This is a genomic window from Rothia sp. HMSC066G02, from assembly GCF_001813145.1.
In the GTDB taxonomy this organism is placed as follows: domain Bacteria; phylum Actinomycetota; class Actinomycetes; order Actinomycetales; family Micrococcaceae; genus Rothia.
Map to the genome: position 1 here is coordinate 1 of NZ_KV811593.1, position 56,058 is coordinate 56,058.

36 protein-coding genes and 1 riboswitch are annotated in these 56,058 nt (G+C 60.7%); of the genes, 12 read left to right on the forward strand and 24 right to left on the reverse strand.

Annotated elements, in window-relative coordinates; translation table 11 throughout:
- The 6 genes from HMPREF2894_RS04555 to leuS all read right to left on the reverse strand — a co-directional run.
- Positions 1–491: DUF6318 family protein (locus HMPREF2894_RS04555; protein ID WP_246827015.1), on the reverse strand; the 491-nt coding region annotated here is incomplete at its 3' end.
- A gap of 16 nt (positions 492–507) precedes the next feature.
- Positions 508–1,098, reverse strand: a complete 591-nt coding sequence (locus HMPREF2894_RS04560) for a DUF6318 family protein (RefSeq protein ID WP_070678006.1) — start codon at positions 1,096–1,098, stop codon at positions 508–510.
- Positions 1,099–1,520: 422 nt separating this feature from the next.
- Entirely contained in the window at positions 1,521–2,744 is a 1,224-nt protein-coding gene (gene pgk / locus HMPREF2894_RS04565) for a phosphoglycerate kinase (RefSeq protein WP_070678009.1), read from the reverse strand.
- A gap of 345 nt (positions 2,745–3,089) precedes the next feature.
- Positions 3,090–4,094 (reverse strand): type I glyceraldehyde-3-phosphate dehydrogenase, encoded by a 1,005-nt coding sequence (gene gap / locus HMPREF2894_RS04570; RefSeq protein ID WP_070678010.1) that lies wholly within the window; start codon positions 4,092–4,094, stop codon positions 3,090–3,092.
- Positions 4,095–4,711: 617 nt separating this feature from the next.
- The gene (locus HMPREF2894_RS04575; protein WP_070678011.1) at positions 4,712–5,770 is read right to left on the reverse strand and encodes a DegV family protein; all 1,059 of its coding nucleotides are present in this window, start codon (positions 5,768–5,770) and stop codon (positions 4,712–4,714) included.
- 195 nt (positions 5,771–5,965) lie between these two features.
- Entirely contained in the window at positions 5,966–8,467 is a 2,502-nt protein-coding gene (gene leuS, locus HMPREF2894_RS04580) for a leucine--tRNA ligase (protein WP_371325809.1), read from the reverse strand.
- Positions 8,468–8,695: 228 nt separating this feature from the next.
- Here leuS and HMPREF2894_RS04585 point away from each other — a divergent pair, with 228 nt between their 5' ends.
- Both HMPREF2894_RS04585 and HMPREF2894_RS04590 read left to right on the forward strand, forming a co-directional pair.
- The gene (locus tag HMPREF2894_RS04585) at positions 8,696–9,736 is read left to right on the forward strand and encodes an alpha/beta fold hydrolase (protein ID WP_070678015.1); all 1,041 of its coding nucleotides are present in this window, start codon (positions 8,696–8,698) and stop codon (positions 9,734–9,736) included.
- Between the two features lie 24 nt (positions 9,737–9,760).
- Positions 9,761–10,888, forward strand: coding sequence for a glycosyltransferase family 4 protein (locus tag HMPREF2894_RS04590; RefSeq protein WP_005509133.1), 1,128 nt, complete (start codon positions 9,761–9,763; stop codon positions 10,886–10,888).
- Positions 10,889–11,131: 243 nt separating this feature from the next.
- Here HMPREF2894_RS04590 and HMPREF2894_RS04595 read toward each other — a convergent pair whose 3' ends face one another.
- The 7 genes from HMPREF2894_RS04595 to HMPREF2894_RS04625 form a co-directional block, all read right to left on the reverse strand.
- The gene (locus tag HMPREF2894_RS04595; RefSeq protein ID WP_070592960.1) at positions 11,132–11,383 is read right to left on the reverse strand and encodes a DNA mismatch repair protein; all 252 of its coding nucleotides are present in this window, start codon (positions 11,381–11,383) and stop codon (positions 11,132–11,134) included.
- A 376-nt stretch (positions 11,384–11,759) separates the two neighbouring features.
- Positions 11,760–12,011 (reverse strand): hypothetical protein, encoded by a 252-nt coding sequence (locus HMPREF2894_RS04600; protein ID WP_044143859.1) that lies wholly within the window; start codon positions 12,009–12,011, stop codon positions 11,760–11,762.
- A gap of 231 nt (positions 12,012–12,242) precedes the next feature.
- Positions 12,243–14,861 carry a lipase family protein gene (locus tag HMPREF2894_RS04605; protein ID WP_246827016.1) on the reverse strand — a complete coding sequence of 873 codons (2,619 nt, stop codon included), beginning with the start codon at positions 14,859–14,861 and terminating at the stop codon, positions 12,243–12,245.
- A 111-nt stretch (positions 14,862–14,972) separates the two neighbouring features.
- A complete protein-coding gene (locus HMPREF2894_RS04610; RefSeq protein WP_070678017.1) occupies positions 14,973–17,426 on the reverse strand; it encodes a primosomal protein N' family DNA-binding protein in 2,454 nt (817 codons plus the stop codon).
- Between the two features lie 33 nt (positions 17,427–17,459).
- Complete coding sequence (metK, locus tag HMPREF2894_RS04615; protein WP_005506182.1) at positions 17,460–18,665, reverse strand: methionine adenosyltransferase; 1,206 nt, start codon at positions 18,663–18,665, stop codon at positions 17,460–17,462.
- 153 nt (positions 18,666–18,818) lie between these two features.
- Positions 18,819–20,759 carry an excinuclease ABC subunit UvrC gene (gene uvrC / locus HMPREF2894_RS04620; RefSeq protein WP_012903611.1) on the reverse strand — a complete coding sequence of 647 codons (1,941 nt, stop codon included), beginning with the start codon at positions 20,757–20,759 and terminating at the stop codon, positions 18,819–18,821.
- 190 nt (positions 20,760–20,949) lie between these two features.
- On the reverse strand, positions 20,950–21,630 hold the full coding sequence (locus HMPREF2894_RS04625) for a lysophospholipid acyltransferase family protein (RefSeq protein ID WP_044150489.1): 681 nt from the start codon (positions 21,628–21,630) through the stop codon (positions 20,950–20,952).
- A gap of 622 nt (positions 21,631–22,252) precedes the next feature.
- On the opposite strand from HMPREF2894_RS04625, the gene HMPREF2894_RS04630 reads away from it, so the two are divergent.
- The 3 genes from HMPREF2894_RS04630 (at position 22,253) to HMPREF2894_RS04640 (ending at position 26,575) form a co-directional block, all read left to right on the forward strand.
- Positions 22,253–24,670: a nitric-oxide reductase large subunit gene (locus tag HMPREF2894_RS04630; RefSeq protein WP_070678019.1), complete on the forward strand. Its 2,418-nt coding sequence runs from the start codon at positions 22,253–22,255 to the stop codon at positions 24,668–24,670.
- Between the two features lie 2 nt (positions 24,671–24,672).
- Positions 24,673–25,515, forward strand: coding sequence for a transposase (locus HMPREF2894_RS04635; protein WP_070635270.1), 843 nt, complete (start codon positions 24,673–24,675; stop codon positions 25,513–25,515).
- A 286-nt stretch (positions 25,516–25,801) separates the two neighbouring features.
- Entirely contained in the window at positions 25,802–26,575 is a 774-nt protein-coding gene (locus HMPREF2894_RS04640; RefSeq protein WP_070678021.1) for a slipin family protein, read from the forward strand.
- Between the two features lie 448 nt (positions 26,576–27,023).
- On the opposite strand, the gene HMPREF2894_RS04645 is transcribed toward HMPREF2894_RS04640, so the two are convergent.
- The 3 genes from HMPREF2894_RS04645 to HMPREF2894_RS04655 all read right to left on the reverse strand — a co-directional run bounded on the left by HMPREF2894_RS04645 (position 27,024) and on the right by HMPREF2894_RS04655 (position 32,864).
- A complete protein-coding gene (locus tag HMPREF2894_RS04645) occupies positions 27,024–28,802 on the reverse strand; it encodes a bifunctional hydroxymethylpyrimidine kinase/phosphomethylpyrimidine kinase (RefSeq protein WP_246827017.1) in 1,779 nt (592 codons plus the stop codon).
- Positions 28,794–28,992: riboswitch (TPP riboswitch) on the reverse strand. It overlaps the preceding gene by 9 nt.
- 211 nt (positions 28,993–29,203) lie before the next feature.
- Complete coding sequence (locus HMPREF2894_RS04650) at positions 29,204–30,952, reverse strand: ABC transporter ATP-binding protein (RefSeq protein ID WP_049349734.1); 1,749 nt, start codon at positions 30,950–30,952, stop codon at positions 29,204–29,206.
- A 1-nt stretch (position 30,953) separates the two neighbouring features.
- On the reverse strand, positions 30,954–32,864 hold the full coding sequence (locus HMPREF2894_RS04655; RefSeq protein WP_070678023.1) for an ABC transporter transmembrane domain-containing protein: 1,911 nt from the start codon (positions 32,862–32,864) through the stop codon (positions 30,954–30,956).
- 394 nt (positions 32,865–33,258) lie between these two features.
- Between HMPREF2894_RS04655 and HMPREF2894_RS04660 the strand changes: the two genes are divergently transcribed.
- Entirely contained in the window at positions 33,259–35,859 is a 2,601-nt protein-coding gene (locus tag HMPREF2894_RS04660) for a DEAD/DEAH box helicase (RefSeq protein WP_070678026.1), read from the forward strand.
- 92 nt (positions 35,860–35,951) lie between these two features.
- On the forward strand, positions 35,952–37,403 hold the full coding sequence (locus tag HMPREF2894_RS04665; RefSeq protein ID WP_070678027.1) for an alpha/beta fold hydrolase: 1,452 nt from the start codon (positions 35,952–35,954) through the stop codon (positions 37,401–37,403).
- A gap of 144 nt (positions 37,404–37,547) precedes the next feature.
- Here the strand turns inward: HMPREF2894_RS04665 and HMPREF2894_RS04670 are convergent, their stop codons facing one another.
- From HMPREF2894_RS04670 to HMPREF2894_RS04690, 5 genes are all read right to left on the reverse strand, one after another.
- Positions 37,548–38,753, reverse strand: coding sequence for a TerC family protein (locus tag HMPREF2894_RS04670; protein ID WP_070678028.1), 1,206 nt, complete (start codon positions 38,751–38,753; stop codon positions 37,548–37,550).
- A gap of 434 nt (positions 38,754–39,187) precedes the next feature.
- Entirely contained in the window at positions 39,188–39,967 is a 780-nt protein-coding gene (locus tag HMPREF2894_RS04675) for an ornithinee aminotransferase (protein ID WP_246827019.1), read from the reverse strand.
- Positions 39,968–40,132: 165 nt separating this feature from the next.
- Positions 40,133–42,301: an excinuclease ABC subunit UvrB gene (uvrB, locus tag HMPREF2894_RS04680; RefSeq protein WP_070678032.1), complete on the reverse strand. Its 2,169-nt coding sequence runs from the start codon at positions 42,299–42,301 to the stop codon at positions 40,133–40,135.
- Between the two features lie 150 nt (positions 42,302–42,451).
- On the reverse strand, positions 42,452–43,780 hold the full coding sequence (locus HMPREF2894_RS04685; RefSeq protein WP_070678034.1) for a 2-oxoglutarate dehydrogenase: 1,329 nt from the start codon (positions 43,778–43,780) through the stop codon (positions 42,452–42,454).
- 511 nt (positions 43,781–44,291) lie between these two features.
- Complete coding sequence (locus tag HMPREF2894_RS04690) at positions 44,292–44,978, reverse strand: IMPACT family protein (protein ID WP_049353142.1); 687 nt, start codon at positions 44,976–44,978, stop codon at positions 44,292–44,294.
- Between the two features lie 58 nt (positions 44,979–45,036).
- Here HMPREF2894_RS04690 and coaE point away from each other — a divergent pair, with 58 nt between their 5' ends.
- Complete coding sequence (gene coaE, locus HMPREF2894_RS04695) at positions 45,037–45,672, forward strand: dephospho-CoA kinase (protein WP_070678036.1); 636 nt, start codon at positions 45,037–45,039, stop codon at positions 45,670–45,672.
- 223 nt (positions 45,673–45,895) lie between these two features.
- Here coaE and rpsA read toward each other — a convergent pair whose 3' ends face one another.
- Both rpsA and polA read right to left on the reverse strand, forming a co-directional pair.
- A complete protein-coding gene (rpsA, locus tag HMPREF2894_RS04700; RefSeq protein ID WP_070616461.1) occupies positions 45,896–47,350 on the reverse strand; it encodes a 30S ribosomal protein S1 in 1,455 nt (484 codons plus the stop codon).
- Between the two features lie 733 nt (positions 47,351–48,083).
- Complete coding sequence (gene polA, locus HMPREF2894_RS04705; RefSeq protein ID WP_070678038.1) at positions 48,084–51,095, reverse strand: DNA polymerase I; 3,012 nt, start codon at positions 51,093–51,095, stop codon at positions 48,084–48,086.
- 425 nt (positions 51,096–51,520) lie between these two features.
- Between polA and HMPREF2894_RS04710 the strand changes: the two genes are divergently transcribed.
- The 3 genes from HMPREF2894_RS04710 to HMPREF2894_RS04720 all read left to right on the forward strand — a co-directional run bounded on the left by HMPREF2894_RS04710 (position 51,521) and on the right by HMPREF2894_RS04720 (position 53,784).
- Positions 51,521–52,798 (forward strand): dicarboxylate/amino acid:cation symporter, encoded by a 1,278-nt coding sequence (locus tag HMPREF2894_RS04710; RefSeq protein ID WP_070678040.1) that lies wholly within the window; start codon positions 51,521–51,523, stop codon positions 52,796–52,798.
- Positions 52,799–52,930: 132 nt separating this feature from the next.
- Complete coding sequence (locus tag HMPREF2894_RS04715) at positions 52,931–53,437, forward strand: PaaI family thioesterase (RefSeq protein ID WP_070678042.1); 507 nt, start codon at positions 52,931–52,933, stop codon at positions 53,435–53,437.
- 98 nt (positions 53,438–53,535) lie between these two features.
- Entirely contained in the window at positions 53,536–53,784 is a 249-nt protein-coding gene (locus HMPREF2894_RS04720; protein ID WP_005506231.1) for a hypothetical protein, read from the forward strand.
- Positions 53,785–54,023: 239 nt separating this feature from the next.
- Here HMPREF2894_RS04720 and HMPREF2894_RS04725 read toward each other — a convergent pair whose 3' ends face one another.
- The gene (locus tag HMPREF2894_RS04725) at positions 54,024–54,635 is read right to left on the reverse strand and encodes an ANTAR domain-containing response regulator (protein WP_049327112.1); all 612 of its coding nucleotides are present in this window, start codon (positions 54,633–54,635) and stop codon (positions 54,024–54,026) included.
- Positions 54,636–55,073: 438 nt separating this feature from the next.
- On the opposite strand from HMPREF2894_RS04725, the gene HMPREF2894_RS04730 reads away from it, so the two are divergent.
- Positions 55,074–55,976 carry a PIN-like domain-containing protein gene (locus HMPREF2894_RS04730; protein WP_070666712.1) on the forward strand — a complete coding sequence of 301 codons (903 nt, stop codon included), beginning with the start codon at positions 55,074–55,076 and terminating at the stop codon, positions 55,974–55,976.
- Positions 55,977–56,058 lie beyond the last annotated feature (82 nt).

Consider the following 56,058-nt stretch of genomic DNA (forward strand, 5'->3'; position numbering starts at 1 on the left):
TTTTCCGGGTCCGTGACCTTAGAAAGAGGCTCCGTGTCGCCCGTGTGGTAGAAGTAATTCATCGACGCAAAGAAGTACGCCAAGAACGCGTACAAGCCGGCGCGGTCGTAGTTATCCATTCCGGGCTGCTGAATAGGGTACGGCACGTTCTGCGCCGCCTGCGCCTCGGTGGCAGGGCTGAAGCGCCCCTTACGCTCAAACGCCGTATAAACCAGCGGTCCGGAGGAAGGCCCCAAGGTACGGAGCTCATCGTACTTCTCCGTGGGTTCCAGGCGCACAAATTCCTGGTCACGCTTCTTATCGGCCTGGGACTCCGAGCCTGTCCCGTTGAGCAGTTGAGTGCCCCAGCCAAACGCTATCGCGACGAGGGCGGCGCCGGCGAACACGCCAGCTCGTATAAACTTGGCGCGAGAAATCATAGACCTCATGAGCGCTCGTTGCTCGTTGTATCCGGGTCCGCCGTATCCGGGTCCACCAAAGTTATTCGTCATGTTGCTCTCCCCTCCCCTAGCTCAAACTATTTTCTGGGATGAATTGGACGGGCCTCCACTCATTCGTGAATTGCGTGCGTAGAGTCCCGTGTATTGCGCCGTCTCGAATCAGGCCGCGCGTATCAAAATCGGTGATGGGGTACACTTGGTTTGTGTCTTTGCGGTACACCTGAACTTCGGGAAGAATATCGAACCGCACGTTCCATTCCACAATTTTTAGCGTCTCGTCGATGAGGCGCGGTTGCCCTTCCAGCAGGTTCATGGTCAGAATCTGGGGGTTAGGGGTAATGACCCAGCCTTTACCTTCTTCGTAGAGGTCCTGAATGGTGGGGAAGAACATTTCTTCGCTGATATTGTCCATCCTCAGAACTGCCGGTTCCGAGGCGAGAATCATGTAGTTTTGGCAGGCGTAGTAGTAGCCCAGGTAGGGGCGCAGGTTCCTCGCCGCATAGTGCCTCGGCCTGTACCTCACCCCCGGCGCCGGCGCCGAGTAGGCGGGGTGGTCCCGGTTTGCGGGCGTGTAGGGCCCGATCACGCAGTCGGCTACATACGGGTATGTTCCGGTGTAGTCTTTTTCGTCAAAGAGCGCTTGAGTGTCTATGGGCATTCTTTCCCTCCTTGGATTCCATATTTATGAGTTACCGTTTTCACGAGCTGCCGAGGTGGTTCTGGGTTGCTCGGGCGGCGGTTGGGCTTATTGGCTGGGCTTCTTCGCTCGCCTGTATTCGCTTGTCTGTATTTACTTGCCTGTATTTGTTTGCCTGTGGAGGTGCGTGCGCTCCCCCGCAACCGTCTTGAGATTGCAGGTTTGGAATTCTCTACATTTCCAGTCTAGTAAAGCCGCTCCTCAGCCTCCCCGATACAGGCGGCGAATCCAGGGAATCCACAGCATATAGCCAGGAAACAGCCCCGCCCCCTGCCTGCACAGGATTATCCGGGCATGCAGAAAACCCCGCCGGAACGGTACCAAAATACCGCCCCGACGGGGGTTCCTACACTAAAACCGTGTACTAAATCTGTGCACCCAGATTAGGCGCCCAGTGCCTCCAGGCCGGGCAGGGTCTTACCCTCAATGTACTCGAGGGAAGCGCCACCACCGGTGGAGATGTGGCCGAACTGCTCATCCTTGAAGCCCAGGTTACGGACTGCAGAAGCAGAGTCGCCACCACCAATGATGGAGAATGCGTCAGACTCGACGATAGCCTGTGCCACCGCGCGGGTACCCTCAGCGAAGGGAGCAATCTCGAACACGCCAACGGGGCCGTTCCAGAAGATGGTCTTTGCAGCCTTAATCTTCTCAGCGAAGATTTCGCGGGTCTTGGGGCCAATGTCCAGACCCTCAGCCTCTGCACCCAGCTTGCCGCCGGTCAGATCCTCAATGGGACGGATCTCGGTGTTAGCGTCAGCGGAGAACGCGTCAGACCAAACAACGTCCACTGCGGTGATAATCTCGGTGCCCTTCTCGGGAGCTTCCTTCAGGTAACGCAGAACGTTCTCGACCTGGTCCTTCTCCAGCAGAGACTGGCCAACCTCGTAGCCCTGTGCGTATGCGAAGGTGTAGCCCATACCGCCACCAATGAGGATGGTGTCAGCCTTACCGATCAGGTTGTCAATCACGGCGAGCTTATCGGAAACCTTAGCGCCACCCATGACCACAACGAAGGGACGCTCGGGGTCGTTCAGGGTCTTAGCCAGAACGTCAACTTCCTTCTTCACCAGGTCACCCAGGTACGCGGGCAGGCGCTTAGCAACGTCGTAGACGGAAGCGTGCTTGCGGTGAACCGCACCGAATGCGTCGTTCACGTATGCGCCGTTCTCGCCGGTCAGTGCGACCAGCTCGTCAGCGAATTCGCCGCGCTCTGCGTCATCCTTGGAGGTCTCGCGTGCGTCGTAGCGGACGTTCTCAACAACCAGAACTTCGCCGTCAGCCAGGGCTGCTGCCTTAGCCTTTGCGTCCTCGCCTACCAGGTCGGTTGCAACCTTCACGGGCACGGATGCCAGCTCAGCCAAGCGTGCAGCTGCCGGTGCGATGGAGTACTGGGGGTCAACCTTGCCCTTGGGGCGGCCCAGGTGTGCGGTCACGATAACGCGTGCGCCAGCCTTGGCAAGCTTCTCAATGACGGGCAGGGATGCGCGGACGCGGCCGTCGTCGGTGACAACGCCGTCCTTCAGGGGTACGTTCAGGTCGGAACGGACGAGAACGTGGCGGCCTGCGACGCCTTCTTCGAGCAGTTCGGACAGTGCCTTAGCCATAGGAATTCCTCCTGGATAGGTGGGTTTATATACCGTTTCCATCATACCGAATACTAGGGTGTTTGACAGCCTAAAAAATAGCTTTTACATGGTGTTTTTCCGCAGAATATCGCGGATATTGGCACTCTCTAAAACCTATTTTCTTACGGTATTTTTGACTCAAAAAGAGCGACGGAAAATAGTATGTTTATACGTTTTTCAGTGATTTATTCAAGGCCCTTACAAAAGAGTCTTGGTACAGCAAACCCCGACTCCCCCGCTTGATGCGGTGGTGCCGGGGTTCACTATGCGTTAGTTACGCTGGGTGACGCTTACACTCGGTGAGCGTCGTAAGCCTATTGGGGCTTAGAGGGATGCCACAACCTTGTTGGTGAACATCACGAGGCGCGAAACGTAGCCGTACTCGTTGTCGTACCAAGCGATAACCTTCACCTGATCGCCGATGACCTTGGTCAGCGGTGCGTCGAAGACGGTGGAGACGGGCTCACCCTCGATGTCCTTGGAGACGATGGGGTCCTCGTTGTACTTGATGATGCCCTTCAGGGGGCCCTCAGCTGCTGCCTTGACTGCTGCGTTGACTTCCTCAACGGTGACCTCGCGCTCAGCGGTGAAGGTCAGGTCGGTGATGGAGCCGGTGATGGTGGGAACGCGGACTGCGAAGCCGTCCAGCTTACCCTTCAGCTCGGGCAGAACCAGGCCAACAGCTGCTGCTGCACCGGTGGAGGTGGGGACCATGTTCACAGCTGCTGCGCGTGCACGGCGCAGGTCGCGGTGGGGAGCATCCTGCAGACGCTGGTCAGCGGTGTATGCGTGGATGGTGGTCATCAGACCCTGCTTGATGCCGAATGCGTCGTTCAGAACCTTAGCCATCGGAGCGAGGCAGTTGGTGGTGCAGGATGCGTTGGAGACGATGTGGTGGTTAGCTGCATCGTACTGGTCGTCATTCACGCCCATGACGAAGGTGCCGTCGATGTTCTTACCGGGAGCGGAGAGGATAACCTTCTTAGCGCCAGCCTCGATGTGTGCCTTTGCCTTGCTGCCTTCGGTGAAGAAACCGGTGGACTCGAGGACTACGTCAACGCCCAGGTCCTTCCAGGGGAGGTTCTGGGGGTCGCGCTCAGCGAGAATCTTGATTTCCTTGCCGTCAACAACCAGTGCGCCTTCCTTGACCTCAACCTCTGCGTTGAAGCGACCCATGATGGAGTCGTACTTGAGCAGGTGTGCCAGGGTCTCAACATCGGTGAGGTCGTTGATTGCGACGATCTCGAAGCCGACGCCCTCGGTCTGAGCTGCGCGGAAGAAGGTGCGGCCGATGCGGCCGAAGCCGTTGATTGCTACGCGTACGGTCACTGGAGTATCTCCTTGTCAGTGCGTTGGTGGCGGTGTACGAATCCGATGCCTTGTAGGCTCTGGTTTGTCGGATTCGTCCGTGCTCTATGTTGCCCGGTTCGTTCCGCCGTTGTTGGTAACAATCCTACCTTAGTTTGTGTGTGTTTTGGTGTGTTCCATCAAGAAATTTTTGTGAGTTGTGCCATAAAAATCGGCAAAAACCCGTTGTTTTCTGTTGTTTTACGTTGTGTTCGCCCCTAGAAAATGTTGCGATACGGTCAGGGCAACATAAACACACACGAAACACACATTTGCTAAAAACCGCGCCATATCAAGGCAAAATCTGAGGGTAAAAAATACCCTTTCACCTGCGAATGGGTTTCAATGACACCCGATACGCTCGCACACGGTGCAAATTCTCACCCAAAAACAGACGACCCCAAAGTAAGACACACCACAGCCTTAAAGAGGGCTAAATACGCTCCCGATGTACAAATTTGCGCATATTTCGTGTCGCATTTCGTGTCGCCCGCGGCGCATCATACGAAAACACCGCACAAGAACACTGCACGAGTGCACTCGCAGACACACAACACGGGGTCAGCATGGGCACATCGGAAGGCGGCTAGTGCACGATCCTAATAAACGACCAGCGCCACAGCACCCAAACCCGAATGAGCCGACAGCACCGGCGGTAACGCACTCACCAAAAACTCCGGCGCCGAAGAGTCGGCAGCATCATGAACGAGGGAGCTCTCCCCCAGCATCTGCTGAACCTGCTCATACAGCTGCACCGCCTGCGCCGCGTTGCCCACATGATGTACCGCAACCACCTCACCGCGCGGGGTCGCAGTAAGAGAAGAGTTAGCAGGGGCGGCGGCAACAGAGCTTGCGGAGGCAGAGTTGAGCGCCGCCGCATGCTGATGCTCACGGCAGGTCTGCACGGTCACCTCCACCAGGCGCTCCAGGGCGCGCGCCGCAGTGCGGGGGCGCTCCACATACGCCAGCTTACCCTCGGTAATCGTGCCAATCGGCTTAATCTGGAACATCTGCCCCACCATCGCCAACGCCGGGGAAACGCGACCACCGCGGCGCAAGGCATCCAGGGTCGGGATATAAAAGTAGAGCGTGGACTGCTCGCAGACCGACTGAATGTAGTCCACCAGCTGCGCCGCAGTCGGATAGTCAGAGCTCGGGTGGTCAGGGCTCGGAACAAAATCAGAGGAAGCAGAGTTCAGCACCTCCAGGGCACGCACCACCGCGTGTCCGTATGCACCCGCGACCGTGCGGCTATCCACCACGCTCACACCCTTAGAACCCAGGCGGCTCAGGCGGGCACCGGTGCGCGCCGCCTCCACCGTACCCGAGAGCTCACCGGACAGATGCACCGACACCACATGCGTAAAACCTCGCGATGCCAACTCGTCATACACATCAGCAAACACGCCCGGCGCGGGCCCGGAAGTGCTCACCGTCTGACCCATCACGTGCGCAAGCATAATCGCCTCATCCACCTCGGCGGCGGTCAAATCCTGCAGCTGACGATCCGGCTCACCGGGCGTGCGAATAGTCACCGGCATCGGAACCATCACGAAATTGCCGCGAGCGCTCAGGCGCTGCACGAGCTCCGGGTCGAGGGCGGCGGCGCTATCGGTCACCACGGCAATGCGGTTCTCTGCTTTGTTCTCTCGCTCCATATTCCGGCCCTTCTTCCGGTTCGTCAGTGCGTGATTCGATGACGAACCCTCTCCTAGCGTTCCCTGAACATTATGGCACTCATCACTACCGCAGTACAGCAAAGCCCCGCCGCGCCTCCGGCACGTTCCGCAGAACGAACCGAAGCCACAGCGGGGCTTGTACTTTATCTAAGAAACTTCCTTTATCTAAAAAGCTTAGATCACGATGTTCACGAGCTTAGGCGCACGCACAATCACCTTGCGGATCTCGGCGTCACCAATCGAACGCTGAACAGCGGCATCGGCCAGAGCCAGCTCCTGAAGCTCCTGCTCGGAAATATCCTTCGCAACCTCCAGACGAGCCTTGACCTTGCCCTTAATCTGCACGATAGCGGTGACGGTGTCATCCACCAGCAGAGCCGGGTCAACCTCGGGGAAGCCCGCGGTCAGAACCGGGGTGTCGTGGCCGAGAGCGTGCCACATGTCCTCAGCGGTGTAAGGTGCGTACAGAGACAGCAGAATAGCGACAGTCTCAGCAGCCTTACGGACAGCCGGGTCAGCCGCACCAGCACCGGAGTCAATAGCCTTACGGGTAGCGTTCACAAGCTCCATGGTCTTAGCAACAACCACGTTGAACTTGCCATTATCCAGCAGGCCCTGAACCTCGTGCACGGTGCGAGCAATCAGCTTCTGCAGCTCCAGGTCACCGGTGGTTGCGTCAACGCCGGGTTCGCTGGTGACGTCCTGAGCCACACGCCATGCGCGAGCCAGGAACTTCTGCGAACCGGACGGGGAAACATCCGCCCAGTCCACGTCATCCTCGGGCGGGGACGCGAAAATCATGGTGGTGCGGATAGCGTCCACACCGAACTTGTCGAGCTGCTCACCCAGGTTCACGCCGTTACCCAGCGACTTGGACATCGCCTTACCGCCGTTGAGCACCTGACCCTGGTTCATGAGCGCCTTGAACGGCTCATCGTGCTTGATCAGACCCAGGTCGCGAACAACCTTGGTGAAGAAGCGTGCGTACAGCAGGTGCAGAATAGCGTGCTCCACACCGCCAACGTACATGTCGACGGCACCCCACTCGCTCATAGCCTGCGGGTCGAAGGGGCCCTCATCGAAGTTCGGGGAAACGTAACGCAGGAAGTACCAGGAGGAATCCACGAAGGTGTCCATGGTGTCCGAGTCACGGCGAGCCTGCTTACCACACTCGGGGCAAGGCACAATCGCCCAGTCATCGGCAGCTGCAAGAGGCGACTGGCCCTTAGGAGCCAGCTGCTCACCGCGCAGGTTATCGGGCAGCAGCACCGGCAGCTGATCCTCAGGAACCAGAACCTCGCCACAATCCTCACAGTGAATCACGGGGATGGGGGTACCCCAGAAACGCTGGCGGGACAGCAGCCAGTCACGCAGACGGTAAATGACCTTACCCTCACCGGTGCCGGCAGCCTCAACCAGCTCAATAGCCTTAGCGAGCGCCTCAGCCTTCGGCAGGCCGGTCAGCTCACCGGAATTGATGAGCACGCCGTCACCAGCTGCGGCAACACCGCTGGTAGCCGGGTCCTCAGCGCCCTCAACGTCCAGGACCTTCACGATGGGCAGGTCGAACTTCAGGGCGAACTCAAGGTCGCGCTGGTCGTGCGCGGGCACAGCCATAATCGCGCCGGTACCGTAATCGGCGAGCACGTAGTCAGAAGCCCAGACGGGCAGCTTCGCGCCGGTCAGCGGGTTAATCGCGTAGCGGCCGGTGAACACGCCGGTCTTCTCGCGGTCAGAGGACTGGCGGTCAATATCGCTCAGTGCCTTAATATCTTCGCGGTACTGCTCCAGGGCAGCCTTGTGCTCGGGTGCCACGATATGCTCGGCGAACGCCGCATCCGCAGCAACCACGATGAAGGTTGCGCCGTACAGGGTGTCCGGGCGGGTGGTGAACACGGTGAAGGACTCAGCAGCCTGGTCCTCGGTCGCCTCAATCTCGAAGCGCACCTCAGCACCCTCAGAACGACCAATCCAGTTGCGCTGCATGAGCAGAACACGGTCGGGCCACTTGCCCTCCAGCTGCTCCATGTCGTCCAGCAGCTGCTGTGCGTAATCAGTGATCTTGAAGTACCACTGGTTCAGCGACTTCTTAGTCACGGTAGTACCGCAACGCTCACACGCACCGTTCACAACCTGCTCGTTCGCAAGCACGGTCTGATCCTTGGGGCACCAGTTGACCATGGAGTCCTTACGGTACGCCAGGCCCTTCTTGTAGAACTGCTCGAACAGCCACTGAGTCCACTTGTAGTACTCGGGGTCCGAGGTGTGCAGGCGGCGGCTCCAGTCAGCGGCAATAGCGTAACGCTTGAAGGACTCAGCCTGAGTCTCAATGTTCTTGTACGTCCACTCCTTGGGGTGAGTGTCGTTCTTAATGGCTGCGTTCTCAGCGGGCAGGCCGAAGGAGTCCCAGCCAATCGGGTGCAGAACATCGTAGCCGCACTGCTTGAAGTAGCGGGCGTTCATGTCACCAATAGCGAATGCCTCCGCGTGACCCATGTGAAGGTCACCGGAGGGGTACGGGAACATATCCAGCACATACTTGCGGCCCTTGGGGGCGTCACCGGTGGGCTGGAAAACCTTCGTTTCGTCCCAGTAGGGGCGCCACTTGGCTTCCATAGCGCGGAAGTCGTACGCATTTTCGTTGCGTTCGGTCTCTACCTGAGCAGACACAGCGATTCCTTAAATAAAGACAGGTTGATAAAAACTTAACCCTCCAAGTGTAACGCGAAACCCGCACCGCGCCAGAGTTGAGGCCGCCTCGACTACCAAATGGACGGCACCACCCACCCGACCACCCGGCCAGACACCGATGCGTCAGGCAGGTTTCAGAGCCCTTTCAGGCTTCTCCCCTAGAATTAAGAACGGGACTTTGCCGTCCCAGTACCCAACCCCCGAAAGGTACCCATGACCTCCACCGTTACCCCGGACTCCCCCAACACCTCAGTTCTTGAGGGTGTGCCCGGCCCGCTCATTCCCGGCACCCGCCACGACACCCTCATCGGTGACGGTGCGCAGGTGGTCATGACCCGCTACTGGCAGTACGGCAAAGGCATGAACGACGGCACCTTCCCTGAAGGCTCCTACCCCGTGCTGCTCGTGCACGGCTTCCGCGGCGACCACCACGGCCTGGAAATCATCGCGAACTACCTGCTGAAGCTCATCCCGAACGTCAGCATCATCAGCCCCGACCTGCCCGGCTTTGGCCGCTCCGCAGACCTGCCCGAAAACACTCAGGGCAAAGACGCTCAGGGTGCAGACAACATCAACGCGTACGTGGCGTGGCTAAACGACTTTGTGAAGCACACTAACCCCGCCCGCGAGGATGCACAGCCCCTACCGCTGCACCTGGTCGGCCACTCCTTCGGTTCCATCGTCACCAGCGCCTTCGCCGCCGCACACCCGAACTCGCTCGCGCTCCTCTCGCTCATCAACCCGATTAGCGAGCCCGCCCTCGAAGGCAGCCAGCGCGTCGCCTCCCGCCTCGCCTCCCTTTACTACCGCGCCGGCGCGGCACTACCCGAAAAAATCGGCTACCCGCTCCTGCGTTCGCAGCTGATTACCCGCGCCTCCAGCGAAGTCATGATGCGCACCAAAGACAAGGCAATGCGCCGCTTCATCAACGGCCAGCACGCCGCCTACTTCGGCTCCTTCGGCTCCCGCCGCGGAGTGCTCAGCGCCTACGAAGCGTCCATTACGCACACCGCCGCCGAATACGCCGCCGCCATCCGGGTACCCGTGCAAATGCTCGTTGCCGAAGACGACGACCTGGGCACCCCCGAAACGGCTCGCGCCATGTACGCGACGCTGACCTCCCGCAATCTACCCGCGTCTTCGTCCGGCGCCCGCGAGCGCCTGGACATGATCCCTGAAGTCGGGCACCTCATCCACTACGAAACCCCGCATCTGGCCGCGGAACTCATCGCCGATTTCGCCGCCGAACGCTAAGGGAACGAGAAGTAAGGAACCAACATGAAACTCATGGTTGACGCCCGATACACCCGTATCGGCTTCCACGACGGCATCAGCCGCTACACCGCCTCCCTGCTGGGCGCACTCAAAACCCTCATCGACACCGGTGACGAAGCTGCCGCCGACCTCGACCTGACCATGATCATTAGCGACGAGCGTCAGCTGGACATGCTGCCGGATTTGCCGCACGTGAAGATCTGCTCGCCCACCGGCCCGCTCGAACCGACCGCCGCCCTGCAGTTGAACAAGTACGCGCCGGACGTGGTGTTCTCCCCCATGCAAACCATCGGCTCCACCGGACGCAAATTCAAGCTGATTCTCACCCTGCACGACCTGATCTATTACTCGCACCCGACCCCGCCCGGGTTCCTGCCCGCACCGGTGCGCGTGGGCTGGCGACTCTTCCACAAGACCTACACCCCGCAGCGCTTCCTGCTCAATCACGGCGACGCGGTCGTGACGGTTTCTGAGTCGACCGCCTCACTGATTCGTGAGCACGAGCTGACCACCAAGCCGCTGTTCGTGGTGCCCAACGCCCCGCAGCCCGGCAGCGTCGTATCCCGCCAGACCGCGCTGGAACGCGCCACCACCCGCGAAGAGCAGCCCGTCAAGCACCTGGTGTACATGGGTTCGTTCATGCCGTATAAGAACGTGGAAACCCTGCTGCTGGCGATGCGTTCCCTGCCGGATTACCGCCTGCACCTGCTGTCGAAGATGCCGCCGCAGCGTCTGGTGCAACTCACCGACGAGCGCCTCATCGGTGAGAACGTGGAGGTGCACAACGGCGTGAGCGACGAGGAGTACCAGCAGCTGCTCCGCCAGGCGCACGCCCTGGTGACTGCCTCCCGCGAGGAGGGTTACGGCCTGCCCGTGGTCGAGGCTCAGGCTGCCGGTTGCCCCGCGGTGATTAGTGACATCCCGATTTTCCGTGAGATTGCGCCGCACGCCGTGTTCGCGCCGGTTGACGGTGCCCCGGAGGCGCACGCCGCCGATTGGGTGAAGGCAATCCGTTCCCTGGAGGACACCGCCGTTCGCGAGCGCGTGATCATTGACGGCCTGTCGGATGTGCGCCGCTACTCCTGGCGCGACTCGGCACTCAAACTGCTGGAGGTCGTGCGCGGGCTCTAGAGCCTGCGTTGGGCAAAGAAATGCCGCCGTACTCCCCCGGTTCTCGGGAGGGTGCGGCGGCATTCTCGTATTCAATTCATGGTTGCCGGTAGGTGCGTACGGCTTACGGCAATGATGTACAGCGGCGGTTCGCTACACACTTCCTCCGCGCCGACGCAGGGAACCCGCCCTCGCAGAGCTCGGGCACCCTGAGGGCGCATCCGGAAGGTGCAGCCTCACCGCATCGCACCGGAGCAGAGATCCTTAGACCGCAGTAAAGCTACCGGTACGAGCTGCTTCCTTCGCAGCCAGCTCATCCGCGTGACCGTACGCGTAGAAAATCTTCGCGTCATCCAGCTCAGCAAATCGAGCCAGGTAGCGGCACACCGCGCCACGCTGAGCCTTCGTCATCGAGGACAGCAGAACAGGGTCCGGGTGGGTAATACCGTTGTCGCGGCTCGGTGCCGAACTACCGAACTCGGGCTCGTAATCAGAGGTGATATTGGTGAAACTCATCGGTGAGTACCTTTCCTTAGGGCGTTTCTTAGGGCAGCGCCGCAACAATGCAGACGCTACCGGAGGCAACACCGCGAAAAGAACCTACGGAGATCATCGGAAGTCTCTTCGCAGTAGTGGTTGTGATACCTCTAAACTACCCAAGAGCTAATCAATGTTCAAGAACCATCAGGGAACGCCCCCATAGTGGACATGTTCCCGGTTGTCAGGAAGAAATCAGGGGCACCATAGCGGCATGCGACCGCCGAGTTCACCACCGAGCTAAAACCCACCCGAAAGCCAGAGTGAAAGCCAGTGTGAAAGCCAGCCCGAAAAGCAGAAATGCTGCCGCACTCACACAGAGTGCAGCAGCATTTCTAAAAACTAACGATGCAGGCTACGCCATAGTTGCGTAGAGACCGCGCTCGGCATCCTTACGAGCTAGCTCATAAGCGTGACCGTACGCGTAGAAAATCTTTGCGTCATCCAGCTCAGCGAAGCGCGCCAAGTAGCGGTAAACAGCTCCTCGTTCTGCGCTGGTCATGTCGGAAAGCAACACGGGGTCCGGGTGCATGACGCCGTAATTGTGTACAGAAGCAGACCCGCCGCATGCAGGTTCGTATGCGGGGGTGATCATAGTCTGAGTCACCAGTATTCATCTTTCGTTGGTGCGCACGGTTGTGAAGCGTGCGCGAAGTTGAGTGATAGATACTGCCAACACCACCTCGACAAGCGCCGAAATAGTATCCGCAGTGCTGAATATATTACCGTGGATACGGAGACTACGCCAATTAGAATCAGCCAAACCCCAACAAATCTTAGGTGCACACGAATGCATAAAAATTCTGGGGTGCCCTTCCAACGGCACCGCCTAAGCACCCTAAACTACAGCGCTCTGCCCTGCTTTACTCTCCTGCTTTTTCTCCCCTGCGAGGTTATGTTCCTCTGCATCCTCAGCGTCTTCATCCTCACCGTCAAGACCCAGAAGAGCCGTCACCATCGGCAAAGGATTGAACTCGCTCAGCTGACCCGTGCGGTCCACCTTGCGCATCATGAACGCACGCTGCAAACGCCGCTGAGTCCACGGCGAAAGCACCATCATCAGCAGCGCCTCCACCACAAAAATGCCGACCAGAATCCACAGCAGCAGATCCGAAGAACCCGCCTGCTCACGCAGCTGCTGAGCATCCGCCACCAGACGGTCAAAACCCTCCGAATGTAGGTGCGACGTATCAAGTCCCGTCAACGCGGACAGGCTCACCGGCGACGCCACATTCAGTAGCACCGACAGCATCAGCAGAAGCACCGCATACAGCCCGTAATGCATGGTGCGCATCCACTTCTTCACGCGCGCAAAACCGCGGTTCAGTTCCGCACCAATATCGGTGAAAGCCGCCGCTTTCTGCGCCTGCTCACCCGCCGGCATCATGTGCGGCACCAGACGGTGCGCAAGCATCAACGGCACCGGCGAGCACGCATCAAAATACTGCATGTGACTATTCACCGACGGGCCCGGCAGGGTCACAAAGCTGACGTCTACATCGGCGGGCTGAGTAATATTCGACCTACCAATACTGTCACCACGAGCGGAAATCTCGCACCGGTCAGCCACATCAAGATCCTGCAGCATCGGCGCGTAGGCGCGCACATACAGGTGGCAGGCGCTACGCACCGACATCATGAGCACCAGAATCAGCGCGCCCCAAAACGCCACGGAGGCGGCGGTCAGCTCAGGGACCGCGCCCTCAACACGCAACTGAGCCAGCAGCAGCATGAACACCGCGTACAGCATGAAAACGCCGTGCACGAAGAGCAACGGAATCAGCCATTTCACGTAGGCGCGTGTGCCGTACGGGTTGACCAGGCGCGCATCCGCCAGACGCACATCAGCCGGACTCTTTGCGGAGGGAGTTTCGGAGGCGCTGTCCCGGGCACTCTTGCGGCCAATACGCGCCCTACCCTTGAAGGTACCCGGCACGCTCACAACCAGCGGCACCACACTCAACGCCAGGGGTACCAGCATCGCATAGTGCAGTAGCGAACGGTACGGGCCAAACAGCAGGGACGCCTCCACCAGCCAGGAGAACGCCGCGACCGCGCTCACCCACAGCAGCATGGAGCGGTTACGGTAGCCGCCCGCAGCATCCAGGTGCCCCGGAATGTCGTTGCGGTCACTAGCGATAATGCTAATCGGGACCACGCCACTACCCAGGCCGTAGAAGAAACGAATCGGCTTCTTACCCGCCGCTGCACGACGGCGCAGAAGCTCATAGCTCAAATAGCCGCCCTGCGAATGGGCAATAATACCCACCGCGTCGCTACGGGAACTCAAATCGTCCAGCTGACGATCCAGACGCGCATAAATACGCTCCAAATCGCGCGAGTCCGGGCTGGTCGCCGTCTGAATCAGCTGAGTCGAAATAGCCTTCATCAGCTCCCACAGTTCGCGGGCACGACGAGCCAAAACCCAGCCCACAATACCCAGGCCGAGTGCCGCCGCCAGACCCGTAAATGCACCCTGCGGAGTACCCAGAGACGCCACAAAAGCATCACGGAACGTCATGAGCGCCATAGCCGCCAACACCAGCCACAGCGCCACGTTCACGAATCGAGCAGTAGAACGTAACAGGTGCCCGGCACGCTCACGCCAGGTCGCGCCGGGGCGCTCATAGTAGAAGCAGAACATCAAAAACAGCGGCAAAACCGACGCCAGCCAGGGCAAATGCTCCTTCAACGGGCGGTAATGCCGGGGCCGCCAGAAGCCCTCCTGAAAAAGGAGGCTGCGGCGAGCGACCGTGTGAACTGGGCGCGGCTTCGGCTGAGGCAGGCGCGGCAGCTCAAGATTAGGCAGCTCGATATTCGGGAAATCGATGTTTGGGAGCTCTACCTTGGGAAGCTCAATTTTCGGCAGATCAATCTTAGGCAGTTCCACCTTGGGTAACTCCACTTTGGGCAGCTCTACCTTGGGCAGCTCTACCTTCGGAAGTTCAACTTTCGGCAGACTGATTCTTGTAGATTCTTTGGGCTCGGAGGCTTCGGCGAGTTCTTCCTGCGCGGAGTTCTCCTCAATCTGCGGGCTTTCCTCAACCGGGTCGGCTGGGTACTCCGTGCGCTCAATTGTCAACGAATACGTCAACTCGCTGTGGTGGCTCAGCGGGTTCACCTCAGCGGCAGGCGGGAGGGTATCACCGTCAGGAATCACCTCAACACGAACCCGCGCAGAAGCCTCCGCGGCGGAGTTCTCTTCGGAGAGCGCGACAGAATCTGTGTTCAGCGCCAGCAGAGTCTGCACACTATGCGCCACAGGCTTGCCAAAATACGCGAGCGTCTCGCCGTGATTCTGGTAGCCGATACCGTGAACCAGCAGCACCGCCGCATCATGGTGCTGGCCCTTGCGGTGCAGGGCACTCTTCGGGTGCGCAGAAGCATACTTCGTCAGCCGCTGCTGCTCACCGTCAGGCAGCGCACTACCCTTCAGCAGATGAGGCACCTTCGACACGCCTCTCACCTCCTCGCCTCTGCGCACAACGCGCTCGCAAACCCGCGTGCTCAACGCCCAACCCGGGGCAAAAACCGCCCCTCACTAGAACACTACAGCACGACTAGAAAATCACAGCACGTCCAGGCCGTCACAGCGAATCTGAACCGGGCGCTCCCCCACGTTCTTCTTCAACGCCGCAATCGTTGCACGCGTAGCACGCAACTCACGGGTCACCTGCTGCGCAATGCCATACGAGAAAAACATCAGGGTACGCCAATCGCCCTGAACCGGCGCCTCCTCAGAATCCTCCTCAAGAGACTCCGACCAGGCAAAATACCCCTGATCCAGAGGAACCGGACCCACAATACGCAACTGCTCACGCACCCGCTCCGGCAACGCAGAAGAGCCCAAGAACTCCTCCATGAAGGCGCGAACATCCGCCTCCGCACCGGTCACCGCAGCCGTACGAACCGCCGGAGGCAGACCCGTCTGAGCGCGCTCCTCCAGCTCCCGGCGAGCAAACCACGCCGGATCCCAACGCACCAGCGCCTGCTCCACCGGCGACGGCGAAGCAGTCGTCACCACCGTGCCCTCAAGAGCCGCCGGACGAACCAACGCCGCCGCGTTCAGCCAGCGACGCAACGCCGCCTCCGGGGCACGCAACGAATCAAAACGAAGCATCTTATCAGCGTCCAAAAGAAGCGCCGCCGCATAGCCGCCAAAAGCCACCGGCTCAGCACCCGGAGTCGCCACCACCAACGCAGGCTCAGGACCAACCGACGCCCGCACATGGTCACCCGCCGAAGAAATCACCGGAACATTCGGGAACGCACGACCCAACTCCTCAGCAGTACGAGTCGCACCCGCCGCCGAATAACGCCAATGCGTAAAACCGCACTCAGAACAACGCCACTGCTGCGCCAAATGGCCGCACCACGAACACGACGGAACCGACGAACCCGAAGCCACCGACAAAGGTCCGCTACACTCGCCACAACGCGCCGGCATGCGGCAACGCTCACACGAAAACGACGGAATATAACCGCTACGCGCCACCTGCACCAACACAGGACCACGCGCCAACGCCCGACGAGCATGCTCAAACGCCAGGTGCGGAATACGCGCCATCGCCGCCAACGGGTCACGCGCCAACTCAAACTCCGAACCCGTCGAAAAAATACGCGGCGAAAAATCGCGCACCAGCGCACGCGGCGCACGCACATGAGACGCCCAGCGGGTACGCACCAGACGCGCCGCTTCACTACTCATGCTGAACCCGGCAAACAGCGCCGCAGTATTCTCAGCAGAAGCACGCAGAAGCAACACATCACGGGCATGACAGTACGGGGCGCGCTGCTCCACCAGCGAAGAATCGCCGTCATCCCAACACACCACCAGGCCCAGGTTCGCCACCGGCGCGTAGGCCGCCGCGCGAGTACCAATCACCACCGGCACCTGCCCCAAGCGCGCCTTCACAAAACCGTGATAGCGAGTATGCGGAGTCGAATCAGAACTCAAACGCACAAACGAGTCAGCCGGCAGACGCTCGGCGAGCGCCGCCTCCAGAAGATCCAGGTTCTTAGCGGTCGGAACCACCGCAATAGCGCCGCGACCACTGGCAGCAGCAGCCGCGAGTGCGGTCGCCAAAACATCCGCCCACGTGTGCTCCAGGTGGCCGGGAAGAACCGTCATCACGGCGCGGGTCGCGGCACCGGCGGCAACATCTTCAATGAACTCCGCGCCGTTCTCGTAATCGGAGAAGACGGAGGCGGCATCCGGCGCGTCCGGGTTCAGCGTCGGCGGGTCCAGCACGAAGGGTGCGGGCGCGCCGGGGGTGGCAAGCCAAGCGTACGGGTCGGCAGTGCTGGAGGCGGCGGAGACGGCATCAGGCTCAGATTCCGCACACTCAGGTTCCGCGATTTCGGGAGCGTTTTCCTGCGACTTCTCCCCCGCGCTCGCCGGGGTCATCTCGGGAGTGTTCTCCGGGGTGTTCTCGGGGGTATTGGAAGTACTTACCGGGGCAGAATCACCCAAATACGCCGACTCGTAACCCGGCAGAAGAGGCGCGTACTTCTTATCCAGGGCGGCAATGCGCGGCGGCACAGCCAGGCGCAACACGTTCGCCACCGTGGAGGCGTAACGGTCGGCAAGCGCCTCAGCAAGCGCAAAAATTTCGGGCGCAACAGACGGCACACGCGACAGCACCGACTTGATCGGCAACAGCGAGGTACGCGTCCAATCGGTCGTGGCGGCGCGCTCCTCAATGTAACCGGTCAGCTCGTGACCGTTGAACAGCACGCGCACGCGGGCGCCGGGCACCGCATCCTCACTCAGCTCGGCGGGCACACGATAATCAAACGTGCGGTCCACCTGCGGCAGGGTGCTATCCACGCGCACACGCGCCACAGGGTTCGGCACGCCGCTCGCCTCCAACTCGGCGGCAACGTTTACCGGCTCCGGGGCAGCCGGAATCAGGGCATCACGAAGAGCAGGAAATCCCTGCAACAGGTCAAGCTGTTGCAGGGATTCCTGCTGGGCACCCAACGGTGCCGAAGAGTTCGATTCAGAACTGCTCTGAGTCACCCGAATCTGCGTGCTCCTCTACCCTGACAGATATTAGGAGGAGGACACTGCCGAACGCAGTGCATCCACGCGGTTCAGGCGCTCCCAGGTGAATTCCGGCTCGGTACGACCGAAGTGGCCGTGAGCTGCGGTCTTCTTGTAAATCGGGCGGCGCAGATCCAGTTCGTTAATGATTGCCAGCGGGCGCAGGTCGAAGACCTCACGCACAGCCTTCTCAATCTTGATCGGGTCGACCTTCTCGGTGCCGAAGGTTTCAACGTACAGACCGACCGGCGCTGCCTGGCCGATAGCGTACGCAACCTGAACCTCGGCGCGGTCGGCAAGACCGGCACCCACAATGTTCTTCGCAACCCAACGCATTGCGTACGCTGCGGAACGGTCCACCTTCGACGGGTCCTTACCGGAGAACGCGCCACCACCGTGACGAGCCGAACCGCCGTAGGTGTCCACAATGATCTTGCGGCCGGTCAGGCCCGCGTCACCCACGGGGCCACCCTGAACGAAGCGGCCAGCGGGGTTCACAATGAACTTGGCGTTGGAGGAATCCAGCTCGACGCTACCCAGAACCGGCGCGATAACGTGCTTCTCAATGTCTGCACGCAGGTCAGCCAGGTCGTAGCTTGCGGTGTGCTGGCTCGAAACAACCACGGTATCCACGGAGACAGGCACGTTGTTCGAATCGTAGCCGAGGGTCACCTGAGTCTTGCCGTCGGGGCGCAGCTCGGTCAGCAGGCCGTCCTTACGGACCTTGGTCAGACGCTCAGAGAGGCGGTGCGCCAGCCAAATCGGGGCGGGCATCAGCACGTTGGTCTCGTTGGATGCGTAACCGAACATGATGCCCTGGTCGCCCGCACCCTGGCGGTCGTACTCGTCAGCAGCAATGCCCTGACGAACCTCGAGGGACTCGTACACGCCGGCGTTAATGTCCGGGGACTGCTCGCCAATGGACACGGACACGCCGCAGAACTCACCGTCGAAGCCGCGGGTAGAGGAATCGTAGCCGATACCCAGAATGGTCTCGCGCACGATGGAGGGGATTTCGACGTAGCTGGAGGTGGTCACCTCACCAGCAACATGCACCTGACCGGTGGTTACCATGGTCTCCACAGCAACGTTCGCTGCGGGATCCTGGGCAATAATGCCGTCAAGGATGGCGTCAGAAATCTGGTCACAAATCTTATCGGGGTGGCCTTCAGTCACCGACTCGCTGGTGAATAGGCGCAGATGGTTATTACTCACGGTTTCCACTCTACTGGTTGAGGGCGCGCGAAGATAGCGCGCTCGTAATGATGACGGTTTCCTTCAATTATGACACGTTTGTTAAGCGCCATTACGAGGCGGGGTGCTGCGTTCACACCCCGGGCGGGCCTTCACTCAGCGCCAGCCAGAGGATTAGGTCAGCGCCGCCAGAATCTTCTGAGCCAACGCCGGACCAATACCCGGCACCGCCGTCAGCTCCTCGGCGCTCGCCTGCTTAATCTGAGCCACCGACCCGAAGTGCTTAATCAGCGCGGCACGCTTCACCTCGCCCAAACCGGGCACCTCATCCAGGGCGGAGGCGACCATCGCCTTACCGCGCTTGGAACGGTGGAAGGTGATAGCGAAACGGTGCGCCTCATCGCGGATGCGCTGCACCAGGTACAGCGCCTGCGAAGTACGCGGTAGTACGACCGGGTAGTCGTCGTCCGGTAGCCACAGTTCCTCCAGGCGCTTAGCGATGCCGGCAACGTACACATCCGTAATGCCCAAATCGCTCAACGCGGCGGAGGCGGCAGCCACCTGAGGCGGGCCGCCGTCCACGAGCACCAGGTTCGGCGGGTAGGCGAACTTCGCCGGCTCGGGCGTGGAGGCGTCAATCTCGCCGGAGTGCACGGGGGCTGCTTCGCGCTCCGCCTGCTGCGCCAGATGCCTCTTGAATCGGCGGGTGATGACGTCGTACATACTGGCGGTATCGTCACGCGCGGCGTCGCCGGTAATGCTGTAGGTGCGGTAGGCGTTCTTTGCGGGCATGCCGTCCTCAAAGACAACCATGGAGGCGACCACGTTCGTGCCCTGCACATGCGAAATGTCGTAGCACTCGATGCGCAGCAGCGGGTCCGGTAGTTCCAGCGCTTCCTGCAGCTCCACGAGGGAGGCGCTACGGGTGGTCAAATCACCGGCACGGCGGCTCTTGTGCAGGGTCAGCGACTGGCGCGCATTCTCGGCGACCGTCTTCATGAGCTCTGCCTTGTCGCCGCGCTGCGGGACGCTAATCTCCACGGGCCCGCCGCGCACCTCCGCCAGCCAGGACGCCAGCTGCTCCTTATTCTCGGGCTCCACCGGCACGAGCACGGAACGCGGAATATCGTAGCTGTTCAGGCTCTTCTCGGCGTCCTTCTGGGAGGCGAGGCTCGCCGCAATATCGCTGTACACCTGCGCGATCAGCTGCTCGATGAGCTGCGCGTCGGTGCTGTCGTTGACCTTCTCCACAATCCAGCCGCGCTGGCCACGAATCCTGCCGCCGCGCACGAAGAACACCTGAACGGACGCCTCCAGGTCGTCCTCCGCGTAGGCGAATAGGTCGGCATCCACGGTCGCGCCAAGCACCACGGCGTTACGCTCAAACGCCTTAGTCAGCGCGGCAATATCGTCACGAAGAATCGCGGCGCGCTCAAAGTCCATATCAGCTGCGGCGGCTTTCATTTCCGCGGTCAACTGGGCGATATGCTTCTCAGCGCCACCACCCATAAACCGGGTCAGCCCGCGCGCCAACTTGCGGTGCTCCTCGGCGCTAATCTTGCCCACGCACGGCGCCGCGCACTTATCGATATAGCCGAGTAGGCACGGCCGGCCGCTATTCTTTGCGCGGTTAAACACGCCGTTCGTGCAGGTACGCACCGGGAAGACGCGCAGCAGCGCATCCAGGGTTTCACGAATCGCCCACGCCTGCGAATACGGGCCAAAATAGCGCACGCCCTTACGGCGCTCGCCGCGGGTCACCATGGCGCGCGGGTACACGTCATTGACGGTAATCGCCAGGTACGGGTACGACTTATCGTCGCGGAACGCAATGTTGAAGCGCGGCGAAAACTCCTTAATCCAGGTGTATTCGAGCTGCAGGGACTCCATCTCGCTCGCCACCACGGTCCACTCAACGCTCGCCGCCGTATGCACCATCGCGTAGGTCTTCGGGCTCAGCGTCTGCGGGGACGCAAAATAGTTGTTGAGGCGGTTGCGCAGGTTCTTCGCCTTACCCACGTAGATGACGCGGCCGTCGGCATCGCGGAAACGGTAAACACCCGGGTCGGTGGGGATTTCGCCGGGGGCGGGGCGGTAGCTGGAAGGCTCTGCCATGGGTACTTTCTCCTCGCTCTACTGGGCTTTCTACTGGACTTTCTGCGGGGTTGCCGCTGCTGGGGCTACCGGGGGCATCCCAGGCTCGCGCATACGACAAACCGCGCATCCTACACCCATCTCCCCCATAACGCGGGGGTCGGTGCGTGAATGCGCGGTTTAAGTCTACGCGGTATAGGCGGCGAGTGCCCTAGCCTGCGTCACGTGCGGCTGAGGGCGAAACGTTGTACTCATGCTTTCGCGCCTGACCGGACAGCTGAGCAATCTCATCCATGATCGTGTCGGTGGTGACGCGGCGCTGCTTGCCGGTCATCTTCTCACCGGTCTTCTCAAAGTAAAGCGGCTTGCCCACACGAATCGTGAAGCGGCGCGGGTAAATCATGTTCGAGCCGGGCTTCTGCAGGCGGTCGGTGCCAATCAGACCGACCGGAACCACGGGCGCGCCGGTCATGTGCGCCAGCCACGCCACACCAATCTTGCCGCGGTACAGGTAGCCGTCGCGGGAGCGGGTGCCCTCGGGGTAAATGCCGAAGACCTTACCCTCCTGTAGCTTCTCCAGGGCAATGTCGAGTGCCTTGAGCGATTCGGAACGGTCGGAGCGGTTCACGGGAATGATGTCCACGGCTTCGAAGAATGCCTTCATCATCTTGCCGCGCGGGCCGGGGGTATTCACGTACTCAGCCTTGGCGAGGAACGCCACGCGGCGCGGCATCATGGCAGAAATAATGATGGAGTCCAGGAAGGACAGGTGGTTGGAGGCGACAATCACCGGGCCGGTGGCGGGGAAGTTTTCGAGTCCGGTCACGCGGGCGCGGAAGACGGTGCGCAGGATTCCGGTGACTGCTTTCTGGGTGGATTTGTAGAGAAGCACGTGAACTCTCCTGAGGTGCCGATAGATTGCGGGCTGTGGTGGCGGGCTGCCGTGGGTGCGGGGTGAGTGGCCCCTTCTGAGGGTACACCGTGTGGGTGCACAGAATCTGTACTGAAAAAATTTGTACTGTGTTTAGTAGTACCGAGTTTTATTATTCCACACCCGAGTGTAGGAACGTGAGGGGTGCCGCATTCCCCTTCCACATGCTGGGATGCGCCTCCCACCAATAATTCCGGCAAGATTTCCGGTAGAAGCTCAAGTAGAAGCCCGAGTAGGAACCCGAGTAAGAGTCCTGATTGAGGGAGCCTGCATAGCTTCCGCCCTATGTCCCCCCGTTACAGGCGGAAAAGCGGCACGGAAGCTAAGGATTCAACCTCAACGTAACATTCGAACTTTTTTGCCTTGTAACTGTGGCTTTTATGCCTGAATACGCCTGTCATATTGTGACGATACGTCAGCAAAGTTTCGTAAATACGCATTTAATATGCAAAAATGAGAGCAGGGTGGGCTGTCGCACCTCCCTCAAGGACGATTCACCCTGAACATAGTGAGCCGCCCCTCCAGCGGATGTGCGTCGGAACCACTCCACCTACACAATCCACGCACACTGGAGACATACACTATGGCTACAAAACCCGTCTCGCGTGCGCAGGCAGCAAAGATTGCCCGCCGCTCAGACACGGTCGGTGCCTATGCCGGAAAAGGCTGGGTACAGGCTGTTGCGTTTGTGATGCTCCTGGGCTTCACCATCATGGCAGTCCTTGCAATGCGCACCTACGCACTCTCCATGCCGCTCCCCGACAAAATCGTCGGCAACGACGGCAAAACTATCGCAACCCAAGAACAGATTCTGCACGGTCAGGAACTGTTCCAGGGACGCGGCCTGCAGCAGTACGGATCCGTCCTCGGCCACGGTGCTTACCTCGGCCCCGACTACACTGCAGAATACCTGCGCCTGACCACCGATGCTGCCGTCAAGGAGTACCGTGAACAGGGCAAGCAGGACCCCCGCGAGCTCGTCAAGAACGAGTGGCGCAAGGAGAACAAGTACGACGAGCAGACTAAGACCATCACCTGGTCCGCTGGTGAGACCAAGGGCTACCAGCTCATGCTCAAGCACTACCGTGAAACCCTCATGAAGGGTGACACCTCGCAGGGCCTGTTCCCCAACGCCATTAAGAACGACGAAGAACTGCACGACATCGTCGCATTCTTCGGCTGGACCGCATGGGCATCGGCGGCAGACCGCCCCGACCAGCCCTACTCCTACACCAACAACTGGCCCTCCGAACCCAACGTGGACAACAAGCCCACCGCGGATTTGATGGTCTGGTCGGCACTCTCCCTGATTGCCCTCATCGGTGGTACCGGTCTGATGTTCGCCATCTACGGCCGCTGGTCCCGCGCTATCGGCTGGCACGCGGAAGAGGCACCCGTCCTCGACTTCCGTCAGCCCGACGAAGTTCGCCTGACCCCCTCGCAGAAGGCAGCCTGCCTGCTCTTCGCAACGATCCTGGTGCTGTTCCTGCTGCAGGCTCTGGTGGGTGCGCTCACCGAGCACTACCGTGAAGAACTCACCGGATTCTTCGGTATCGACATGGGCCAGTTGCTGCCCTACACGGTATCTCGAACCTGGCACCTTCAGCTCTCCCTCTTCTGGACCGCAGGCGCGTTCCTGGCGGGCGGTATCTTCATCGCCCCGCTGATTACCCGCCGCGAACCCAAGAAGCAGGGCCTGCTCACCTACGTTCTCATCGGCGCCGTGGTCTTCGTGGTCCTCGGCTCGCTGCTGAACGAATGGTTCTCTCAGAAGGGCCTCATCCCCAAGGAATTCACCGGCTTCTTCTCGCAGCAGTGGGAGTTCCTGGACCTGCCGCGATTCTTCCAGATCCTGCTCACCGCGGGTATGTTCATCTGGATTGTCATCGTCTGGCGTACCCTCTCCGCTCGCCTGAAGGGCTCGAAGAAGACCTCCCTGCCGTGGCTGTTCCTCTTCTCCGGCCTCGCTATCCCCATGTTCTACGCGGTCGGCCTGCTCGCAGGTCAGCGTACTCACGTGACCGTCGCCGAATTCTGGCGATTCTGGGTGGTTCACCTCTGGGTGGAGGACTTCCTCGAACTTTTCACCACCGTCATGGTGGCGTACATCTTCGTGCTGCTCGGTGTGGTCCGCGAGCGCATCGCGATCTCCATCATCATGATGGACGCTGTGCTCTACTCCGTCGGTGGTGTGATCGGTACTCTGCACCACACCTACTTCGTCGGTACCCCCTCCGAACAGATGGCATTCGGTGCGTTCTTCTCGGCTGCTGAGGTTATCCCGCTGACCTTCCTGACCGTTGAGGCGTGGGGCTTCATGCAGCTGGGTGCTCGCCAGTACTCCAACCGCACCAAGCCTTTCCCGCACCGTTGGGCTGTTATGTTCCTGATTGCTGTGGGCTTCTGGAACTTCCTCGGCGCAGGTGTGTTCGGCTTCCTCATCAACCTGCCGATTGTGTCCTACTTCGAGATTGGTACGGCACTGACCGCAAACCACGCACACGCCTCCATGATGGGTGTGTACGGTATGCTCGCGATTGCGTTCGCGGTGTTTGGTCTGCGCTACCTGCTCCCGGAGAACAAGTGGCCGGAGAAGGGTCTGAAGTTCTCCTTCTGGACTCTGAACATTGGTCTGCTGTGGATGTCCTTCATCTCGCTGCTGCCGCTGGGTATTGCTCAGCTGTACAAGTCCGTGGGTGAGGGCTACTACGAGGCTCGTTCCTTCGCGTTCATTCACGACGGTGCTTCCGCCGTGATGGGTTGGATGCGTATGCCCGGTGACGTGATCTTCCTGGTCGGCATCATCCCGCTGATTAAGCTGGCGCTGCTGGGTATCAAGGAGATTTTCTCCAAGAACGCTAAGGAAACCGTCCTGGAGCTGCCCGAACCGCCGCTGTACGAGGTGGTTGAGGACGCTCGCATCGCAGAGTTCGCCGGCGCTCAGGCTGCCGAGGAGCTGCCCGAGCAGACCAGCCCCTACCGTAGCGATCGTCGAGGCTAACCATGCCTGAGCAGATTGCTGGAGTTTCTTTCCTCGTGTGGCTGGCCTGCGTGTACGCGCTCGGTCTGGTCGCCGTGGGTTGGGGCTTCGATATTCTCGCCAAGCGCACCAGCCAGCGCATGGTGGCGGCGCGAACCTTCGGGTTCACCTACCACCAAGAGAGCGACGCGTGGCTCTGCCCCGAAGACCAGTGGCTGTGGGCGACCGCATTCGACTCGGATAACCGAGTGATGCGTTACCGCGCCAAGCCCAGCGTGTGCAACACCTGCCCGATTAAGGACAGCTGCACCGTCTCGGCGAACGGCCGCGAGCTCACCCGCGAAGTGGATGAATGGCCCTACTCCGAGTCGGGTCGTTTCCACCGCGGGCTGGCGGTTGCCGTGTCGCTGCTGGGCGTGGTCATGCTGATTGGTGCCGCTATCGTCTGGCACTCCCCGCTGGAGCTTCTGGTGGAGGGTGCCGCCGCGGTGGTCTGCCTGTCGCTGACCTACCCGCTGGCCGTGAAGCTCATGCGTTCCCCCGCGAACTTCGAGAACGATCCGAAGCATATTCACGCATCCACCGCTGACGAATCGGTGAACGTGAAGATGGACCGTTTCGCGGCGAAGTGGGGTGGCGTGTCGAATGAGCGTAAGCGCCGTACCGAGCAGACCCGCAAGCAGATGATTGCGGAGGCAACCCTGCCGGTTCGTACCTCTGCCCTCGACCCGGACCGCCCCGCATGGAGCGGTACCGGCACCTCGGTTAAGCGACTGCACAAGACCACGAATGAGGTCCTGCAGGAGCAGAACCTGGCTGAGGTTGAGGCTGCCGAAAAACTGGCAGAGCAGATGGCGAAGAAGTAGCGCTGCACAAGTTTTTCCGTTCCGGCGGCTGACCGGTCGATTGGTCCCGTCTGTTAGCTTCGGCGGCCACCCCGTGTGGAATTCTCTTTTATTCCTCTTTTGAGTTTTCCATGCGGGGTGCCGCTAAAGCACCGACCGCCGCGAGGTACGCCGGGACGGAAAATTCCCCTCCCAAAACTCCCCCACACACAGCCCGGTACCGGGCACCCCCTACTACCTGCACCGTACGAGGCGCGGGCAGGTGGGCACACATACCGTCCTCCCCCAATATTTGTGAAGGAAAACCATGGATCCCGTCACTCTGGCAACTATCCTCATCCCAGTTGCCGTCATTGTTCTTTTTATTCTGATTCGTATGTTCCGCGTCATCCCCGAATACGAGCGTGGCATCTCTTTCCGCTTCGGTCACCTGCGTTCGGAGCTGAAGCCCGGCCTGAACGTCGTCTTCCCCCTCGTTGATTCCCTGCAGCGCGTTGATATGCGTGTTATCACCCTGACCATTCCCCCGCAGGAAGTCATCACCAAGGACAACGTTCCCGCCCGCGTGAACGCCGTGGTCCTCTTCCGCGTGACCAACGCCAAGAACGCGGTGCTTGAGGTTGAGAACTACCCGATTGCCACCAGCCAGATCGCGCAGACCACCCTGCGTTCCCTGCTCGGTCGCGTTGACCTGGACACCCTGCTCGCACACCGCGAGGACCTGAACGAGGACCTGCGTTCCATCATCGGTTCGCGCACCGAGCCGTGGGGTATTCAGGTGGAGCTCGTCGAAATCAAGGACGTTGAGATTCCCGAGGCTATGCAGCGCGCCATGGCTCGCGAGGCTGAGGCTGAGCGTGAGCGCCGCGCAAAGATCATTTCGGCACGCGGTGAGCTGGAGGCTTCCAGCGAGCTGAAGGAAGCATCCGACATTCTGAGCCAGTCCCCCGCCTCCCTGCAGCTGCGTTACCTGCAGACCCTGCTGGAGCTGGGTGCCGACCAGAACTCGACCGTGGTCTTCCCGCTGCCCATGGACGTGATTGGCCCGCTCATGGGTGCGCTCAAGGGCGAGAGCAAGTAGGCTACTCCCCTTCCCTGATGTACTAGCCTGAAGTACTAGCCGCGGCGGCTGACCCGCAACGGTGAGAAACATAGAAATATCCCGTGCAGATGAGAGTATCTGCACGGGATATTTCTATACGGGATTTACACTCCATGCCTTCAAGCGGAGCCCCGAAGCCCGGGAGGAAAGCGTTTGGCCCGCCGGGGGGGGGTGGATGAGGTGGTTGCGGCGGGCCAAACTGGTCGGTTACACGCCGTAGAGGTGCGGGCGCGGCAGGTACATCAGCCAGTTGGGTGAGGGCCGGAATCCTGCCGCAAACGGTTTTCACCGACGCCTTAAGCATAACCGGCACAACCACCGAACCGTCGGTAGCTTGAGTGAAGCATCAATCACCCATCTCACGCCATGCCGGGGCGGTATTCAGCCCAAAAATCGGCGCCTATCATCTAGCGCAGCGCCCGGCAAACTAACGCAATGCTCGGTGCGCCTGGTCAAAGAACTCACGCTCGTACACGCACGCCGACAGGTACGCCCGCGCCGCGCGCACACGCTGAGCCGGTGAAGCCGTCTCAAACGCACGCTCCACCTCCGCGAGGCTACGCGCCACCTCCGCGGCGAACTCTTCGCCACCGTACATGCTCAACCACTCCGCGTACGGGTGGTCCGCATGATTCTGCGAGGAGAGCACAGCGCCCACCTCTTCGTACAGCCAGTAGCAGGGCAAGATAGCGGCGGCACCGACCACGTAATCATCACCGGCAGCGGAGGCACGCAGGAAATTCGTGTACCCCATCGTAATCGGTGAGGGCCCACCCAGACGCGCACGGTTCGCCAGCCAGCCCTCGTGCAGCTGCGATTCGGCGGCAATCGCCTCGTGCGCACCGGCGGCCCAGTGCACCTGCGCCTCAGCGGTGTCAGCACGCGCCGAGAGAGTCGCGAGCGCACGCGAATAATCCCGCAGGTAGAGGGCGTCCTGGTCCAGGTAGAAGGCGAACAGGTCCTCGTCGAGGGTGCCATCACCGAGGGCACGCACGAAGGGCAGGTCCAGGATCTGGTGCCAGGTTTCGCCACCGGCTGCCCAGAGGGCGGCGGTCCAGGGTCCGGCGGGCTTTACGACGGCTTCACCGGCGGGCACGGGGCTGACCGGCAGCAGACGCTCCGGGCTGGTGCCGTCCAGAGTATTGCCCTCAGAGTCGGTGGTGGCGAGCAGGTGATGCCACGGGTACGCGGAGGCGGCAGCCTCCAGACGGCGGGCACGGGCGGCGTGGTCCACCGGGCCGTGGCCCTCACCGGAGCCGACCTGCAGACCGGCACCTGCGGCGATGGATTCGTGGAGCCAGCGGGTGCTCCACTGCAGGGCGCGGTGGGTGTCTTCGCTGGTCAGAACGCTCTGCTCTGCGGTGTACTCTGCGGCTTCAGTGTGTTCTGCGGCTTCGGTGTGCTGGAGCAGTTCCACGCCCAGGCGGGTTGCCAGCGAAGAGGACAGGGAGCATCCGGTGCCGTGCGTATTACGGCTGTCCAGGCGCGGGGTGCGCACGTGCGCGCAGGTGCCGTCCGGGAAGACCGCGGTGTTACCGGCGTCCTGACCGCACAGGTGGCCGCCCTTCACAATCACGGTGGTTCCGGTCGCCGCCGCAAGGTTTGCCGCCTGCTCATGCGCCTCATCAAAGGTCTGGGCGGGCTCCTTCTGGCAGAGCACGGCAAGCTCCGGGATGTTCGGGGTAATCACGTCCACGAGCGGCACGAGGTCACGTAGCGCCTGCTCCGCTTCAGCCTGCAGCAGGCGGTCACCGCTGGAGGCAATCATGACCGGGTCGAGCACGACCACGGGCACGGGGTGCTCGCTCAGCCAGGTGCGGACGGTACGAATCGTGTCCGCGTCGCCGAGCATGCCGATTTTCACGGCATCCACCGTGACGTCATCAAAAACGGCGGCAAGCTGAGCGGTCAAAAACTCCAGGGGCGGGGTGAATACTTCACGAACCCCACAGGTGTTCTGAGCGACCAGCGAGGTGGTCACGCACATGCCGTAACCGCCGGATGCGGTAATGGATTTGAGGTCCGCCTGAATGCCCGCACCGCCGGAGGGGTCGGTTCCCGCAATGGAGAGAACCCTCGGCACCCGAGCTGCCTGAGGTACCTGAGCTGTCTGCGGTGCCCGGGGGTTTCCGGAGGCGCTCGCGCCGGGTACAGGGTTGGTGGGGGTGGTGGGTGCGCACGAGGGCGCGGTAGGCTGCTCTGCCATTATCGATAATCCCTTCGCTAGTTCGAACTAGAGCAGGTTCAATGGGTGATTCTCTCAGCCTTGAGTTTTCTTACGCCGTTTCGTGAGCCCGCTGTGCCGTAGCTCTTCGCTGTGCCGTAGCCCTTCGTTGGGCGGTCAGTTGGGCGGGTTAGCGGGTCGCAGTCGTCTCAAGGCACCCCATATCGCTCTGCCAGGTTATCACAATGATTCTTAGTAACTGAAAGTTTTGCGGGTGACAAGTGAATCTCTCCGAAATTTTCGTTTGAGTCTTGCGTTGCTACAAGGGCTCCCCGCCGCCGATTTCAGCGCACCCTTGTACGGAAACCACCCGTTAAACACGTAGTGCCCGGCACCGCTTCACACGGTACCGGGCACTATCAGCCGGGCACTATCAGCCGGGTTTAGGTCAGGGCGAAAATCTCTGCCGGTGAACCCTCCGCAATGATCCTACCCTCGTGCAGCAGGACCGCGCGGTCAGCCAGCGAGGCGATACGCGCATCGTGCGAAATGATCAGCACCGCACGGTTCGCCAGCACGGCGCTCAGGGACTCGGTTGCGTCCGCGAGCTCCAGCTGGGTGGTGGACTCGTCCAGAATCACGGCGTGCGGGTCAGCAAGCACAATACGTGCCAGCGCCAGCTGCTGAATCTGGTCGCGGGTCAGCGGCGAATCCGCGCCGCTCACGACAGTATCCATGCCCTGCGGCAGGTCGCGCCACCAGCGGGCACCGATAGCGTCCAGTGCCTCGCCCATCTGCTCGACGGTTGCATCCGGCACGACCACCGTAAAGTTATCGGCGAGAGTACCGAAGAAGACGTGCGCTTCCTGGGTGCAGACCAGCAGGCGCGGGCGGCCATCGGCGGCGGCATCGGTCGGGAAGTCGCCGTGACCGACCGGGCGGCCCATCACGGTGATGGTGCCTTCCAGGGCGGTCAGCGAACCACCAATCAGACGAGCCAGGGTGGTCTTACCCGAACCGGAACGACCCACCAGGGCAAGTGCCTCACCGCGGCGAATCTTCAGGTTGATACCTTCCAGAACGAGGGCGTCCGGCGAGTAGCCGTAGGAGACGTCGGTGCAGTCAATGGCGTACTCCGGGTTCTTCACGGCTTCATCAGATACGGCGGCGAACGCTTCGGCACGGTGCTGTGCACGCGCCTCACGCTGCTTCTTCGCCAGGGAGACCACACCGAACACACGACCCATGTTCACCAGCATGATGCGCAGGCTGCTGACGTGGTGGTTCAGCATGTCGGCGAGGACTCGCAGGCTGAAAACCATGACCGAGGCGGTCGCCACGGCGCCCCAGCTTGCCCAGCCGAGAGCCACGCAGGCGGCACCCCAGAGCATACACAGAATCGTGGGGATCCAGGCGTTGATAGCGTCCACGGTGAAGTACAGCTGGCGGATGCGCACCATGCCCAGCTGCGCGGCGAACTGGCGCTTGTTCTCACCGGCGAAGGCGTCTTCGCGGGCGGTGTGAACGCCCAGCTCACGGATCGTGGAGGTGCCGCGAATGTTCTCGGTCAGCACACTGTTGAGGTCACTCACGCGCTCCTGGGCGGTCTGGTTGCGTGCCGCCATGAGCGGCAGCATCTTCGACATGATGAGGGCAAGACCGGCAATCATGGGTAGCATGATCAGACCCATTGCCGGGCTCACGAACGCCAGGGAGATGGTGGAGATAATGAAGTACAGCACCACGTAAATCGCGCCGAGCAGGTCCTCACTGACGGACTTCGCCGCCGAGGAGAGGTCGTCGGTCACGCGGGTGAGCAGGTCGCCACTACCGGCTTCTTCCACGGTGCGTGCATCCAGGTCGAGGGTGCCGTCAAGGGTATCCTGGTTGGCGTCACGGGTGACGAGCGCACCCAGTCGCGCCGCACTGTACGAGGAGACCATGAGGGTTATCGCCTGCACGATGAATGCCGCCAGGATAATCAGAATCGGCTGCCACGGGTAGCTGGAGAACTTGCCCGCCACCACGTCGTCCACGGTGGCACCAATCTGCAGGGGCACCACCGCACCCATGAGGGTGCTGACCATGTAGATGACGAAGGTGTAGAGGGCTCGCCCCTTATGCGCCGCGAGGTAGTTCCACATGCGGCGTGCTACGTAGGCGGGGCTTTCGATGGGGAGCTGCTTTGCCATGCTAGTTCACCTCCTGATTCTGAGTGGTTTCGGTCTGAACAGTTTCAGACTGAGCGGTTTCCGGGTAGCCGTCGCGTTCCATGCGGCGGGTCGTCTCCGCGGTCGTGGAGACAACGTAGACCTGCTCCAAATCCTGCAGCAGGCCGGGGTAGCCGACGGGCAGGCGGTCGCTACCAATCTGGGTTTCCATCGCATCGTAGATGTAGCGCTGGCTGGGTTCGTCCACGGAGTTCAGCGGCTCGGTCAGGATAAGCACCTGCGCGTCCTGTGCGAGTGCGCGGGCGAGTGCCAGACGCTGACGCTGACCACCGGAGAGGTTCGCGCCTTCGCTGGTGATGCGGGCGGCGAAGTAGTCTTCGGGGTTGCGTCCACCCAGTCGGTAGGCGATTTCGCGGGAGTCGGTAATCTTCAGCAGTTCCTCATCCTTTGCCTGTGCCAGCTCCTCGTCGGGGTTCGGCACGGTGCCCAGGCGCAGGTGCTCCTGCAGGGTTCCAGCGAAGATCATGGGGTTGGGTTCGCTCAGTAGCACGCGGCGGCCGGTTGCGTCCTTGAGGTCCTCTCCCCCGCGTCGCAGGGTGCGGGCGAGCGCCTCGGCGTAGTCTTGCGCGGTGAGGTTGTAGTCGCGCGGGTTGACGTACACGATGCGCGGGTTGCTTGCACCGGCGGGGGCGACGGGTACGGGCACCTCGAGGGTGCTCGCCTCGACTGCCTGTTCGGCGCGTGCCAGCTGCGCCATTTCTTCGTCGGTGCGCGGGCTCTTCAGCACGCCCTGGCGTACGCCCGCGTGACCTTCGAGGCGGGCGACCTTGGCGAGCGCAATCTTGGCGTATCGCCATGCGGTGAGGAAGTTCTGGGTAATCCAGATGGGGCCGCCCATCATCGCGATAATGGAGGCGACGGTCACCAGGGACGCGGCGGGTGTGTCGGATACCCAGCGGCCGTTTTCGACGTGGCCGGTGAGGGCAAAGCCGATGCCGAGCAGGGTCACGGCACCGCCGAGCAGCGCGCGGATGAGGAACATCCAGCGGTGCGTCTTTTCGTAGCGCATGTAGCTGTCGAAAACTTCGTCGGTGCCGCGGTGGTAGCGTTCACGCATCTGCTCTTCGGCGCCGAGGCCGGCGATGGTGCGCAGACCGGTGGCGATGTCGGAGGCGCGTGAGGAGGCTTCGCCGTCCTTTTCGCGGTATTCGCCGATCTTGGATTCGAGGAAGGTCGAGTACCAGGCGATCACACCGACCACGATGAGCGTGCCGATGAGGGTCACGATCGCGGTGACGGGGTTGATGAGCCAGAGCTGCACGGCACCGAGGGTCGCGATAATCATGGCGTTGACGAATAGCGGCAACGAGAAGTAGACGTCCGTAATGCGGCGTACGTCTTTGTTCATGACGGTGACCGCTTCGCCGGAGTCTACGCCAGTGCGGGTGCGCCCCATGAGCCGGTTGATGTAGATGCGCCAGTCGCGGCTAAGTTCCGCGCTGAGGGTCATGGAGGTGCCCCAGCCGAAGAACTCGTTGATCACGATGAAGGTGATGGCTGCGACGACCACCCAGAACATGGGCCAGGCGTCGGGGGCTTTGCCGGCGATGTGCTGGTTGATGAATTGACCCACCATGACGGGGATAAGAATCGCACCGGTACCCGCGGTGGTTTCACCCAGGACGGGGATTGCCCAGCGGTGCCAGGGGTATTTGTATCCGGGTGCGGTGACGCGCAGGGCGAGGCGCTTTTTGAGGGCTTCCTCTTCTGCCTTGCGCTGTTCGCTACCGGTTACTTCCTGTGCAGCTTTTTTCTGCGCAGTTTTCTTCTGAGCGGCTTTTTCCTGCGTGGTTTTGTTATGCATGGATTCTTCATGCGTAGCTTCTTCACGCGCGGCGTTTTCTTGTGCCTTGTCAGCGTTGTATTCAGTCATTCAACGTCTCTCCTTTCTCTTACCCTATTCCTTTATCAATGTGGCACGCAACACTATTTGCATCATAGGTGGGCGTGTCGTTATTTATGCAACGTATTTTGGGGCGTGTATCGACCGCACAGTATGGTCCGGCATCAATCGGCGGACTTGAACCTAGGCGGTAATTTATGCGGCATGGAACCCTGCGGTGTGAGGCTCTGCAGTGTGGAGCCCTATGCCTTTGACCTTCTGAGCGCCAGGTTGTGCATCACTGCATCTAAAACGCTTTATTCCACCCTACCTGAACTTTAGGTTTTCCCGCATTAGAGCACGCGACTTTGCACCTATGCCGAGTTGTTCCCTCGTAACGATAACGCCCCCGCACCCGCGCTATTCCCGATAGACTGGAATCCTCATGAGTATTTTGAATTTTCTTTCTCCCTCGCTGGGTGAGAATCCCGGCGACTACAATCGACGCGATTTTAAGGGCAACCCCCTCACTGCCGAAGAAATCTATGAATCCTTCACCGAGTGGATTTCGACCCGCGGCATGACCCTGTACCCCGCTCAGGACGAGGCCGTTCTGAGTATTGCCGCCGGACATAACGTGGTGCTGGCAACCCCGACCGGTTCGGGTAAGTCCACTGTGGCTGTTGCCGCGCATTTTACGGGCCTGGCGACCGGTCAGCGCTCCTACTACACCGCCCCCATTAAGGCGCTGGTGTCTGAGAAGTTCTTCGACCTGATCAATATTTTTGGTGCCGAGAACGTGGGCATGATTACCGGTGACTCCGCCATTAATACGGAGGCGCCGATTATCTGCTGCACCGCGGAGATTCTCGCCAATATTGCCCTGCGCGAGGGTAAGGATGCGGACCTGTGCCAGGTCATCATGGACGAGTTCCACTTCTACTCTGACCCGCAGCGCGGTTGGGCGTGGCAGCTTCCCCTGCTGGAGCTTCCGCAGGCGCAGTTCCTGCTGATGAGCGCGACCCTGGGCGATACGACTCGCTTCCAGGAGGAGATGACGGCGCTGACCGGTCGTGAGAGTGACCTGGTGGCTCATTCCGAGCGCCCCATCCCCCTGCACTTCTACTACTCCACCACCCCGGTTCAGGAGACCGTGCAGGAGCTCGTGCAGACCAAGCAGACCCCGGTCTACATTGTGCACTTCTCGCAGAAGGCAGCGCTGGAGCAGGCGAACGCGCTGCTGTCGGTGGCTATTGCTTCGAAGGAAGATAAGGAACGCATCGCCGAGCTGATTGCTAAGTTCCGTTTCGGTCCGGGCTTCGGTAAGGCACTGAATAAGCTGGTGCGTGCCGGCATCGGTATTCACCACGCGGGTATGCTGCCCAAGTACCGCCGCCTCGTGGAGCAGCTGGCTCAGGAGGGTCTGCTCAAGGTGATTTGCGGTACCGACACCCTGGGTGTGGGTATTAACGTGCCGATTCGTACCGTGCTGATTACGGCGCTGTCGAAGTTTGATGGTGCCCGCAGCCGCCGTCTGCGTGCCCGCGAGTTCCACCAGATTGCTGGACGCGCAGGCCGCGCCGGTTTTGATACCGCCGGCACCGTGGTGGTTCAGGCACCCGAGCACGATATTGAGAACGCTCGCCTGCTGGCTAAAGCTCAGGCGAAGTTCGGTGACGACACCAAGCGCATTAACCAGTCGCTGTCCTCCAAGCGTAAGAAGGCGCCGGAAGGCTTCGTTGGCTGGTCCGAGAAGACCTTCGACCAGCTGGTAGAAGCCGCCCCGGAGCCGCTGACCTCCTCCTTCGACATCACCCATTCGATGCTGCTGAACCTGATGCACCGCCCGGAGAACCCGGTCATTGCCGCGTACCGCATCATTCAGGAGAACCACGAGAGCCCCGCGCGCCGCCGCGAGCTGCTGCGCAAGGCAATCGGCATCTACAAGGAGCTGCTGACCGGCGGCGTGATTGAGCGAACCAACACCCCGGACGAGCACGGCTCCTACCTGCGCCTGACCGAGGACCTGCAGGATAACTTTGCCCTGAACCAGCCACTGTCCGCTTTTGCGGTCGCCGCGCTGGAACTGCTCGACCCCGAATCCCCCAGCTACGCACTGGACGCGCTCTCCCTCATTGAGGCGACCCTGGATTCGCCGAACCAGGTGCTGTACGCGCAGGAACGCAAGGCGAAGAACGAACTGTCGGCACAGCTGAAGGCGGACGGTGTGGACTACACCGAACGCATGAACGAGCTGGACAAGGTCACCTACCCGCAGCCCCTGGCGGAGCTCATCGATCAGGCGTACACGACCTACAAGCAGTCCGCACCCTGGGTGGCTCGTTTTGAACCGCGCCCCAAGTCGATTGTGCGTGACATGTACGAACGCGCAATGGGCTTCAACGACTTCGTGCAGTTCTACTCGCTGGAACGCGCCGAGGGCGTGCTTCTGCGCTACCTTTCCGACGCGTACAAGGCACTGCGACACACCATCCCCGATTCTGCCGTGACTGACGAGCTCGACGACATCATCGAGTGGCTCGGCGAGCTGGTACGCCAGACCGACTCCTCCCTGGTGGACGAATGGGAGAAGCTGGCTGCCGGCGAAGACACCGCAACCATTGCGGCCGAGCACGCCTCCATCGAGGAGGAAGAGCCTCCCGCCGTGACGCAGAACCTGCGTGCCTTCCGCGTGATGGTGCGCAACGCCCTCTTCCGCCGTGTGGAGCTCTTCGCTGACGAGCGTGACCGCGCCCTGGGCGCCCTGGACGAGTGGTGCGGCTGGGATGCCGACCGCTGGGCGGACGCCATGGACGACTACTTCGACACCTACGACGATATCTACACGGACGCCGACGCGCGCTCGCCTCGCCTGGTCAGCATGGACGAGGACACCGCCGCTCACCCGGGCGTATGGAAGGTTCAGCAGAGCTTCGCCGACCCCGAAGATAACTTTGACTTCGGTATTCGTGCCGAGGTTGATTTGGCGGCCTCCGATGAGGCGGGCTACCCGGTGCTGAAGATTCTGAGCGTGGGCGAGTTCTAAGGCTCCAATTGAGACTCCGATTGAGACTCCGCCCGGGCTCTGCCCAGATGTTGCCCATAGTGGGCTAGAATACAGAGTATCTATCTATTTGAATGAAAGAAGGTTCACCGTTGACCGTTTCTTCGCTTCCCAAGGTTGAGTACCGCAAGGGTTCGGTCGTCAAGCACGACGGCTACGAGATTACCGACCACTGGTTCCAGGTTCCCCTGACCCACGGTCTGATTTTCTCCAAGGGCAAGGATGCCGCTCTCTCCTCCCGTTTCGCGGACCAGACCATCACCGTGTTCGCCCGCGAGGTAGTGAACACCAGCGAGACCCTGACCGTCCCGGCTGATAAGCGCCCCTACATCGTGTACCTGCAGGGTGGCCCCGGCTTCGGTTCCCCGAAGACCGGCTCTATTGGCGGCTGGATTGCTGAGCTGGCGAAGACTCACCGCGTGGTTCTTCTGGATCAGCGCGGTACCGGCATGTCTTCCCCGCTGTCTGCTCGCAACATCACCGCTGTGGGTGACGCGCAGGTTCAGGCTGAGTACACTGAGCTGTTCCGTGCGGACTCCATCATCGCTGACGCGGAGGCTGTCCGCGAGGTGCTGCTGGCTGACCGTGCCGACAAGCGCTGGTCCACCATTGGTCAGTCCTTCGGTGGCTTCCTGACCCTGTCCTACCTGTCGTTCGCACCCCAGTCGCTGCGTGACTGCCGCATCACTGCGGGTCTGGCGCCGATTCGTACCTCCGTAGATAACGTCTACCAGCACACCTTCGACCGCATGAAGGAACGTGTTGAGGAGTACTACAGCTGGTTCCCCGAGGACGCTGAGCTCGCGACCCGCATTGCTGAGCACCTGCGCACCCACAAGGAGTACCTGCCCACCGGTGAGCGTCTGACCGATCACCGCTTCCAGATGGCCGGTCATTTCCTGGGTGGCCGCTGGCGCGAGCGCGGTCTGCACTACTTCCTGGAGAACGCATTCGCCGAGGGTAACGATCACCTCTCCGATCAGTTCCTGACCGCTATGGGTGCTGAGGTGACCTTCCAGGCGAACCCGCTGTACGCCCTGATGCACGAGACCATTTACGCTGACGGCCCCTCCGACGGCGTTCTGCCCGGCATCCCCGGCTACACCATCTCTCCCTCGCCCGCTCCGACCAACTGGTCTGCTGCTCGCGTGGCGGCTTCCCGCCCCGAGTTCGCACCGGATGCGGACCGTCTGCTCTTCACCGGCGAGCACATCTTCCCCTGGTACTACGAGGAGGATCCCTCGCTGCGTCCGCTGGCTGAGGTTGCAAACCTGCTGGCTGAGAAGAAGGACTGGGGTCGCCTGTACGACCACGCACAGCTGCACAAGAACGAGGTTCCCGTGGTGGCTGCGGCGTACAACCCGGACGTGTACGTGGACTTTGAGCACTCCATGGAGACCGCTCGCTGGGTCGGCAACACTCAGGTGTGGACCTCGAAGACCCACCACCACGACGGTTTCGGTTCTGACTCGCTGACCATTCTGGGTCACCTGAAGAACATGCTGGCTGAGGTTCACAACCAGTAATTCTTCGCCGGGTAGTCATTCTGCCCCGGGTATATCCCCGAATATATTTTGATACAGCGAAAGCCCCTCACCCCGGTTGATCCGGTGTGAGGGGCTTTCGTGTGAGCGCTTAGCCTGGTGAGGCCGCAGGCTCAGTAACTCAAACTACTTCGAGGAGGAAGAATGCGCATCCTGTGCGGTGCGGGCACGCATCACGAGGGCGTGGTATTCGTCTTCCTTCTCGATCAGCTCGTCACGCAGCTTGGCGGGAATGGCGTTGAGCTTCTCGGTTTCCTTCTGCCAGCGGGCGGTGATGTCCGCACGCTCGGCGGCGGATGCATCCTCGGGCAGTGCCAGGTACTTCTCGGAGAGCGCCTGAACACGCTGGATGGTCTGCAGCGCGCGGCCCTTGGGGCTGAGCAGCGAGGCAAGCACCGTAATGATGAGGACGCCCACGATGACCATCAGCGACATTTCGGTGGTAATCTCCACAACGTGCACGGGCTCGCCGTGGTTAATGAACGGCAGGTTGTTCTCGTGCATTGCGTGCAGGATCAGCTTCACGCCAATGAACGCAAGGATGGTCGCCAGGCCGTAGGAGAGGTAGACGAGGCGGTCCAGCAGGCCGTCAATGAGGAAGTACAGCTGGCGCAGACCCATGAGGGAGAACGCGGTCGCGGTGAACACAATGTAGACGGACTGGGTGAGGCCGAAGATCGCGGGGATCGAGTCGAGCGCGAAGAGCAGGTCGGAACCGGCGATAGCGACCATGACGAGCATCATGGGGGTCATGACGCGCTTGCCGTTTTCGATGGTGAAGAGCTTGTCACCGTCGAAGTGGTCGCTGGTCTTCAGGTACTTCTTGGCGAGGCGGACCATGATGTTGTCGGCTTCGTCATCGCCGTCGCCTTCGGTGATTTCGTCCTTGAGCAGGTTACCTGCGGTCATGAGCAGGACCAGGCCGAAGATGTAGAACACCCAGGCGAAGGAGTTGATGATCGCTGCGCCGGCGAAGATGAAGGAGCCGCGCGCCAGGATCGCGAAGACGATACCGAAGAGCAGGACCTTCTGCTGATTCTCACGGGCGACACGGAAGGTGCCCATAATGATCATGAAGACGAAGAGGTTATCGACCGAGAGAGCTTCTTCGGTGATGTAGCCTGCGTAGAATTCGGTGGCGGCGGAGGGGCCGTTCGTCACGAAAATATACAGACCAAACAGCAGCGCGATGCCGATGTAAATACTCGACCAGATGGCCGCTTCCTTGACGGTGGGTTCGTGCGCCTTACGAACGTGGAACACGAAATCGAAGGCCAACAGACCCGCGATGATGAGAATAGTAACCAACCATTGCAACCCGGTAACTTCCATGGGGAGCCTTTCTTGTGGTGTGCGTACAGGACCACAAGTCTCTCCCGCCGGCCTGAATGGAGGTCGGCTCGATTCACCGGTTAGGCGCCTTCGGCTAACGTGCTGACGATGAGTCGATTGGTGGGATACTCCCTTGCTCGGTGAACGATTATACAGCAGGTTGGGGTTTTCGCACAGGAGCCCCTCCGGGAGAACTTTCAGGAGCTAGGTGCACCGAAACGCCGCATCCGGCGGGGTTGACCTGTCGGATGCGGCGTTCTGCGTGACGAATACACGCTGTCTAGTTGGGGGTCTAGCTGGCGCCACTATTAGTTTGACAACATGTAGAGCGGCGTATTGCAGACCAGCACTACACAGATCAACACCGTGCAGCAAGCCCATACAAAAGTAGCCCTCCCCGTGAACTATTACGGGGAGGGCTACTTTTCATTCAGTTAGGAGACCATGTTGAAGGTCGGCGGGGTGAAAGCAATCGCGTTGACCTGCTTGTTCGTATCAAGCGTGCCGTTCTCCTGAATCGTCGGGACGGTAATAACCACCTCGAACTGGTACATGCCTTCCATGAGCGTATTGCCACGCAACGCAAAACGCGCGGAGATGCCGGTCGCCTTATCATTCACGCTCGACGCAAACGGAATAACCTGGCCCTGAACGGTCTGAGTCTTGCCGTTGCGGGTCATAACCGTTGCCTTGCCGGTCGGGTCAGTCGTGAAAATCTGGCGGTCAATGATTTTACCCTCGGGCGAGAAGAGGTAAATGTCCATGGACGGGTGCAGGTGCGTGGTGCCGGTCGTCGCCTCCAGGGCGGAGACGTTGTAGGTCATCACGAACTCACCGCAGTTCAGGTTGAGGTCGCTCTCGGGGCCGTGAGTCGCCTCGTACACGGACATGAGGCGGATCGTTGCGGGGTTCGGGGAGGTTGCATTCTCCATGGACCACCACGCCTGACCGGTCTCCGGCGCAGTCACGGGCTTGTTCTTGGTGCGCGACTGCAGGGCGCCACTGGCGGGGTTGGTGATCATCCAGCCACCGACCTGGGTGAAGTCCGGGCCGTGTACCGTCTTGCAATCATCAGCCGAAGCAGCGAATGCGGGTACCGCCGTGGAGGCGGCAATAGCGGGCACAGCCCAGAGCGCACCGCGGGTGAGGTTGCGGCGGGTAACGGAACGAGCTCCCGTGGTGTGTGCGTCTGAAGAGTTATGAGAAATAGTCACAGATTTTTCTTTATCGTTCGGAAGCATCAAGGTTTTATTTGACACGTAAAACACCTTGATAGTGTACAGCATGTATCTGCACTCAGTAGAACTTCATGAACAATGAGTTACCTCATGGCGAAAAACCCACGTCGGCCCCTAAACGCCGGGCTTAGAACACCGGGTTTAGGCGTGGCCCGCCTCCTTCATCAGGCGCAGCTCCTTCTTCAAATCGGCAAGCTCATCACGCAGACGCGCCGCCAACTCAAACTGCAGGTTCTCCGCCGCCACGCGCATCTGCTCGTTCATCTGCTCAATCAAATCCAACAGATCCTCCGCGGGTGCCGCCGCCAGGCCGTCGGCACGAACGCGCGCCTCCGCACGGGCGAGAAGCTCCTCCGACTCCGGGGTGCTTGTGGCAATCTTCGACGAGGTCGCAGAACCGGTCTTCGCACCCGCGCTCACCGTGCGGGCGCCCTTCTTACCGCTCTTACGCTGCTGCAGAAGCTCGCGGGTGTCCTCTTCCTCGCGGGCGAGAACATCCGTAATATCGGCAATCTTCTTACGCAGCGGCTGCGGGTCAATGCCGTGCTCACGGTTGTACGCCTGCTGAATCTCGCGGCGGCGATTCGTCTCATCAATCGCCACGCGCATAGAATCCGTAATCTTATCGGCGTACATGTGCACCTGACCGGACACGTTACGCGCTGCACGACCAATCGTCTGAATCAGCGAAGTGGTCGAACGCAGGAAGCCTTCCTTATCGGCATCCAGAATCGCAACCAGGGACACCTCGGGCAGGTCCAGGCCCTCACGCAGCAGGTTAATACCAACCAGCACATCAAAGGTACCCAGGCGCAGCTCACGCAGAAGCTCCACACGACGCAGGGTATCCACGTCAGAGTGCAGATACTGCACCTTCACGCCATGCTGCAGCAGGTACTCGGTCAAATCCTCCGCCATGCGCTTGGTGAGGGTCGTGACCAGTACACGCTCATCACGCTCAACGCGCACGCGAATCTCCTCGAGCAAATCATCAATCTGACCCTTGGTCGGCTTGACCACAATCTCCGGGTCAATCAGACCGGTCGGGCGAATAATCTGCTCCACATAACCATCAGCCTGCGACAGCTCATACTTACCCGGGGTCGCCGAAAGGTAAATCGTCTGACCGATACGCTCCAGGAACTCCTCCCACTTCAGCGGGCGGTTATCCATCGCCGACGGCAGACGGAAACCGTGCTCCACCAGGGTGCGCTTACGGGACATATCACCCTCGTACATGGCACCAATCTGCGGGACCGTCACGTGCGACTCGTCAATAATCAGCAGGAAATCATCCGGGAAATAATCCAGCAGACAGTTCGGGGCACTACCTGGGGCACGACCGTCAATATGGCGCGAGTAGTTCTCAATGCCATTGCAGAAGCCCATCTGCTCCATCATTTCCAGGTCATAGGTGGTGCGCATGCGCAGACGCTGCGCCTCCAGCAGCTTGCCCTGAGATTCGAGGGTCTGCAGGCGCTCGCGTAGCTCATCCTCAATGGAGGTAATGGCCTTCGCCATACGCTCGGCACCGGCGATGTAGTGGCTTGCGGGGAAGACATACATTTCTTCTTCCTCGCGAATCACCTCGCCGGTCAGCGGGTGCAGGGTGTAAATCGCCTCAATCTCATCGCCGAAGAACTCAATGCGGATCGCGTTCTCCTCGTACATGGGGATGATTTCGACGGTATCGCCGCGCACACGGAACGTGCCACGGTGAAAGTCCATATCGTTACGCGCGTACTGCATCGCCACGAACTGGCGCAACAGCTCGTCGCGGTCAACCTCCTCACCGCGACGCAAAGTCACCATCTGCGCAATGTACTCCTCGGGCGTGCCCAGACCGTAAATGCAGGACACGGTCGCAACCACCACCACGTCACGGCGAGTCAGCAGGGAGTTCGTCGCCGAGTGGCGCAGACGCTCCACCTCCTCATTGATGGAGGAGTCCTTCTCAATGAACGTATCGGTCTGCGGCACGTACGCCTCAGGCTGGTAGTAGTCGTAGTACGAGACGAAATACTCCACCGCATTATTCGGCAGCAGCTCACGCAGCTCATTCGCCAGCTGCGCCGCCAGAGTCTTATTCTGCACGAGCACCAGAGTCGGACGCTGCACCGCCTCAATCAGCCAGGCTGCAGTCGCGGACTTACCGGTACCGGTAGCGCCCATCAGCACAATGTCCTTCTCACCGTTCTGCACACGCTCGGTGAGCTCGGCGATAGCCTTCGGCTGATCACCGGCAGGCTGGAAGGGGCTAATGACCTCAAAGGGGGCAACAACGCGGTTAATTTTAGGTGCGTAACTCATGTATCCATCCTAGGGGAAAGCCGCCCAATGCGCCCCCGGATTGGTCACCCTTTTCTGCTGGCGCAATATAATCACGCGCAATGCACTCGCTACGATACCCCCTGCCCCACCGGTGACCACATACCAGTGGGGCACCTCGCAGGTAAGGATTTAGCGCACCTCCACGGTGGCTCCGGCGAGGCTCATCAGCGCCCGGTTCGTCAGCGGAAGGTACCCGTTCAGGGCGCTCAAAATCAGCTGCATGGTGCGCTCTTCATCCTCCACGCTCAGCCCGCGCGGAATACCCACACCCGGCACGCAGATGCGCTGCTTATACAGGTCAATCACCGCGCACACGGTGCGGTTCGGCACGCCCAACACCGGCAGCATGCCGCGGTGATTGATGGTGCGCAGGCCCTTACCGACCACGGCGGCGGTGCGGATATCCGGGCGGGCACTCCTCGCGAACCGGGAGGTGCTCGCACCGTTCGCAAAAGCGGCAGGGTCGGGAATACTATTCGGCACCGCGCTCTTCTCGTTCAGCACAGACAACAGCGGCTCCCCCACCGCGGCGGTGACCGCCACGTAGCGTACCTGCCGGTCCATGGCGTTGAGGAAGTCCAGTTCCGCGTATTCCTCCACGCGGTAGTTCTCAACCAGACCGGCCTCACCCGACCCGGTTTCTTCCACGGTTCGGGTGATGACTTCTTCATCGTAGAAGCTTGCCACGCACACCTGCGGGGCGCCTCGCTCAATGCGGGCGCGGCACTGATAGTCGTCGTCGAGCAGCCAGAGGGACAGCTCATAGCCGTCGGGTACATCGCGCACACCGGTCGCGAGCAGCACTTCGCTGCCATCCAGGGGGAACGGCTCCCAGCCTGCCGGTTCAAAAGCATTGAGGGCACCGTCCAGGGCGGGGTTGCAGGATCCGAGGCTCGGCGCCTGCTCAGCCGGGGTGAATGCCTCGGTGGCGGGCATGGCGATGGTGAGCCCGCGCATCCTGCCGGCGAGGCAGAGTTCAATCGCCATGAGCAGGTGGCCCGCACCTTCACGGCTCAGTGCTGGGCTCTGAACCATGTGCGCCACACCGGAGTTGTCCAGGCTGAGGTGTTCGCCAACTCCGCGGGCGGCGTTAGAGTAGCGGTTGTGCAGGCGCACCAGCTCGTCAATGGGCAGGGCACGACCCACGGCGCCGAACGCCTGGGCGATAGCGTGAACATGTTCGGGGAAGACGCGGCAGAGCCTGCCAAGCTGGCGAGCAAATTCTGCCGGACGCTGCGTGAGCACGCTCAGTAGGGTGCCGAGGTTCTGCTGGCGATAGGCGTTAAGCAGCTGGGCGACGGTGGCGGGTTCAAGCTGCTCGACGGTGCCCCTCGTGGGGAGGCGCGCTCCCTGGCGGTTGAGGGTTGCGGTGCCGCCGCGGCTGCCCGCGGACTGCTCTGATGAGTTTTTGCCTGCTTGTTCGTCTACTTGTTGATAGTAGGTTCCCGACTGCGTCACGTTTTCACGACCTTGAGCTCTTCAGAGCGTTCGTTAGCTGATTCTTCGTAAGGTGACGGGCGGGGCTCAGCGCCTACCGGCAGATGGTTCGTGCACACACTACCGTCTGCCGGGTCGTATAGTACCGGCATTCAGCTGTGCCTCGTTCCTTGAGCAGCTAAGCTATAGCTTCAAGACGTCAGCATCAGGACCTCAGCGCTGAGATAGTACCCAGTTCTCGGCGCTGAGATGTCAGCGTTGAGCCCTGCCCGTCGGTGCGGGCGCACGCGTTGCCTCGTGGAGGCGCCGGGCTGGGTTACCGCTGGTAATGAACCCGTTGCCCGTGCCGTGGAGGGGCGTGTGCGTTCCGCAACGCTTTTTAGGCTATCAGCTTTAGCGGGCAATTACTAGGGTTAGAGTAACTATTAACTAAGGTTGGACTATCTTTTGGGTTTTGGGGGCTTTACACGGGCGCTCTAGCCCGAAAATCTGGGACCGGAAATCTAAGACCGAGAATATAGGGAGCGGTAACCTAGACCGGCAAATCCACCCACTGCGTGTCCCCCCAGGTCACACTCGCCGCACCGGAACTCAGGCTCACCACCAGCTCCTCGGCACGCGCCAGCTCCTCCGAGCGGTCAAACACGCCCAAGGAAATCGTGGCACCCTCCGCACCGTACTCGGTACCCAGCACATTCAGACCGGCGGCACGAATCTCGTTCTCCAGGCGGCCAGCATCCGCATGCGAACTGGGCACCTGACCCACACGCAGACGCTCACGCGAATCGAATAGCGCACCATCCAGGGTCTGCACCACCGAATCAGTGTAGGCGCGCACCAAACCGCCCGCGCCAAGCTTAATGCCACCGAAATAGCGCACGACCACCGCAACCACATCCGACAGGTCGGTGGTGCCGTCCTCGCGGGTCTGACGCGCCAGCAGCGCCTGCATCATCGGCACACCGGCGGTACCGGCGGGCTCACCATCATCGGAGGAACGCTGAATATCGCGGTCAGCACCAATAATGAACGCCGAACACACGTGGCGGGCATCGTGGTAGGTCTTGCGCACCGACTCAATGTAGGCGCGCGCCTCCTCAACGGTACTCACGCGCTTGATGTGACCAATAAATTCGCTACGCTTAATTTCGAGGAGGCTCTCATAGGGCTCATCGCCGCGCGGCACAAGGTATCGGTTGGCGCGAGTTTCTTCCTGCATGTGTCCTCCTCTAATCAGTACCTATCTATTGTGGCACAGCCCGTCAGGAGCACCGTCCATGTCCCAGCCTTCTTCCCCCGCTTCTACCACGCTGCGCCGTTACGCCCTCACCGGCGGTATCGGCAGTGGCAAGAGCACCATCGCCTCCCTCTTCGTTGAGCAGGGCGCGTTCCTGGTGGATGCGGACGCTATCTCCCGCTCCCTCATGGAGCCCGGCGAGGCGGTGCTCGCCCGCACGGTCGCGGAGTTCGGCGAGCATCTGCTCGATGAGGACGGCCGCCTCAACCGCCCCGCCCTGGCGCGTATCGTGTTCAATGATGAGCAGGCGCGCCTGCGTCTGAACGCGATCGTGCATCCCGCTATTCGTGAGCGTGCCGCGCAACTGGTGGAGCAGGCGCAGTCCGAACCCGAGTTTAGCGGCGTGGTACTGGAGGATATTCCTCTGCTCGTGGAGACCGGCGACCCGTCCGCCTTCGAGGGCGTGGTCGTGGTGCGCACTCCCCTGGCGACTCGCCTGCAGCGCCTCGTATCTTCGCGTGGCATGAGTGAGGAGGATGCGCGCGCCCGCATCGCCGCGCAGGCTACCGACGAGCAGCGTGAGGCGGTCGCAACCTGGATTATTGATAATGGCGGCTCGCTGGAGGAGACCGCCGAGCAGGTGCGCGCCGTCTGGGAGCAGATGACCGCCGCCTAAAATCCTCCCCAGCAACACGGGGCGCAGCAATACAGAGCACAGCAACACCGGGCACGTACCCCGGATCCCAACGCCCCCAACCCTGACTCACCTAAACCCCCAATAACGCAAAGAACCCCCTCACCTCCCAAACGGGAGATGAGGGGGTTCCTCTGCTCTAGGCACCCCGTACGGGGTTACCTATCGGCTATAACGCCTGATGAGTGCTCATCTGAGCGGCAGATTAGTTGCCGGTCAGCTTCTTGCGGAGCTCAGCCAGTGCCTCATCCGATGCGAGGGTACCTGCGGAAGCGGGCTCCTCGGAGGAGTAAGAGGTCGGTGCGGGCTCAGCTGCTGCGGGAGCTGCTGCTGCAGCCTCTGCGTCAGCCTCGAGAGCCTTAGCAACCTGAACCTTGTGAGCCTCGAAGCGAGCCTGTGCCTCTGCGTACTGTGCTTCCCAAGCCTCGCGCTGTGCGTCGAAGCCTTCCAGCCACTCGTTAGCCTCGGGGTCGAAGCCCTCGGGGTACTTGTAGTTGCCAGCCTCGTCGTACTCTGCAGCCATGCCGTACAGAGCGGGGTCAAACTCGGTAGCGTTGGGGTCAACGCCCTCGTTTGCCTGCTTGAGGGACAGGGAGATGCGGCGGCGGTCCATGTCGATGTCGATGATCTTAACGAAGACCTCTTCACCAACGGAGACGACCTGCTCAGCCAGGTCAACGTGGCGGGTTGCCAGCTCGGAGATGTGGACGAGGCCCTCGATGCCGTCCTCAACGCGCACGAATGCACCGAAGGGAACGAGCTTGGTGACCTTGCCGGGAACAATCTGACCCAGAGCGTGGGTGCGAGCAAATGCCTGCCACGGATCTTCCTGGGTTGCCTTGAGGGACAGGGACACGCGCTCGCGGTCCAGGTCCACCTCGAGAACCTCGACGGTAACGGGCTGGCCAACCTCGACAACCTCGGACGGGTGGTCGATGTGCTTCCAGGACAGCTCGGAAACGTGAACCAGACCGTCCACGCCACCCAGGTCCACGAATGCACCGAAGTTGACGATGGAGGAGACAACGCCCTCGCGGACCTGACCCTTCTCCAGCTCGTTGAGGAAAGAGGAGCGGACTGCGGACTGGGTCTCTTCCAGGTATGCACGGCGAGACAGAACAACGTTGTTGCGGTTCTTGTCCAGCTCGATGATCTTAGCTTCGAGCTGCTGGCCGATGTAGGGAGCGAGGTCGCGGACGCGGCGCATCTCAACGAGGGATGCGGGCAGGAAGCCACGCAGACCAATGTCGAGGATAAGGCCACCCTTGACAACCTCGATAACGGTACCGGTAACGACGCCGTCGTTTTCCTTGACCTTCTCGATGTCGCCCCATGCACGCTCGTACTGTGCGCGCTTCTTGGAGAGGATCAGGCGACCTTCCTTGTCCTCCTTGGTGAGGACGAGTGCCTCAACCTCGGAGCCGAGCTCGACAACCTCAGAGGGGTCGATGTCGTGCTTGATGGACAGCTCGCGGGAGGGGATGACGCCTTCGGTCTTGTAACCGATGTCGAGCAGAACCTCATCGTGGTCGATCTTAACAACCTGGCCGGAGACGAGATCGCCGTCGTTGAAGACCTTGATGGTCTTCTCGACTGCCTCGAGGAATGCCTGCTCGTCGCCGATGTCGTTGATTGCGACCTGAGGGATGTTGGTGCTCATGTAGTGAGGGCTCCAATTGGATTTCTAATAGGTCGACGCTGCCGGTTCGCCGCTCAACACCTCCGGGTGGAGGCGCCGGCCGGCTCACTTTTTCACCCCGGCGCGCACGGTATAGGACCGCTAACGCCTTTGAACGGGGTGAGGAAACGTCGAGCTGACGGATACTTACAATGTGTACCACCCACCGGAAGCAAATGCTCTCAGCAGGGTGTGCGAGCGGTCTGTGCCCGTTTTCTCCCCGTTTTCTTAAGGAGAAAAAGAGCATAGAAAACCCGTACGTTGGTACACGCGATTAATAGTGTACGGGAATCCCGGGCGTGTCGTCAATGGTTACGCGCCCGGGATTCCCGTACTTATTTGCGGTTTTAGTAACGCTGGGATGCGAGGGGCTGTGCTCGTCCTCGTTCCTACAGGGGCACCCGCCCTCGCTTCGCTTCAGGCACCCTGATGTCACTTTCGGACGACACCGCCCCTCCTCATGTTCGCACCAGGCTGGAGCGCAGGGTAGCTATACCCTCCGGAAGCGACATCAGGGTACCCTCTCGGGTGCTCTCCGCGGCGAAGCAAGGAGAGGGCGGAGCGCCCGAGAGGGTGGGTTCCCCTGCAGGAGCGGAGGAAGGGTATAGCGTACCCACCCACCCCTGCCTGTAGGAACGAGGACGATAATCGCCTTTCCAAGCGGAACCCAAGCAAAGCCGCGCATCCCGTGCGGAAGCCAATAAAGGCAGTGAGCCTAGTGGCCTGCCTCCTGCCAGGACTTGCCCCAGCCGACCTGCACATCCAGAGGAACACGCAGGGAGGCAGCACCGCTCATCTCCTCGACGAGCACGCGTTCGGCGGCTTCACGCTCACCGGTGGCGACTTCGAGGATGATTTCGTCGTGCACCTGCAGTAGCATGCGGGTCTTCAGACCCTCTTCGCGCAGGCGGCGGTGAATGTTGATCATGGCGATCTTGATGATGTCCGCGGCGGTGCCCTGAATCGGGGCGTTGAGGGCGGCACGTTCGGCGGCTTCTCGGCGTACACGGTTGGGCGAGTCCAGGTCGGGCAGCACGCGGCGGCGGCCGAAAATGGTTTCGGTGTAGCCGTCCTGGTGTGCCTGCTTGAGCACGCCGCGCAGGAATCGTCCCACGCGTCCGAAGCGCTTGAAGTAGTTGGTGCGCAGTTCGCCTGCCTCGTCGGAGCTGATGTTCAGCTGCTTGGCGAGGCCGAAGCGGGACAGGCCGTATGCCAGGCCGTAGGACATGGCCTTGACCTTGGAGCGCTGCTCGGGGGTGACTTCTTCGGGGGCTACGCCGAAGACTTCGGAGCCGACGTAACGGTGCAGGTCCTCCCCCGCTTCGTAGGCTGCGATGAGCTTCTCGTCGGCGGCGAGGTGCACCATGATGCGCATTTCGATCTGCGAGTAGTCGGCAGTGAGCAGACCCTCGTACTCCACACCGTCAACGGGTGCGGGCGCGACGATGAATGCGCCACGGATGCGGCGGCCTTCTTCGGTGCGGATCGGGATGTTCTGCAGGTTCGGCGCGGTTGAGGAGAGGCGGCCGGTGGAGGCGGCGCCCTGCTGGAAGGTGGTGTGCACGCGTCCGTCGTCGGCGGCTGCTTTCTGTAGGCCTTCGACGGTCTGTACGAGTTTGATGTTGTCGCGGTAGGCGGCGAGCGCACCGAGGAATGCGGCACCGTCGGACTCAGGGGAGATTTTGGTGAGCAGTTCGGTGACGGATTCAGCGTCGGTGGAGTAGCCGGACTTGATTTTGCGGGTGTGCGGCAGGGCGAGCTTGTCGAAGAGTACGGTCTGCAGCTGTTTGACGGAGGCAAGGTTGAGGGATTCTTCGCCGTCGTCGGTTTGGACGGTGTCGCCGATGATGGTGCGTGCGGCGTCCTGTGCCTGGTTAGCGCGTGCGGAGAAGGTGTCGTGCAGTTCGGCAAGGAGCGCGTCGGAGACGGCGATGCCTGCCTGCTCCATGTCTGCGAGGACGTAGAGTAGCGGCAGTTCGATTTCTTCGTAGACCTTCAGTTGGCCGTGTTCTTCCATTTCAAAGTGCAGCAGGCGTGCGAGTTCGTGGATGATGCGGCTGATTTGCGTGAAGTAGCGCAGGTTGTCGACGGGTTCAGCTTCGCCGGGCATGCTGAAGAGGGAGGGTTCTGCCTCATCTTCTTCGGGCTGGAAGACCAGCTGCGCGTAGGGTTCCTTGGGAATCCACAGGTAGCGTTCGGCGAGGTCTTCCATGCGTTCGGAGAAGAGCTTGCGGGTTGCGGTGGGGATGAAGCCGCACATGTACGAGGACAGCGCGGGGTCCTCGACGGCGCCGGCGAGTTCGTAGCCGTAGGCGCGCAGGAGTTTGCGCTGAACCTTGAGGTCCATGACGATTTTGCGGGCTGCTTCGTCGGAGAGCCAGGCGGCGAGGGCGGCGTCGAGTTCCGGGTCGATGGTGCGGGTGTCAATCCAGAGGCTGGTGCTCTTGCTGGTGAGGAGCACGCCGAGCAGTTCGGGGTTTTCTTCGGCGGCGCGGATCTTGGTTTTGGTGACCTTGACGGCGGGTGCGTCGCCGATGGCGGGGCGTGCTACGGGCAGGTTGGTGACCGGGTAGAGGGTCACGGCGCCTTCGAGGCGTTCGGGTACGGCGATGGGCGCGCCCTGTTTGTCGGTGCCGTAGTTTTCTTCGGCTGCGGAGGCGCAGAAGGCTCGGAATGCTGCTGCGTCTGCGTTTTTGGTGGGTGCGCTGGTGGCAATGGGTGCGTAGACGGGGCCGGTGGGTGCCTTCTTGGTGGCACCCTCCTCCCCTGCTTCTGCGGTGGAGCTTGCAGAGCCTGCGGATCCGGCGGCGCGCACGATGGGGCCGAGGGTGTCGGCGGCGCGCTTGCGGATGGTGCGGAACTCTACTTCGTCGAAGAAGGTGTTGAGTGCATCCAGGTCGGGGGTGAATGCGGTGTCTTCGAGGGTGACGTTCAGGTCGAGGTCGTTGACGAGCTGGTTGAGGCGGCGGTTGCGTACGACGTTGTCGATGTTTTCGCGTAGTGCTTCGCCCTTCTTGCCGCCAATCTTGTCGCTGTTTTCGATGACGGCGTCGAGGGAGCCGTATTCGCCGAGCCATTTGGCGGCGAAGCCGGGGCCTACGCCGGGTACGCCGGGCAGGTTGTCCGCCTGTTCGCCGGTGAGGGCGGCGAGGTCGGGGTACATGTGCGGGGGTACTTTGGTTTTCTTTTCGACGGCAGCGGGGTCCATGCGCTGAATACCCTTGGAGGGGCCGGTGGTGACCGGGTAGAGCAGGGTGACGTCGTCGGTGACGAGCTGGAAGATGTCGCGGTCGCCGGAGAGGATGAGGACCTTGTAGCCGGCTTCGGTGCCGCGGCGGGTGAGGGTTGCGACGATGTCGTCGGCTTCGTAGTTTTCGTAGGTGAGCGCGGGGATGTTGAGCGCGCCGAGCATCTTTTTGATGAGGTCGATTTGGCCGTTGAAGGCTTCGGGGATGGCGTTGCGGCCGCCCTTATATTCGCCGTATTCGGCGGTGCGGAAGGTGCCGCCGGGCAGGTCGAAGGCTACGGCGATGTGGCTGGGCTGGTTGTCTTTGATGATGCTCAGCAGGGTGGAGAGGAAGGCGTGGACGGCTTCGGTGTGCTGGCCGTCGCTGCGCACGAAGATGTGCTGCCCGGTCTTTTCGGCCATGGTATAGATGCCGAAGAAGGAGCGTAGGGCGAGGGAGTGTCCGTCAATGAGCAGGAGGGTTTTGTTCTCTGTAGTCACTCCTCTAGTGTATCGAGTCTGAGTTTTCTTGGTGGTTGGCTTCGTGGCTGCTGGGTTCGGGGGGCTAGTTTCGGTGGTTGCGGGTTAGCCCTGTGGGGAGGCGCCCGCGCTGTGTTGGGTGTCGGTGCTGTGCCATATAGCGGAATAACGGGGTGTGTGGAAAGAGTTTTACCTCATATGTAGGTGCCGGTGGGGGGCGTTTGGTGAGTTTTCTCCCAAAAATTGTGCCCCAAGCCACTATGTGAGGTGGATAATAATACAGTTTCCAGATAATATATAACCTTATTATCGCCTCCAGCGTAGGAACCCCCCCACACCCCGTGTATTCATAGGCAGAACTCTACCCAGAATTCACCGGCAGGATTCACTGGACTGTGAGGGCACCTCCCGCGCTTAACACACAACGAACCCTCATTTAGGAAACTATGAAGGCACTCAAAAAACTACCCCTTCTCGTATGGATTCTCATCGCGATCGCATCGGGTGTACTCATCGGCTTGCTGACCCCCGGAATGATTAGCGGCATCAATGACGCAACCGGCGCATCCATCGCCACCGACTTCATTGTGCAGCTCTTCGTCTCCTTCTCCACCGTGTTCAGCGCCTTCCTAAGCTTCGCGATTCCGCTGATTATTATCGGCTTCATCGTGCCCGGCATTGGTTCCCTCGCGCAGGGTGCGGGCAAGATGCTCGGCATCACCGTGGGTCTGGCGTACATCTCCAGCATCCTTGCTGGCTTCCTGGCACTGACCTGCGCACTGCTGCTCTACCCCATCATCCTGAAGGGTCAGCAGCTCGCTTCCTTCGATAACCCTGAGAACGCACTGTCCAAGGGCTACATCTCCTTCGAGCTGACCCCGATTATGGGTGTACTGAGCGCACTGATTCTCTCCTTCATCCTGGGCCTGGGTATTACCGCTCTGAAGACCCGTGCGATGCTGAACCTCTTCGAGGACTTCCAGGTCATCGTTGAGAAGATGCTCGGCTACGTGATTATCCCCCTGCTGCCGGTGCACATTGTGGGCGTGTTCGCAAACATGACCCTCGCCGGTCAGGTGGCGAAGATCCTCTCCGTCTTCGGTCTTGTGTTCGTCATGGTGATTATTCTGCACTGGGTCACCCTGGCGCTGCAGTACTCGGTGGCTGGCGCGATTTCTCGCCGCAACCCCATCCAGATGCTCAAGACCATGCTCCCGGCATACTTCACCGCGATCGGTACCCAGTCTTCGGCTGCGACCATCCCGGTGACCGTGCGTTCGGCGAAGAAGGCTGGCATCTCCCCCCGCGTGGTGGACTTCGCGATTCCTCTGTGCGCGACCATTCACCTCTCCGGCTCCATGATTACCATTACCTCCTGCTCGGTGGCAGTGCTGTTCATGACCGGTCAGCACCCCGACTTCGGTAGCCTGATTCCCATGATTCTGGTGCTCGGCGTGATGATGGTTGCCGCTCCCGGCGTTCCCGGCGGTGGCGTGATGACCGCAATCGGTCTGCTGCAGTCCATGCTCGGTTTCGATGCCTCCATGATTGCCCTGATGATTGCCCTGTACCTGGCTCAGGACTCCTTCGGCACCGCAACCAACGTGACCGGTGACGCGACCATCGCAGCCCTGACCGAGCGTATCTCCAAGGCAATCGGAGCGAACCCCGATAAGGAAATCCGCGACGAGGACATCGAAAAGGCAGAAGCTATTTCCGCCTAATCCTCATCCGCTCACATAGCGTTTTTCAGCCCCGCTTCCCCCTGTAGGAGGCGGGGCTGATTCGTACCCGGAAGCACTCGCGAAAAGCTATCCCACCCAAAGCAACAAAAACCAAGGAGTACACTGGAAGTCATGACTGAAAACAACACACAGCACGCACCCGTCCGCGCGGCAGCGCCCACCACCCTCACCGCAGAAGAAATCAAGGCGCAGCTGACCGAAAGCGGCATCCCCGAGCACCTGCACCCCTACTTCCCCCGCGGTCTGGGCGAGCTCATCCCCGCCATGGGCATTAAGTTCCAGGAACTCACCGCAGAACGCACCGTTGCGACCATGCCCGTCGCCGGTAACACCCAGCCCATCGGTCTGCTGCACGGCGGTGCCAACGTGGTTCTCGCCGAGACCCTCGGCTCGCTCTCCGCGGGTGTGCACGGCGGCGAAACCCTCGTAGCAGTCGGCGTGGACATCAACGCAACCCACGTGCGCCCGGCAGTCTCCGGCGTGGTCACCGCAACCTGCACCGCCGTCAAGCTCGGACGCACCCTGTGCATCCACACCATCGACATTGTGGATGAGCGCGGCCGCACCACCTGCACCGCACGCATCACCAATATGCTGATTCCCCGCCCCACTGCCTAACGTCCTACAACTTCAGCAAGTAGCCTAAAATCGTAGAAGCACGGGGTACACGGCACCCCGCCAACACCCCACCAGAAGGTACGACCAGAAGGAGCACCATGGCCCGCGAGCGCACCCCCTATTTCAAGCGTTACCCGAAGATTGTGCGCGCCAAGCGCATTGTCCTGCCCATCGCAATCGGCGTGATGCTGGTGTGCCTGGTGACCGCCATCAACAACCCCGGCAGCTTCTGGTGGCTGGGCGTAATGCTCGGTACCGGCGGTATGCTCTGGGCTGGCTCCCCGACGGACCGCCCCATCAGCGGCCCCAACAATGACGAAGACGATTTAAACCGCTACCTGCGTTAAGTTCCGTGTAGCGCTGGATTCCCGCCCGCGCTAAGCGCCGGTTTACAACGCACACCCGCGAACCGTTAAACACGAACGCCCCGTCCCTCAGCTTCATCGTGAGGGGTGGGGCGTTTGTGTGTCATGAATAAGGCGCTGGTTCATCAATGCACCAGCCGTGTGTGCTCAGCGGCGATTCCTAGTCTTCGCCGTAGCGTGCATTCGTACCTGTACCGATCTGTACTGTGTACGTCTCGTATTTAGGAGAGCTGCTTGATGATGGTGTCAGAAACTTCGCGCATGGACAGGCGGCGGTCCATGGAGGTCTTCTGAATCCAGCGGAATGCTTCCGGCTCGGTCAGGTTCATCTTGGTGATGAGCAGCGACTTTGCGCGGTCAACGAGCTTGCGGGTCTCGAACTGGTCGCGGATGGTGCCGACTTCCTTCTCGAGTGCGCGAATCTGCTCGTAGCGGCTGATTGCCACCTCAATGGCGGGGACCAGGTCGTTCGGGGAGAACGGCTTGACGACGTACGCCATAGCGCCTGCCTCAACGGCACGATCAACGAGTTCCTTCTGGCTGAATGCGGTCAGCAGAACGACGGGAGCGATCTGCTCCTTTGCGATTTCTTCAGCTGCGGTGATGCCGTCCATAATCGGCATCTTCACATCCATGAGGACGAGGTCGGGGCGGTGCTTCTGCGCTAGCTCGACGGCGGTCTTGCCGTTATCAGTTTCTGCAACAACATCGAAACCCTGGTCCTTCAGAATTTCGACGATGTCGAGGCGAATCAATGCCTCATCTTCTGCCACGACGACGGTGCGAGCGGGACCCTGCTCCTCTGCCTGATCCTGAGTGGTCAGCTCTGACATAACTCTTCTCCTTTATCAAATTTCAATCATTTAAAGTCTACAGGACGGATTAAACGTTCATCTACTTTCTCGCCTTGTCTCAGGCGTGTTATATGCGTCCCATGTGCATGTTGAAAAAGTTTTCTGACGCCATTTTGTGACCCTCCATCAGATTTTGCATATTAATGCACATTTTTGTTCTATACTGCTCATGACTGTGAAAACAAAACCGCACAATGCAGAGGTCACGCGGCGAAATTCACACCTAAAACATGGACCCGAAAATGACTCTGACATGCACTAACACCCCCTCGGGTTAGACACAAAAGTAATAAACAAAATATTTATATCGAAACCCCATCACGCGCCGCAGAAGGCCGATACACTGAAATAGGTATTCTCCTCGACTTCTCCGGCACTCACATTTGACCACCCATACTCGATACCCGGAGGGGATTCATGTCAATCACCCGTCAAGCACGCACCCTGTACTCAGACTTCGTCGAGTACAAGGAACTCGATCGCGCCCCGCTGACTTCCATTCACCCCGGAATTCTCATCGCCTTCGACTCCACCGCGCTTGCAAGCCTCTACAACTACCCAACCCACATCAGCGACGAAATCCTCCGCGTCTACTCGCAGCTGCGCGGACACGCTTTCCTCCCCCACCAGGCACTCAAAGAATTCTGGGCAGCACTCGACGGCGCCTCCCCCGTACCCGCCGCCGCAGACCGCGTCCGCTCAGCGCTCGCATCCTTCAAAGAAACCCTGCCCGAAGAACGCAACTCCCCCTGGAGCGCACTGCGTTCAGTCACGCACCAGCTGGACCACTCCATCGCGCAGATCATGAAGATCCTTGAACCCACCACCGACACCGGATCCATCAACATGGCACGCCACGAAGACGACACGATCCTGCCGCGACTGAACCGCATCTTCACCGGCCACGTGGGTGCGGCACCCAGCCCCGAACGCCACGAACAGCAGTGCCGCGAAGCCCTCGCACAGGGCCACCCGTTGCTCGCTAACGCCAGCTTTGACGCCGACTTCGCGCTCTGGAACCAGTGCGTTACCGAAGCAACCACCCGTGTGAAGGGCACCGACTGCGTCTTCGTCACCGGCGGTGTGCGCGACACCTGGCTACGCAACGGTCAGCAGGTACGCGCCGCATCGGGCGGCGAACCCGTACGTCAGCTCGCGAACCGTCAGCTACTGCGTGAATACGCTAAGGCAACCGGAGGCGGCGTATTCCGCATCTACACGGTTGAGGAGATCCTGCGCCTCGCCTCCAACCAGTACGGCGTGACCGTCAGCGACTCAACCTACAGCGCGATTCGCGCGGAACAGCCCGTAGCTGTGTAGGCAAGCGGTGTAGGCGGCCAACCATCACGCCACACTAACAACCACCGTTAACCGCGAGAAGCCACATGTGTTTCGAGAAGCC

Excerpts from the sequence above, each read along its gene's own strand:
- HMPREF2894_RS04560 (WP_070678006.1), bottom strand. The coding sequence starts at position 1,098 with ATGCCCATAGACACTCAAGCGCTCTTTGACGAAAAAGACTACACCGGA.
- pgk (WP_070678009.1), bottom strand. The coding sequence starts at position 2,744 with ATGGCTAAGGCACTGTCCGAACTGCTCGAAGAAGGCGTCGCAGGCCGC.
- HMPREF2894_RS04575 (WP_070678011.1), bottom strand. The coding sequence starts at position 5,770 with ATGGAGCGAGAGAACAAAGCAGAGAACCGCATTGCCGTGGTGACCGAT.
- HMPREF2894_RS04585 (WP_070678015.1), top strand. The coding sequence starts at position 8,696 with ATGACCTCCACCGTTACCCCGGACTCCCCCAACACCTCAGTTCTTGAG.
- HMPREF2894_RS04590 (WP_005509133.1), top strand. The coding sequence starts at position 9,761 with ATGAAACTCATGGTTGACGCCCGATACACCCGTATCGGCTTCCACGAC.
- HMPREF2894_RS04595 (WP_070592960.1), bottom strand. The coding sequence starts at position 11,383 with ATGAGTTTCACCAATATCACCTCTGATTACGAGCCCGAGTTCGGTAGT.
- uvrC (WP_012903611.1), bottom strand. The coding sequence starts at position 20,759 with ATGGCAGAGCCTTCCAGCTACCGCCCCGCCCCCGGCGAAATCCCCACC.
- HMPREF2894_RS04630 (WP_070678019.1), top strand. The coding sequence starts at position 22,253 with ATGGCTACAAAACCCGTCTCGCGTGCGCAGGCAGCAAAGATTGCCCGC.
- HMPREF2894_RS04635 (WP_070635270.1), top strand. The coding sequence starts at position 24,673 with ATGCCTGAGCAGATTGCTGGAGTTTCTTTCCTCGTGTGGCTGGCCTGC.
- HMPREF2894_RS04640 (WP_070678021.1), top strand. The coding sequence starts at position 25,802 with ATGGATCCCGTCACTCTGGCAACTATCCTCATCCCAGTTGCCGTCATT.
- HMPREF2894_RS04645 (WP_246827017.1), bottom strand. The coding sequence starts at position 28,802 with ATGGCAGAGCAGCCTACCGCGCCCTCGTGCGCACCCACCACCCCCACC.
- HMPREF2894_RS04650 (WP_049349734.1), bottom strand. The coding sequence starts at position 30,952 with ATGGCAAAGCAGCTCCCCATCGAAAGCCCCGCCTACGTAGCACGCCGC.
- HMPREF2894_RS04655 (WP_070678023.1), bottom strand. The coding sequence starts at position 32,864 with ATGACTGAATACAACGCTGACAAGGCACAAGAAAACGCCGCGCGTGAA.
- HMPREF2894_RS04660 (WP_070678026.1), top strand. The coding sequence starts at position 33,259 with ATGAGTATTTTGAATTTTCTTTCTCCCTCGCTGGGTGAGAATCCCGGC.
- HMPREF2894_RS04665 (WP_070678027.1), top strand. The coding sequence starts at position 35,952 with ATGAAAGAAGGTTCACCGTTGACCGTTTCTTCGCTTCCCAAGGTTGAG.
- HMPREF2894_RS04670 (WP_070678028.1), bottom strand. The coding sequence starts at position 38,753 with ATGGAAGTTACCGGGTTGCAATGGTTGGTTACTATTCTCATCATCGCG.
- uvrB (WP_070678032.1), bottom strand. The coding sequence starts at position 42,301 with ATGAGTTACGCACCTAAAATTAACCGCGTTGTTGCCCCCTTTGAGGTC.
- HMPREF2894_RS04690 (WP_049353142.1), bottom strand. The coding sequence starts at position 44,978 with ATGCAGGAAGAAACTCGCGCCAACCGATACCTTGTGCCGCGCGGCGAT.
- coaE (WP_070678036.1), top strand. The coding sequence starts at position 45,037 with ATGTCCCAGCCTTCTTCCCCCGCTTCTACCACGCTGCGCCGTTACGCC.
- rpsA (WP_070616461.1), bottom strand. The coding sequence starts at position 47,350 with ATGAGCACCAACATCCCTCAGGTCGCAATCAACGACATCGGCGACGAG.
- HMPREF2894_RS04710 (WP_070678040.1), top strand. The coding sequence starts at position 51,521 with ATGAAGGCACTCAAAAAACTACCCCTTCTCGTATGGATTCTCATCGCG.
- HMPREF2894_RS04715 (WP_070678042.1), top strand. The coding sequence starts at position 52,931 with ATGACTGAAAACAACACACAGCACGCACCCGTCCGCGCGGCAGCGCCC.
- HMPREF2894_RS04720 (WP_005506231.1), top strand. The coding sequence starts at position 53,536 with ATGGCCCGCGAGCGCACCCCCTATTTCAAGCGTTACCCGAAGATTGTG.
- HMPREF2894_RS04725 (WP_049327112.1), bottom strand. The coding sequence starts at position 54,635 with ATGTCAGAGCTGACCACTCAGGATCAGGCAGAGGAGCAGGGTCCCGCT.
- HMPREF2894_RS04730 (WP_070666712.1), top strand. The coding sequence starts at position 55,074 with ATGTCAATCACCCGTCAAGCACGCACCCTGTACTCAGACTTCGTCGAG.